Source organism: Flavobacterium sp. MMLR14_040 (genome assembly GCF_033657265.1).
GTDB lineage: Bacteria > Bacteroidota > Bacteroidia > Flavobacteriales > Flavobacteriaceae > Flavobacterium.
In genome coordinates this window covers 1-57,671 of sequence record NZ_JAWVWO010000012.1, presented here as the reverse complement: position 1 = coordinate 57,671, position 57,671 = coordinate 1, and the positions used below count along the sequence as shown (strand labels likewise).

The 57,671-nt window shown below is 34.9% G+C and carries 41 protein-coding genes and 2 pseudogenes (1 of these 43 running past the window's edge); 23 read left to right on the top strand and 20 right to left on the bottom strand.

From position 1 onward, the window contains the following. Positions 1 to 1,724: the 3' portion of an Nramp family divalent metal transporter gene (locus SD960_RS15970; RefSeq protein ID WP_318804683.1), read on the top strand. Its footprint begins 145 nt before the window's first position; 1,724 of the gene's 1,869 nt are visible here — the last part of the coding sequence; its start codon lies off the left edge, out of view; its stop codon occupies positions 1,722 to 1,724. A 94-nt stretch (positions 1,725 to 1,818) separates the two neighbouring features. After that, a complete protein-coding gene (locus SD960_RS15965) occupies positions 1,819 to 2,472 on the top strand; it encodes a metal-dependent transcriptional regulator (protein ID WP_318804682.1) in 654 nt (217 codons plus the stop codon). Here the strand turns inward: SD960_RS15965 and SD960_RS15960 are convergent. The 7 genes from SD960_RS15960 to SD960_RS15930 all read right to left on the bottom strand — a co-directional run bounded on the left by SD960_RS15960 (position 2,469) and on the right by SD960_RS15930 (position 8,740). Next, positions 2,469 to 2,948, bottom strand: coding sequence for a hypothetical protein (locus tag SD960_RS15960; protein WP_318804681.1), 480 nt, complete (start codon positions 2,946 to 2,948; stop codon positions 2,469 to 2,471). The two genes, SD960_RS15965 and SD960_RS15960, sit on opposite strands and share 4 nt — an antisense overlap. Positions 2,949 to 3,045: 97 nt before the next feature. Continuing rightward, positions 3,046 to 3,444 carry a hypothetical protein gene (locus tag SD960_RS15955; RefSeq protein WP_318804679.1) on the bottom strand — a complete coding sequence of 133 codons (399 nt, stop codon included), beginning with the start codon at positions 3,442 to 3,444 and terminating at the stop codon, positions 3,046 to 3,048. 146 nt (positions 3,445 to 3,590) lie between these two features. After that, positions 3,591 to 4,373, bottom strand: coding sequence for an enoyl-CoA hydratase/isomerase family protein (locus tag SD960_RS15950; RefSeq protein ID WP_318804677.1), 783 nt, complete (start codon positions 4,371 to 4,373; stop codon positions 3,591 to 3,593). A 10-nt stretch (positions 4,374 to 4,383) separates the two neighbouring features. After that, positions 4,384 to 5,799 (bottom strand): ATP-binding protein, encoded by a 1,416-nt coding sequence (locus SD960_RS15945; RefSeq protein WP_082036914.1) that lies wholly within the window; start codon positions 5,797 to 5,799, stop codon positions 4,384 to 4,386. A gap of 125 nt (positions 5,800 to 5,924) precedes the next feature. Beyond that, the gene (locus SD960_RS15940) at positions 5,925 to 6,473 is read right to left on the bottom strand and encodes a CopD family protein (RefSeq protein WP_318804676.1); all 549 of its coding nucleotides are present in this window, start codon (positions 6,471 to 6,473) and stop codon (positions 5,925 to 5,927) included. A 134-nt stretch (positions 6,474 to 6,607) separates the two neighbouring features. After that, complete coding sequence (hemH, locus tag SD960_RS15935) at positions 6,608 to 7,621, bottom strand: ferrochelatase (RefSeq protein ID WP_318804674.1); 1,014 nt, start codon at positions 7,619 to 7,621, stop codon at positions 6,608 to 6,610. A gap of 246 nt (positions 7,622 to 7,867) precedes the next feature. Further along, the gene (locus SD960_RS15930) at positions 7,868 to 8,740 is read right to left on the bottom strand and encodes a helix-turn-helix domain-containing protein (RefSeq protein WP_042563598.1); all 873 of its coding nucleotides are present in this window, start codon (positions 8,738 to 8,740) and stop codon (positions 7,868 to 7,870) included. A gap of 227 nt (positions 8,741 to 8,967) precedes the next feature. On the opposite strand from SD960_RS15930, the gene hemA reads away from it, so the two are divergent. From hemA to SD960_RS15880, 10 genes are all read left to right on the top strand, one after another. Further along, positions 8,968 to 10,218, top strand: coding sequence for a glutamyl-tRNA reductase (gene hemA, locus SD960_RS15925; RefSeq protein ID WP_318804672.1), 1,251 nt, complete (start codon positions 8,968 to 8,970; stop codon positions 10,216 to 10,218). Between the two features lie 108 nt (positions 10,219 to 10,326). After that, positions 10,327 to 11,250: a hydroxymethylbilane synthase gene (hemC, locus tag SD960_RS15920; RefSeq protein ID WP_318804670.1), complete on the top strand. Its 924-nt coding sequence runs from the start codon at positions 10,327 to 10,329 to the stop codon at positions 11,248 to 11,250. After that, positions 11,250 to 11,915 (top strand): uroporphyrinogen-III synthase, encoded by a 666-nt coding sequence (locus tag SD960_RS15915; RefSeq protein ID WP_318804668.1) that lies wholly within the window; start codon positions 11,250 to 11,252, stop codon positions 11,913 to 11,915. Before hemC ends, SD960_RS15915 begins: the two co-directional genes overlap by 1 nt. A 50-nt stretch (positions 11,916 to 11,965) precedes the next feature. Further along, on the top strand, positions 11,966 to 12,991 hold the full coding sequence (gene hemE / locus SD960_RS15910) for a uroporphyrinogen decarboxylase (RefSeq protein WP_192186598.1): 1,026 nt from the start codon (positions 11,966 to 11,968) through the stop codon (positions 12,989 to 12,991). Positions 12,992 to 13,082: 91 nt separating this feature from the next. Next, positions 13,083 to 13,460: a hypothetical protein gene (locus tag SD960_RS15905; RefSeq protein ID WP_318804665.1), complete on the top strand. Its 378-nt coding sequence runs from the start codon at positions 13,083 to 13,085 to the stop codon at positions 13,458 to 13,460. 2 nt (positions 13,461 to 13,462) lie between these two features. Continuing rightward, the gene (locus SD960_RS15900; RefSeq protein ID WP_318804664.1) at positions 13,463 to 14,014 is read left to right on the top strand and encodes a GNAT family protein; all 552 of its coding nucleotides are present in this window, start codon (positions 13,463 to 13,465) and stop codon (positions 14,012 to 14,014) included. Next, positions 14,004 to 14,909, top strand: coding sequence for an oxygen-dependent coproporphyrinogen oxidase (gene hemF, locus SD960_RS15895; RefSeq protein WP_318804662.1), 906 nt, complete (start codon positions 14,004 to 14,006; stop codon positions 14,907 to 14,909). Before SD960_RS15900 ends, hemF begins: the two co-directional genes overlap by 11 nt. Before the next feature lie 129 nt (positions 14,910 to 15,038). After that, positions 15,039 to 15,926, top strand: coding sequence for a fructose bisphosphate aldolase (locus SD960_RS15890; protein WP_318804831.1), 888 nt, complete (start codon positions 15,039 to 15,041; stop codon positions 15,924 to 15,926). A gap of 85 nt (positions 15,927 to 16,011) precedes the next feature. Then, a complete protein-coding gene (hemB, locus tag SD960_RS15885) occupies positions 16,012 to 17,004 on the top strand; it encodes a porphobilinogen synthase (protein WP_318804661.1) in 993 nt (330 codons plus the stop codon). A gap of 2 nt (positions 17,005 to 17,006) precedes the next feature. Then, positions 17,007 to 17,411 (top strand): c-type cytochrome, encoded by a 405-nt coding sequence (locus tag SD960_RS15880; RefSeq protein WP_318804660.1) that lies wholly within the window; start codon positions 17,007 to 17,009, stop codon positions 17,409 to 17,411. Between the two features lie 57 nt (positions 17,412 to 17,468). Here SD960_RS15880 and SD960_RS15875 read toward each other — a convergent pair whose 3' ends face one another. After that, on the bottom strand, positions 17,469 to 19,529 hold the full coding sequence (locus tag SD960_RS15875) for a M13 family metallopeptidase (protein WP_318804658.1): 2,061 nt from the start codon (positions 19,527 to 19,529) through the stop codon (positions 17,469 to 17,471). A gap of 199 nt (positions 19,530 to 19,728) precedes the next feature. Here SD960_RS15875 and SD960_RS15870 point away from each other — a divergent pair, with 199 nt between their 5' ends. From SD960_RS15870 to SD960_RS15850, 5 genes are all read left to right on the top strand, one after another. Continuing rightward, the gene (locus SD960_RS15870; RefSeq protein ID WP_318804656.1) at positions 19,729 to 20,652 is read left to right on the top strand and encodes a DMT family transporter; all 924 of its coding nucleotides are present in this window, start codon (positions 19,729 to 19,731) and stop codon (positions 20,650 to 20,652) included. Positions 20,653 to 20,837: 185 nt separating this feature from the next. Beyond that, positions 20,838 to 21,503: an SCO family protein gene (locus SD960_RS15865; protein WP_318804655.1), complete on the top strand. Its 666-nt coding sequence runs from the start codon at positions 20,838 to 20,840 to the stop codon at positions 21,501 to 21,503. A gap of 103 nt (positions 21,504 to 21,606) precedes the next feature. Further along, a complete protein-coding gene (locus SD960_RS15860; RefSeq protein ID WP_017495803.1) occupies positions 21,607 to 21,846 on the top strand; it encodes a FeoA family protein in 240 nt (79 codons plus the stop codon). After that, positions 21,846 to 23,945, top strand: coding sequence for a ferrous iron transport protein B (gene feoB, locus SD960_RS15855; protein ID WP_318804652.1), 2,100 nt, complete (start codon positions 21,846 to 21,848; stop codon positions 23,943 to 23,945). The genes SD960_RS15860 and feoB overlap by 1 nt, the downstream gene beginning before the upstream one ends. A gap of 6 nt (positions 23,946 to 23,951) precedes the next feature. Further along, positions 23,952 to 24,074 (top strand): FeoB-associated Cys-rich membrane protein, encoded by a 123-nt coding sequence (locus SD960_RS15850; RefSeq protein WP_413230382.1) that lies wholly within the window; start codon positions 23,952 to 23,954, stop codon positions 24,072 to 24,074. An 864-nt stretch (positions 24,075 to 24,938) separates the two neighbouring features. On the opposite strand, the pseudogene SD960_RS15845 reads toward SD960_RS15850, so the two are convergent. After that, positions 24,939 to 25,064, bottom strand: a pseudogene (locus SD960_RS15845) (phosphohydrolase); the annotation flags it as partial. A 77-nt stretch (positions 25,065 to 25,141) separates the two neighbouring features. Here SD960_RS15845 and SD960_RS15840 point away from each other — a divergent pair. Both SD960_RS15840 and SD960_RS15835 read left to right on the top strand, forming a co-directional pair. Further along, positions 25,142 to 25,957, top strand: coding sequence for a hypothetical protein (locus SD960_RS15840; protein WP_318804651.1), 816 nt, complete (start codon positions 25,142 to 25,144; stop codon positions 25,955 to 25,957). 33 nt (positions 25,958 to 25,990) lie between these two features. Next, entirely contained in the window at positions 25,991 to 26,245 is a 255-nt protein-coding gene (locus tag SD960_RS15835) for a hypothetical protein (protein ID WP_318804650.1), read from the top strand. A gap of 7 nt (positions 26,246 to 26,252) precedes the next feature. Here the strand turns inward: SD960_RS15835 and SD960_RS15830 are convergent, their stop codons facing one another. From SD960_RS15830 to SD960_RS15820, 3 genes are all read right to left on the bottom strand, one after another. Beyond that, entirely contained in the window at positions 26,253 to 26,906 is a 654-nt protein-coding gene (locus SD960_RS15830; protein WP_318804649.1) for an HD domain-containing protein, read from the bottom strand. A 199-nt stretch (positions 26,907 to 27,105) separates the two neighbouring features. Continuing rightward, positions 27,106 to 28,098: an acyl-ACP desaturase gene (locus tag SD960_RS15825; protein ID WP_318804647.1), complete on the bottom strand. Its 993-nt coding sequence runs from the start codon at positions 28,096 to 28,098 to the stop codon at positions 27,106 to 27,108. Between the two features lie 51 nt (positions 28,099 to 28,149). Next, positions 28,150 to 28,890 (bottom strand): lysophospholipid acyltransferase family protein, encoded by a 741-nt coding sequence (locus SD960_RS15820; RefSeq protein WP_318804645.1) that lies wholly within the window; start codon positions 28,888 to 28,890, stop codon positions 28,150 to 28,152. Between the two features lie 125 nt (positions 28,891 to 29,015). Here SD960_RS15820 and rnpA point away from each other — a divergent pair, with 125 nt between their 5' ends. The 4 genes from rnpA to SD960_RS15800 all read left to right on the top strand — a co-directional run bounded on the left by rnpA (position 29,016) and on the right by SD960_RS15800 (position 32,763). Further along, complete coding sequence (rnpA, locus tag SD960_RS15815; protein WP_318804643.1) at positions 29,016 to 29,420, top strand: ribonuclease P protein component; 405 nt, start codon at positions 29,016 to 29,018, stop codon at positions 29,418 to 29,420. An 80-nt stretch (positions 29,421 to 29,500) separates the two neighbouring features. After that, positions 29,501 to 30,313, top strand: a complete 813-nt coding sequence (locus SD960_RS15810; RefSeq protein ID WP_318804641.1) for a DUF4349 domain-containing protein — start codon at positions 29,501 to 29,503, stop codon at positions 30,311 to 30,313. Positions 30,314 to 30,316: 3 nt separating this feature from the next. Further along, complete coding sequence (locus SD960_RS15805) at positions 30,317 to 31,954, top strand: S41 family peptidase (RefSeq protein WP_318804639.1); 1,638 nt, start codon at positions 30,317 to 30,319, stop codon at positions 31,952 to 31,954. Between the two features lie 5 nt (positions 31,955 to 31,959). Further along, on the top strand, positions 31,960 to 32,763 hold the full coding sequence (locus SD960_RS15800) for an OmpA family protein (protein ID WP_318804637.1): 804 nt from the start codon (positions 31,960 to 31,962) through the stop codon (positions 32,761 to 32,763). Between the two features lie 155 nt (positions 32,764 to 32,918). Here the strand turns inward: SD960_RS15800 and SD960_RS15795 are convergent, their stop codons facing one another. The 8 genes and pseudogenes from SD960_RS15795 to SD960_RS15760 all read right to left on the bottom strand — a co-directional run. After that, the gene (locus SD960_RS15795; protein ID WP_318804635.1) at positions 32,919 to 33,368 is read right to left on the bottom strand and encodes a GNAT family N-acetyltransferase; all 450 of its coding nucleotides are present in this window, start codon (positions 33,366 to 33,368) and stop codon (positions 32,919 to 32,921) included. A gap of 122 nt (positions 33,369 to 33,490) precedes the next feature. After that, positions 33,491 to 34,138: a DUF1579 domain-containing protein gene (locus SD960_RS15790; protein WP_318804634.1), complete on the bottom strand. Its 648-nt coding sequence runs from the start codon at positions 34,136 to 34,138 to the stop codon at positions 33,491 to 33,493. A 51-nt stretch (positions 34,139 to 34,189) separates the two neighbouring features. After that, positions 34,190 to 35,158 (bottom strand): DUF4837 family protein, encoded by a 969-nt coding sequence (locus SD960_RS15785; RefSeq protein ID WP_318804632.1) that lies wholly within the window; start codon positions 35,156 to 35,158, stop codon positions 34,190 to 34,192. 49 nt (positions 35,159 to 35,207) lie between these two features. After that, positions 35,208 to 37,043: a LysM peptidoglycan-binding domain-containing protein gene (locus SD960_RS15780; RefSeq protein ID WP_318804631.1), complete on the bottom strand. Its 1,836-nt coding sequence runs from the start codon at positions 37,041 to 37,043 to the stop codon at positions 35,208 to 35,210. A 111-nt stretch (positions 37,044 to 37,154) separates the two neighbouring features. Further along, positions 37,155 to 38,342: a phosphoglycerate kinase gene (locus SD960_RS15775; RefSeq protein ID WP_042563624.1), complete on the bottom strand. Its 1,188-nt coding sequence runs from the start codon at positions 38,340 to 38,342 to the stop codon at positions 37,155 to 37,157. Between the two features lie 266 nt (positions 38,343 to 38,608). Then, entirely contained in the window at positions 38,609 to 39,583 is a 975-nt protein-coding gene (locus tag SD960_RS15770) for a type IX secretion system membrane protein PorP/SprF (RefSeq protein ID WP_318804629.1), read from the bottom strand. A gap of 43 nt (positions 39,584 to 39,626) precedes the next feature. After that, the gene (locus SD960_RS15765; RefSeq protein WP_318804627.1) at positions 39,627 to 55,916 is read right to left on the bottom strand and encodes a T9SS type B sorting domain-containing protein; all 16,290 of its coding nucleotides are present in this window, start codon (positions 55,914 to 55,916) and stop codon (positions 39,627 to 39,629) included. A gap of 133 nt (positions 55,917 to 56,049) precedes the next feature. Then, positions 56,050 to 57,671, bottom strand: a pseudogene (locus tag SD960_RS15760) (hypothetical protein); the annotation flags it as partial.

The window sequence follows — 57,671 nt, the reverse complement described above, 5'->3', positions numbered from 1 at the left end:
CTGGTGGAAGTCAGTTTGGCTATTCTTTACTTTGGGTTTTGCTAATGAGCAACCTAATGGCTTTACTTTTGCAAAGTTTAAGCGCAAGACTTGGAATCGTAACACAACGCGATTTGGCACAGGCTTCAAGAGAAACCTATTCTAAATTCATCAATTATATTTTATACTTTCTTGCCGAAATTGCCATAGCAGCCTGCGACTTAGCGGAAGTTTTGGGAATGGCCATCGGAATCAATCTATTGTTTGGTATTCCGCTTATCGAAGGTGTTTTGATTACCGTTTTAGATACTTTCATTTTATTATTCTTAATCAATAAAGGAATTCGAAAAATGGAAGCGTTTATTATCGCTTTAGTAGCGATTATTGGATTCTCTTTTATTTTTGAAATGATTTTTGCCGAACCGGAATTAGATAAGGTAATTTACGGATTGATCCCTTCGATTCCGAGTTCAGCCGCCTTATATATCGCTATTGGAATAATTGGTGCAACGGTAATGCCGCATAACTTGTATCTGCACTCTTCACTGGTCCAAACCAGAAAATTCGACCGAACTCCAGCCGGAATTAAACAGGCTTTGAAATACAATTTTATAGATTCTACAATTGCTTTAAATCTCGCGTTTTTTGTAAATGCGGCTATTTTAATTTTGGCAGCGGCGACATTTTATAAAAACGGAATGTTTCAAGTCGCCGAAATTCAGGATGCACACGAATTTCTGGAACCGCTATTGGGAACAAAGTGGGCTCCCATTTTATTTGCCGTCGCCTTAATTGCCGCCGGACAAAGTTCTACAGTGACCGGAACTTTAGCCGGACAAATTGTAATGGAAGGTTATTTGAATTTACGAATTCAGCCTTGGGTGCGCCGAATTATTACTCGTTTAATTGCGATTGTTCCTGCGGTTATCGTAATATTAATTTATGGCGAAAGCGTAACCGGAAAACTTTTGATTCTAAGCCAGGTAATTTTGAGTTTACAATTAGGGTTTGCAATCATTCCACTGATACATTTTGTGAGCGATAAAACCAAAATGAAAGGGTTTCATATTTCCAGAATAACCCAAATTGCAGCCTGGATTATAGCTTCGATTATTGTAACGTTAAATGCAAAATTAGTTTATGATGAGATTTCATCATGGCTTGAAAGTTCAAATCATCCTGCACTTCTTTGGTTTACGGTTGTTCCGCTTGCTTTTGGATTTCTGGCTTTGTTGCTTTACATTGTTGTAAAACCTTTTATTGCCAGAATAAAATCAAATATCGAAAATCATTCGCCTCATCATTTAAAACTGGAATATACGCCAAGGGCAGTTTACAACAAGAAAAACATCGCTATTTCAGTCGATTTCTCGAAAGCCGATGAAGCTGCACTAAACAATGCGTTTGAACTGGGCGGAATCGACGCACAATACACCTTAATTCACATTGTTGAAACTGTTGGTGCCTTAATGTACGGAGGTCACGTCGACGATCACGAAACGACAGTTGATGAAAAATTATTATTAGAATATAAAGATATGCTTTCGCAGAAGGGCTTCAACATCAAAACTGAACTTGGCTTTGGAAAACCTAACACCGTGATCCCGAAGATTATCAATAAGGGAAATTTTGATATTCTGGTAATGGGAACCCACGGCCACACTGGCTTAAAAGATATTTTATTTGGCACAACGGTAGATAAATTGAGACATAAAATTTCTATACCTTTGTTGATTGTTAAATAAATTAGGCACAGAGGTCCAGAGTTGCAAAGGGACAAAGGTTTCTACTTTGAACCTCTGTCCCTTTGAATCTTTGTCCCTCAAAAAGAAAAAAAAAATGACTTTTTCAGAAGAAAACTACCTTAAAGCGATATACCATCTTACTGCTTCATTAGAAACTGAAGTAAGCACAAATGCAATTGCTGAAATGATGGAGACTAAAGCTTCATCGGTTACAGATATGCTTAAAAAATTGTCTGAGAAAGATTTAGTGAATTATAAAAAATATCAGGGCGTTTCTTTAACGGACAACGGAAAGTTGGCCGCCAAGATGATTGTTAGAAAACATCGTTTATGGGAAGTATTTTTAGTCGAAAAACTCAACTTTTCCTGGGATGAGGTTCATGATATTGCTGAACAATTGGAACACATCAAATCAGAGCAATTGATTAACCGTCTGGATGATTTTTTGGGTAATCCTACGGAAGATCCGCATGGTGACCCTATTCCGGATGCAAATGGAAGAATTGTTAAGATTGAAAAACAGTTGCTTTCTGAATTAACCGAAAATCAGGTTGGTATTTGCGTAGGCGTGAAAGATACTTCATCTGAATTCCTGAAATATTTGGACAAACAAGAAATTGCGCTAGGTTCTAAAATTGAATTCTTGTCCAAAGAATCTTTCGATTTATCAGTCAAAATCAAAGTTGACGGTAGGGAATTATCAATTTCTAATAAGATTGCTTCAAATTTGTTTGTGAAGCTGGTTTAGACTTTTTCAGTTACAAGAAAATCCAAATTAACAAATTTGCTTTCTAAATTTTGCATCAAATTATCTACTTTGTTCAAACTTAACACATTGATTGCAATTCGTTTTTTAGCGTTAGAATTTGTTTCGATATAAAGCATAAAATTACTTATCCCGAAACCTTTTATCTCACTAAAAATCAATTTACGGGTTTCAAATATATCCGTTGAAATTATGGCATCACTAGTGAAAACAACTTTTTTACTAAAAGCATTTATTATTAAAAGAACCGCAAAAATGATCATGATAAAACTCAGGACAGGAGTCAAATAAAACAAATAACCTGTCGATAAACTTTTGTCATATATTTGAAATGCCAATGAATCTGCAGGCAATGTAACGAAAGGAACCATTAACAAACTCCCAAACGTGAGTATTACTAAAACGGAAAAAACTACAATAAAAACTTTCAGTCTGTATGACACTCTATAAACATTCATCTGAAAACAATTTAGCTATTAATTTTTCCGCAAAATTAGGAAGTTATTTACAAGAAAAAGATCGATAAAATCTTAATAGTTTTAAAATAAGACAAAATTAGACAATTCCTTTTTCGATCATTTCAAGCATTACCGGCGAAGCATTCTTAAAAGTCGGCTCTTGTTCAATAATACTTCCGGCGTTCTTTTTGTTTACTTTAAAAGTCACATCATTATCGGTTGTAAACAAAAGTGCTGTCAAAAACGGATTTTTGATGTAAGTTCCTAAAACCAATAAAGCTTCATCCAGGGTATGAATGCTCTCAACTTCTTCAGTTTTATAACGAGTTGTCAATGAAATTGAAAATGTATTATCTTCATTAAGAACTAATCTAAAATAGATGTTCTTAATTTCAGTATCGCCCATTGTTTTGGCTAAGGTTAATTTTGCAAAAGTGCCGCTTTGAATGCTTTCTTTTACACGCTCACAAAAAAGAGCAAATATAGGTTCGTACATTTTTTTAAAGTTTCTAAGGTTCTGAGATGCTGAGGTTCTAAGTTTTAAATTTTCTGTGTTATATTTAACCGCAAAGTTTCGCAAAGCTTTTTATAAATCTTTGTGAAACTCTGTGAAAGATCTTTGCGTATCTCTGTGGTAAAACTTTATTTTCCTGTAAATTCAGCTTTACGTTTTTCTAAAAATGCAGTTGTTCCTTCTTTAAAATCCTGAGTACCGAAACATTTTCCGAACGATTTAATTTCGGTATCAAAACCATTTTTACCATCTGTATAATTAGCATTTATTGCTTTTATTGCTCTACTGATAGCAAACGGAGCATTTTTAATGATTTTTTGGGCGATTACGTTTGTAAAAGTCAAAAGTTCAGCCTGAGGAACTACGTGATTTACCAAACCGTATTCTTTGGCTTCTTCTGCAGAAATCATTGCAGCAGTCATAATCATTTCCATTGCACGGCCTTTACCCACTAACTGAGGCAAACGCTGTGTTCCTCCGTAACCCGGAATTAATCCTAAAGTTACCTCCGGTAATCCCATTTTTGCATTATCTGAGGCAACTCTAAAATGACAAGCCATTGCCAACTCTAATCCGCCTCCAAGCGCAAAGCCATTTACGGCTGCAATTACAGGTTTCTTTAAACCTTCTATAAAATCAAATAAGGTTTCCTGTCCTTCAGCTGCAAGTTGTGCGCCTTCGACAATAGTATAATTTGCAAATTCTGAAATATCAGCTCCGGCCACAAATGCTTTTTCTCCACTTCCCGTAATTACAATAACACGAACATCATCATTTTTTGCCAGTAATTTTATCGCTTTACTCAAATCACTAATTGTTGCTTTGTTTAAAGCATTCAACTTTGTAGGTCGGTTAATGGTTACCGTTGCAATTCTTTCTTCAATAGAAATTAAAAGATTTTCGTAGTTCATGACAGTGGTTTTATGAGTTTGTGATAGGCAAGGAAACTCTAAAGGTTGTTCCTTTTCCGTAAGTTGATTCAAAGGTAATTGTTCCTTTGTAATTTTCGATGATGTTTTTGATAATTCCGAGGCCAAGTCCCATCCCGCTGGTTTTGGTGGTGAATTTTGGTTCGAAGATTCTGCTGATATCCTGTTTCTGAATCCCAATTCCGTTATCTCTTACTGCGATCTCAACATTATTGTTTCTTCTTTTTACTGTAACCAGAATTGATTTGTGAAACTGACTTTCCGGAATTGCCTGCGTTGCATTTTTTACCAAATTGGTAATAACGCGAATCAGTTGTGTACGGTCCATTTTGGAGATTATTTCTTCTTCTTCGCTTTCAAAAACAATATAATCTTCGTTGAAAATATCCAGTGAAAGCTCCACAACCTCAACCACATTCAAAGTTTCATTTTGCTGTGCCGGCATCGAAGCAAAATTCGAAAATGCCGAAGCCACCGCCGTCATGGTATCAATTTGCTGAATTAAGGTTTCAGAGTAATCGTTTAATTTCTGTTTTACATCTGGTGCCGTTGGATCAAACTTGCGTTGAAAACTCTGCACCGTTAAACGCATTGGCGTAAGCGGATTCTTGATTTCGTGTGCTACCTGTTTTGCCATTTCACGCCACGCTTCTTCACGTTCGCTTTGAGCCAGTTTTATAGCACTGGTTTCCAATTTATCAACCATTCCGTTATAAGCCTTAATCAGGAAATTAACTTCTTTACTATTGGCTTCTAAAACAATTTTCTCGTTTTTCTGATCCAGATTGGTTTCTTCCAGTCTGTCGGAAATGGTTTTTAATGATTTTGTGATATAAGTTGAAAGGAAGTAGGCCAAAGCAAAAGCCACAATCAGCATAAAAGAATATACCTGACTTAAACGAATCAGAAACGTATTTAACTCATTGTCGTAATAACCATCGTCTTCCAGATACGGAAGGTTTAAAATTCCAAGTGGTTTAAACTTTTCGTCTTTAATTAAACTATAAGAGGATCTGTTTTTGACTCCGTCGATGGTTTTAATGTCAACAAAACGTTTTTCGATAGAAGATCGAACCAGTTTTAAAATATAGTCCGGAACCGGAGGCGCTACTTTATCAACCGCAAAAGATTCTTTTGAGGATTTTAACAGCTTTCCGTCAAGGCTGTAAATATTGATTTCGATTTTGTGAATTTGAGCCAGTTCATGAATTTTATCTTTAAAAATCAAATCTAAATTGGCTGTTTTCAAAGGGTAAGTTGTCGTTGCCAGAACGTAATTAATATGTTCTTTTACCGCATTTTCTTTTCTCTCTAAACGTTCCTGATGATATTCTTTGGCTTCATTTTTAAATTGAATAATCGAAATGGAAGCCAATAAAAAAGATGCCACAACAATCAATACAATCATCGACAGGAAAATCCTGGTACGCAGTGAAAGCATTGACATTTTGAAGTTGTTAAGCATAAATTTTAGTTTTCAGTCGCAGTCGCAGTCGCAGTTTTCAGTGTCAGAGTGAAAACTGTGACTGAATACTATTTTTCCTCTCTGATTCTTTTATAAAATCGAAATCCCAGCATTATTAAAACCGAGAATAAAATAATCCCGATTACGCCAAAAATCCAGTTGATGGCACTTTTTAAAACTACTAAAAAAACTACGGCAAAAAGTATAATCGTAGCACCTTCATTCCATAAACGCATGAAGTTGTTGGAATATTTTACCTCATCGTTTTGCAATTGTTTGAAAATCTGATGGCATTTTCCGTGATATAAATATAAAAGAAAAACGAAACATAATTTTACATGCATCCATGGCATTTTCATCCAGGCATGACCTGCATCTGTAAAGAACAGCATCCAAAAAGCAAAAACACTTGCCAAAACTGCCGATGGCCACGTAATAATATACCACAAACGATAGGTCATTATTTTGTATTGTGTTTGTAAAATTTCCTTTTCAGGAGAAGGTTTTTCGTTGGCTTCAATTTGATATACAAACAAACGCACAATATAAAACAAACCTGCAAACCAGGTTATTACAAAAATAAGATGTAGCGACTTTAAATAGTTATAATATTCCATGCTTTTTGTTTCAGGTTTCAGGTTTCAGGTTTTTTCTTAAAGTTGATCGTAACTTGAAACCTGAAATAAATTTTATTTTGGACACAACTTACGTCCATTATAAAGTCTTTTTTCTTTACTCTTTCTTCTATTTTCTATTTAGCCCAATCATTAATCCAATTACCCACAGTTTGGCACCATTCATCATCATCATTCAAACATGGGATTGCAAAAAACTTTTCTCCGCCATTTGCTTCAAAATCTTCTTTGGCACGCATCGCGATTTCTTCCAGAGTTTCCAAACAATCAGAAACGAAAGCCGGCGTTACAACCGCTAAATTTTTGATTCCTTTTCCTGGCATTTTATCAATTTCAACATCTGTATACGGTTCTAACCATTTGTCTCCCGCCAAACGCGATTGAAAAGTAAGACTGTATTTATCTGCCGGAAGTCCCAATAATTTCACAACTTGTCTTGTAGTTTCATAACACTGGTGACGGTAACAAAAATCATGTGCTGGCGAAGGCGTGTTACAACAAGATCCATCGATTTTACAATGTGACTTTGTTACATCTGTTTTACGAATATGACGCTCCGGAATACCATGATACGAAAACAATAAATGATCATAATCAAAACCAACTAAATGTTTCTGAATAGAATCTGCCAGATTTTTAATGTAATCTGGTTTATTGTAAAACGCAGGAACATCGGTAAAAGTCATTTGTGGAAATTTCTTTTTACGAATTTCTTCGGCTTTGACCAAAATAGTTAAAGTTGATGCCATTGCGTATTGTGGATATAACGGAAAAAGCATTACTTCTGTCACGCCTTTGTCGTGTAATTCCTGAAGTCCTTTTTCGATCGTCATGCTTCCGTAACGCATTGCCAATGCAACTGGAACATTTACCAAAGGCTGTACTTTTTTCTGCATTCTTTCTGAAAGAACCACTAACGGAGAACCTTCCTCCCACCAGATTTTCTTATAAGCATGTGCCGATTCTTCCGGTCTTTTTCTCAAAATAATTCCACGAACTAAAAATGCACGCAATAAATACGGAACGTCAATTACGTATTTATCCATTAAAAATTCATCTAAATATGGTTTTACATCTTTTGGTTCCGGACTTTCTGGAGATCCTAAGTTTACTAATAATACGCCTTTCATTTATTCTTTTGCTTTAGGCTTTAAGCTCTAGGCTTTAAGCGTTTAATTTGTTTTTAAAATTTCGTCAAAAGTAGAAATTGCTACTTTTTAGAAATATGATATTTATTATTTATTATTTATTGTTGAATATCTAAAATTGATTTCTGGATATTAGCACACTGATTTGACGGGTTTAACAGGTTTTCGCAGATTTAAAATTCGTGCTAATTTGTGAATCCCGATAGCTATCTGGAGTGGCGAAAAAACCTAAACATTCGTATTAATCGACATCAAATACTTTTTTGGAGTTGTGGCAAATTTTTTCTTGAACGCCGCAATAAAGTGACTTCCGGTGCTGTAGCCAATTTTCAATCCTACTTCGTTTACATTATAAGATCCGCTATCGAGAAGTTTTCGGGCGAAATCCATTTTATAGTCAAATAGAAAACCATAAACCGTATCCCCATAAATTTGTTTGAAACCCATTTTAAGTTTCTTCAAATTCAAACCAATTTCATCTGCCAACTCTTGCAATCCGGGAGGTTCAGCCATATTGGCGATGATAATTTCTTTTGCTTTTCGAATCTTCAAAACGTTATCTTCATCAATCAAAAACGGACATTGTTCTGCGTTTGGATCTTCGGTTCTATTAAAATACAAACTCAACAATTCGTATCCTTTTCCTTTATAATAAAGATTTTTTATGGAAGGATGAAGGTTGTAATGAAACAGCTGACTTAGCACAATAGCCATTGAAGGACTAATATTTCCTTCGTTATAATATTTTTTGTCCTTATTATCAGGACTTAAAAAAGTAATATAATCTGCTTCTGCAGAAAACAACGCGTGAAATTTCTTGATCGATACAATTACAGAAATGACCCATGAATTTGGAGCTAACTCTAAATTCAGCGGTAATTCTTTCTGCGGATTGTACAAAAGCAGTGATTTTTCTTCCTTTAAATCTAAAGCGTAAGTGCCCTGATTAAACAAGAATTTAGCATTGCCTTTTATCCCGAAGTGAAACTGTATCAGACCACTACCAACTTCGTGCTGTCCAAAAAATGGTTCTGAACTATCGTTTTGAAAACGAATAAGCGTAAAGTCGTCTTCAATTTTTATAATTTCCTGAGAACTCATAGCGATATTTTTTTAAAACTAAAATCATAATAAATTGGAAATGTTATTTAGAATCACTCTAAACAAATCATTTCTAACAACTTGATTTTGCTACAAAAATACTTCTTTTTGCATAAAAACAGACGTTTAGAAACAAAAAAACATGCAGCGATACAAAAAGTACTTTTAGCGTTACTTTTATAAACACTATAATGATAATTTTGTTGCACTTTTATGAAAGTAGATTTATGGAAAACAATAACGCACCGAAACACCTATATTTTTATTCAGTTGGTCTGAGTTATAAAAAAGCTGATGCTGAGGTTAGAGGTAAATTTAGTTTGGATGCAGTTGCAAAAACGCGTTTGCTGGAACAAGCTAAAACAGAGGGAATAGAAAGTTTAATAGTCACTTCGACTTGCAACAGAACCGAAATCTACGGTTTTGCTGAACACCCTTTTCAATTAATAAAACTTATTTGCGATAATAGTAACGGATCTGTAGATGCTTTCCAAAAAGTGGGATTTGTTTATAAAAATCAGGAAGCTATAAATCATTTATTTCGCGTAGGAACCGGTTTAGATAGTCAGATTTTGGGCGATTTCGAAATTATATCTCAAATCAAAACCAGTTTCATACATTCAAAATCAATGGGCTTAGCCAATACTTTTATGGAAAGATTGGTGAATGCTGTGATTCAGGCGAGTAAAAAAATCAAGAACGAAACAGAAATTAGTTCTGGAGCGACTTCGGTTTCTTTTGCATCGGTTCAGTACATTATCAAAAATGTAGAAGACATCGGGAATAAAAACATTTTACTTTTCGGAACAGGAAAAATCGGAAGAAATACTTGCGAAAATCTTGTAAAACATACCAAAAACGAACACATTACTTTAATAAACAGAACGAAAGACAAAGCTGAGAAATTGGCAGGAAAACTAAATTTGATTGTTAAAGATTATTCAGAACTGCATTTAGAACTTCAAAAAGCAGATGTTGTGGTTGTTGCTACTGGCGCTCAAAACCCAACGGTTGATAAAGCGATTTTAAATCTTAAAAAACCTTTATTGATTCTGGATTTATCGATTCCGAAAAACGTTCATGAAAATGTAGAGGAATTAGAAGGTGTAACTTTAATTCACATGGATTATTTGTCTCAATTGACAGATGAAACTTTGGAAAACAGAAAATTACATATTCCTGCTGCTGAAGCTATTATTGAAGAAATTAAAGAAGAATTTGTAACCTGGACAAAAGGACGAAAATTTGCTCCTACTATCAATGCTTTAAAAGAAAAACTGAATGCTATTAAAGTTTCGGAATTAGATTTTCAAAGCAGAAAAATTGCAGATTTTAATGAAGCTCAAGCTGAAATCATCAGCAACAGAATCATTCAAAAAATCACTACACATTTCGCAAACCACTTAAAAGACGACGACACCATGGTCGATGAAAGCATCGAATGGATCGAAAAAGTCTTTAAAATAAAAGCATCTTAAAAACATAAATTTTCCACCATATAAGTTATATAAGTTCATTTAACTTTAGTTATTTACGCATTGCTTAAATTTACTTATATTACTTATATGGTGGAGAAAAAGTAAAACATGGCTGAAAAAATAATCAGAATTGGAACGCGCGATAGCGAATTGGCACTTTGGCAAGCACATACTGTCGAGAAAAAATTAAATGATTTAGGCTATAAAACCTCAATTGTTGCGGTTAAATCTCAAGGTGATATTATTCTGGATAAGCCCTTGTACGAACTTGGGATTACCGGAATTTTTACTAAAACTCTTGACATCGCTATGATTAACGGCGATTGTGACATTGCTGTTCATTCGATGAAAGATGTTCCAACGGCTTTACCAAAAGGTATTGTTCAGGCAGCAGTTTTGGAAAGAGCCAATGTTTTGGACATTTTAGTTCATAAAGGAAATCCTGATTTTGCAAATCCAAGTACAATTGCAACCGGAAGTTTACGTCGTCAGGCACAATGGTTCAATAAATATCCAAATCATACTGTGGTTGATTTACGTGGAAATGTAAACACGCGTATGCAAAAACTACAAGACAATAATTGGGATGGAGCTGTTTTTGCTGCTGCAGGTTTAGAGCGCATCAACCTGAAACCAGAAAATTATATTAATCTTGATTGGATGATTCCGGCACCGGCACAAGGAGCAATGCTCGTTGTGGCAATGGAAAATGACAATTATACCCTCGACGCCCTTTCGCAATTAAACGATATTGAAACTGAAATTTGTACGTACATCGAGCGTCAGTTTTTAAGAACGCTGGAAGGCGGTTGTACCGCGCCAATTGGAGCTTTAGTAACATATAACGAAGACGAAGACACTTTGCATTTTCAAGGTATTTTACTTTCTGTTGATGGAAAGCAAAAATTGGAAATCAACAAAACGGTTGACATTTCAGAATGGAAAAAGCTGGGATTCTTCGCTGCTCAGGAAATTTTAAATAATGGCGGAGCCGAATTGATGCAATCTATTAAAGAATCTCTAAAGAAATAATGGCAAAATCAATTCAGATATTATCCACAAAAAAGCTGTCGGGCGAACAAAAACAAGCATTGGTAAAAGCCAATTTTGAAGTTCATGAAGCAGATTTCATTCAGACACAAAACAAATCTTTCGAATTAAAAGACCTCAACGAAAATCTGATTTTTACGAGTCAGAATGCAGTTCATAGTCTTTTATCAGATCCAAAATCAGAACAGCTCAAAAGTAAAAACGTTTTTTGTGTTGGCTTAAAAACAAAAATCCTTTTATCGGAAAGTGGCTTTAATGTTGTTGCTTACACAGGTTATGCCTCAGATTTAGCTGAAATCATCACTTTGATTTACAACAATGAAAGCTATACTTTTTTCAGCGGAAATCTTCGTAGAGAAACATTGCCTCAGGCTTTAAAAGAAGCCGATGTAAAATTCAACGAAATTAAGGTTTATGAGACTTCATTAACTTCCCAGAAAATAAAAACAGCCGTTGATGCTATTTTATTTTTTAGTCCGTCTGGCGTTGAAAGCTATTTAAAAGAGAATACAATTAAGAAAGAAACTTGCTTTTGCATTGGAGAAACCACCGCAGAAGCTTTACATAAAATTACAAAAAACATCATAATCGCGGATCAGCCAACGGTTGAAGATGTAATTGAGGATGTAATTCACGAATATAAATAAAACCTTTGCAACTTTGTCCCTTTGTGGCTTTGCACCTAAAATAAAAAAACATGTTAAAAAACGACCTATTTTTAAAAGCACTTAAAGGAGAAACTGTTCAACGTCCGCCAGTATGGATGATGCGTCAAGCCGGAAGATATTTGCCGGAATTTATCGCTTTGCGTGATAAATACGATTTCTTTACCCGTTGTCAAACTCCTGAATTAGCTGCGGAAATCACAGTTCAGCCCATTCGCAGAATCGCTCCGGATGCTGCTATTTTGTTCTCAGATATTTTGGTTGTTCCACAGGCAATGGGAATTGAAGTGTTGATGAAAGAGAATTTTGGTCCGTTTTTACCAAACCCAATTCGTTCTCTTGCTGATGTCCATAGAGTTTACGTTCCGGATATTCAGGAAAGTTTAGGTTATGTAATGGACGCTATTAAATTGACTAAAGAAATGCTGAACGACGAAGTTCCGTTAATTGGTTTCGCTGGTTCGCCCTGGACAATTTTCTGCTATGCTGTTGAAGGAAAAGGTTCTAAAAGTTTTGACACTGCAAAAGGTTTCTGCTTCTCAAACCCAGCTGCAGCACATACTTTATTACAAAAAATTACAGATACAACCATTTTATATTTAAAAGAAAAAGTAAAAGCGGGAGTTGATGCCGTTCAAATTTTTGATTCCTGGGGAGGAATGCTTTCTCCGGTTGATTATCAGGAATTTTCATGGAAATATATCAACCAAATCGTTGAAGCATTAGCTGATCACGCTCCGGTTATCGTTTTCGGAAAAGGATGCTGGTTTGCCCTTGGCGAAATGGGTAAAAGTAGAGCTTCGGCATTGGGAGTAGATTGGACTTGTTCGGCTAGAAATGCGCGTTATTTGTCTGGTGGAAACATTACTTTACAAGGAAACTTTGATCCGTCAAGATTGCTTTCTCCAATTCCAACTATCAAAAAAATGGTTCACGAAATGATCGACGAATTCGGAAAAGATAAATATGTTGTAAATTTAGGTCACGGAATTTTACCAAATATTCCTGTAGATCACGCAAAAGCGTTTATTGACGCTGTTAAGGAATACGGGCAATAGTATATAGTATATAGTATACAGTATTCAGTCTCAGTTTTCAGTCACACTTCAAAACTGAAAACTGAGACTGCGACTGAAAACTCAGAAGATAATGCTCAACAAAGGCCTTAGAGATGACGAAGCAATTAGAATTGACAATGTCCTGAAGACATTGCGCTCGCTTGACTTTGTACCTCAGCCATTGACCAATGATGCGAAATCTGACATCGAAAATCAGTTAAAAGAATTCGGTTTAAACATTCAAACCTTGATTGATTATGAAGATGATGAATTAATTGCATTATTAGTTCGTCGTCATTTAGATTTTAATCAATTAGAACTATTTGCTGATTTTTTAATGGATTTTTCAAAAGTTGAAAACTATAATTTTACAGCTAAAGCTTTAGCTCTTTACCAATATATTCAACAAGAAAGCAAAGTTTTCTCTTTTGGAATAAATGCTAAAATTGCCTCGGCTAAAAACAAATAAAAATGAGTTTTACAGATTGGAAAATAGAAACGATTAACAATATTCTTCCGGAAGAGTTTTACAACCTTATCGAAAAGAATAAAAACCACATCGCTAAAATATTTCCGGTTACTTTAGAAAACGCTGCAGATTTAGAAAAAACAAAACAATTTATTGCTTTAAACCAGGATAAGGAAAACCATAAAGAAGGTTACTTTTTTTATCCAAGGGATATAAATACCAACGCTTTAATTGGGTATTTGTGCATAAAAAGCATAGATAATCAAAAAGCAAAATGCGAATTAGGTTATTTTGTTGATGAAGATTATCAGGGAAAAGGAATTATCTCCAAATTGGTTTCAGAAACATTAGCTTTTTGTTTCAATACTTTAAAAATGAACAAAGTTTTTATCTGCACTTCAAAAATTAATACTGCAAGTCAGCAAATTGCATTGAAACATCATTTTAAACAAGAAGGAATATTACGAGAAGAATTTAAAAGCAGCGAGGGAACATTAGAAGATGTCGTTTATTTTGGATTATTAAAATCAGAATACAATACTCATGAAAGATAAATTTTACGCATACATACAAAATCTACAAGACCAAATCTGTGCTGGATTAGAAGCTGTCGACGGAACAGCAAAATTCCGTGAAGATCTTTGGAAACGCCCGGAAGGCGGCGGCGGAAGAACGCGCGTTATTGAAAACGGAGCTGTTTTCGAAAAAGGCGGTGTAAACATTTCAGCGGTTCATGGAAAACTTCCTGAAGCCATGCAAAAGATGTTTGGCGTTGGCGAAGCTGATTTTTTTGCCTGTGGACTAAGTTTGGTTATTCATCCTAAAAACCCCATGGTTCCTACCGTGCACGCTAATTGGCGATATTTTGAAATGTATGATGAAACCGGAAAAGTAATCGAACAATGGTTTGGCGGTGGACAAGATTTAACGCCTTATTATTTGTTTGAAGAAGATGCAACATACTTTCATCAAACGTGTAAAACGGCTTGTGACAAACACAATCTAGAGTTTTATCCAAAATATAAAAAACAATGTGATGCTTATTTTTGGAATGCACACAGAAACGAAGCCCGCGGAATTGGCGGTTTGTTTTTTGATTATTGCAAAGCAAATGAATCAATGGCAATGGAAAACTGGTTTAATTTTGTATCCGAAGTTGGTAATAGTTTCCTAGAGGCTTATGTTCCAATTGTTGAGAAAAGAAAAACATTAGAATATACTCCAGAAAACAGAAACTGGCAGGAAATTCGTCGTGGCCGTTATGTTGAGTTCAATTTGGTTCATGACAAAGGCACTTTATTCGGTTTAAAAACCAATGGAAGAATTGAGAGTATTTTAATGAGTTTGCCTCCACACGTTCAATGGGTTTATGATCATCATGCAGAAGCGGGAAGTGAAGAAGAAAGATTAGTAAATGTATTGGAAAATCCGCGTGAATGGATTTCATAATTTAACTAATATTCATTAACACAGAAACATATATTTAAATTGTAATTTAGAGATTCTCTTTTCAAACAAATTTTGAGGCAAGGGAAAGTAACATCAAATTAATCTAAAATTTAAAATATTATGGAAAAAATAAACCAGACACAGTTAGAACGTATGCATTCCGGCAAAGGATTTATCGCTGCATTAGATCAAAGTGGCGGAAGCACGCCAAAAGCATTATCGCAATATGGCGTTGAAGAAAGCAGTTATGCAAATGACGAGGAAATGTACACCCTTGTACATGAAATGAGAACCCGTATTATTAAGAGTCCTGCTTTTGATAGCGAATATATCCTTGGTGCTATTTTATTTGAAAACACAATGGATCGTAAAATTGACGGGCAATGGACCGCCGATTATTTATGGGACAACAAAAACATAGTTCCGTTTTTAAAGGTAGACAAAGGACTTGCTGATCTTGCAAATGGCGTGCAGTTGATGAAACCTATTTCTAATTTAAATGAGCTATTAACACGAGCTGTAGAAAGAAATGTTTTTGGAACCAAGATGCGTTCTGTTATCAAAGAGGCAAATGCCGTTGGAATTCGTGAAGTAGTTGAACAGCAATTCGCGGTTGGTAAACAAATCTTCGAAAAAGGACTTGTACCAATCATTGAACCTGAAGTTGATATTTTTAGTGCTGATAAGGAAAAATCAGAAGAAATTCTAAAGGAAGAAATCAAAAAACAACTTGACTTATTAGATAAAGATGTAAAAGTAATGTTGAAATTGTCTATTCCAACTGTAGATGACTTTTATAGTGAACTAATGTCTGACCCGCATGTTGTGCGCGTTGTCGCTTTGTCTGGTGGATATGCTCAGGAAGAAGCCAATCAAAAACTGGCACAAAACCACGGATTGATTGCAAGTTTTTCCCGCGCATTGTCTGAAGGACTTTCTGCCGGTCAGTCTGATAATGACTTTAACAATTTGCTCGGTAAAACCATTAAAGAAATATACGCCGCTTCGATTACATAAAAAGTTACAATATAAAATAGGCTTGTAGATTTAGAAATCGTATTTCAATCTAAAATCTACATTCAAAAATCTAAAATAAAATATTATGTTCCCATTACAAAGAAACCGCCGTTTAAGAACCAATGAATCTATTCGTTCCTTAGTTCGCGAAACTAGTTTAAGTCCGCAGGATTTTATGCTTCCAATGTTTGTTGCAGAAGGAAAAGATGTAAAAGTTGCTATTCCTTCAATGCCAGGTATTTATCGTCATTCTCTGGATAATACGATTAAAGAAGTAAAAGAAGCTTGGGATTTAGGCATTAAAGCGGTTAATATTTACGTAAAAGTAAGCGAGAATCTTAAAGATAATAAAGGTGTTGAAGCGTGGAATAAAGATGGTTTAATGCAACAAACCATTCGCGCTATAAAAGATGCCGTACCGGAGATGATTGTTATGCCTGATGTAGCTTTAGATCCGTATTCAATTTATGGTCATGACGGAATTATAGAAAACGGTCAATTGGTAAACGATGCCACTGTTGATGCATTAACCAGAATGAGTTTAAGCCACGCTGAAGCCGGAGCCGATTTTGTGGCGCCGAGCGACATGATGGACGGACGCGTTTTGGCAATTAGAAAAGCATTGGAAGAAAACGGACATCACAATGTGGGAATCATGAGTTACAGTGCAAAATATGCTTCGGCATTTTATGGTCCTTTTCGTGATGCTTTGGATTCTGCTCCGGTAGATTCTCAAAATATTCCTAAGGATAAAAAAACATATCAAATGGATTATGCCAATCGAATTGAAGGAATTCGTGAAGCTTTATTGGATGTTGAAGAAGGTGCTGATATTGTAATGGTAAAACCGGGAATTGCGTATTTGGATATTGTTCGCGAGGTAAAAAATGCCGTTCACGTGCCGGTTGCAGTTTACCAAGTATCTGGTGAGTACGCTATGGTAAAGGCCGCAGCAGAAAGAGGCTGGTTGGATCATGACAAAATTATGTTAGAGCAACTTTATTGCATTAAGCGTGCGGGAGCAAGTATTATATCAACTTATTTTGCAAAAGAAGCTGCAGTAATTTTAAATAAATAATAATGAAGAAAGAAGTATTATTCTTATCTGCTGTATTAGCTTTAGCATCCTGTAAAAAAGAAGTAGCCGAAAATATCGATAAAAATTCAACAGAAGCTTACTCGGAAGGAGAATCGGCGAAAGCCAAAACACCTGAAGCTCTAGGAAAAGAAATTTTTGAAGGCAAAGGAAATTGTACTGCCTGTCATCAGGTTGATCAAAAAATAATTGGTCCGAGTATTCAGGAAATTGCCAAAATGTACAAGGATAAAAATGCAGATATTATTACGTTCCTGAAAGGAAACGCAGAACCAATTGTAGATCCAAGTCAGTTTGATGTAATGAAAACTAATTTTCCGGTTACAAAAGCAATGTCTGACGAAGAACTAAAAGCTATTGAAACTTATATTTACAGTAATCTTAAGTAAATCAAATTTATAAATGCAAAAAGGGCGCTAAATTAGCGCCCTTTTTGTATTATCATCTTACCAGATTTTAACTCGTTTTTCTGGTTCAACATACATTTTATCTCCTTTTTTGATTCCGAATGCCTGATAAAAAACATCCACGTTTTGAATTGGCACAACTGCTCTGTACATTCCCGGTGAATGCGGATCGGTTTTTACCTGATTCTTAATCGCTTCGTCTCTCGATTTTGTTCTCCAAACTGTAGCCCATGAAATAAAGAAACGCTGTTCCGGAGTAAATCCGTCAATTAAACCCGGATTTACATTTTCTTTCAAATATAATTGCAAACCATCGTAAGCAGCATTCACTCCACCCAAATCACCAATGTTTTCGCCTAAAGTAAATTTACCATCAACGTGAATTCCCGGTAACGGTTCCAGGGCACTGTATTGATTGGCAAGAGCTGTTCCTAGTTCTGTAAATTGTTTTAAATCGTCAGCCGTCCACCAGTCAACAAGATTTCCATCTGCATTATAACGCGCACCCGAATCATCAAAACCATGTGAGATTTCATGTCCGATCACGGCACCAATTCCACCATAATTTACCGCTTCATCCGCCTGGTAATTATAAAATGGAGGTTGTAAAATAGCCGCTGGAAAAACAATTTCGTTGTATGATGGATTGTAATATGCATTTACAGTTTGCGGAGACATTCCCCACTCCGTTTTATCAACCGGTTTTCCTAATTTAGCAACACTTTCCTGATAACTCCATTTTGATACATTTTTAATATTATCAAAATAGGTTCCACCTTCACTAACATTTTTTATTTCTAATGCTGAGTAGTCTTTCCATTTATCAGGGTAACCAATCTTAATTGTGATTTTATTTAATTTTTGAATCGCTTTTTCTTTGGTTTCCTTAGACATCCAAGGCAAAGCGTTGATACGATTTTGATAAGCCAAAATCACATTCTGAATCATTTTTTGCGCTTTCTCTTTTGCTTCAGCAGGAAATAATTTCTCAACATACAACTTTCCTAAAGCTTCACCGGTTGTCTGATTGATTACTTGTAACGCTAATTCTTCTCTTGGACGTTGCTTTAAGGCTCCTGTTAATGTTTTTCCGTAGAAATCAAAATTTGCATTTTCAATTTCTGTCGTTAAAGTTGATGCAGATTTATTTAATGCACACCATTTTAAATATTCTTTCCAGTCTGCTACTTTTTTTTCTGTAAAAGTTTTTTCCAAAGCTGCCATATAACGTGGCTGTTGCACATTTACCGTATCTAATTTTGCCATTCCAATTCCGGCAAAATATTTATCCCATTGAATAGAAGGTGTTGTTTTCTTCAAATCAGCAATAGCGGTTGGGTTGTATTGTTTTCTACGATCTCTGCGCTCCACACGATCCAGTCTCGGAGCAGACATTTCAGTTTCAAGAGCCAAAATTTGTTTTGCGCTTTCTTTTGCCTTTGCAGGAGATTCTCCAATAAACTGCATCATTCGGGCAATATGAAGTTCGTATTTTTCACGTTTTTCTTTTGAGTCTTTATCATCAGAATTGTAATAATCCTTATCTGATAATCCCAAGCGTCCCGGACTTATATTGACAGCATACACATTACTGTTTTTTGCATTTGCTCCAATGTAAATACTAAAGAAACCAATTCCGCCCTGAGGTTCCATTTCAATTAAGAAATTTTGCAAATCGGCAACGTTTTTAATAGCGTCAATTTTCTTTAAATAAGGCTGAAGTGGAGTAACGCCTCTTTTATTTCTTCCAACAGTATCAAGAATGGTATTGTATAACGCAACCGCTTTTCCCTGATCAGTATTTGATTTGTATTTAGGATTTTTGGAAGCTTCTTTTAAAATAGCCAATGAATTATCGTCTGTTCGTTGACGCAATTCATTAAAACTTCCCCAGGAAGTTCGATCACTTGGGATTTCGGTTTTATCTAACCAGGTTCCGTTTACGTAACGAAAAAAATCTTCTCCCGGACTAATTTTAGTATTCATATATGAAACATTAATTCCGGGTTCTGTGGTATTTGCCTTTTGAGCCTTAACTGCTGTTAATGATAACATTGCCGAAAAAGCACAAAATAAAGGTTTGCTAAGTTGTTTATTCATTTTTGCGTATGTTTTAAGTCTATCTACAAACATATTGCTATTATTTCAAACTTTATGTTAAAATTACACGATAATCTATCGTAAGTTTTTTAATGCAAATAATTCATCTGTTTAAACAATTAAATTCATGAATAAATCTTTTTATTTTAAGGTTTAATTGAAATTGTTTTTGGAATATTTGCCTGAAGAATTAATCAAAATGAAAGAAAAAATTCAAAATGCATTTTCGGGAAAAATTGAAGCAATCGGACTTCCTATTCTGGCGGTATGCTGGGTGAGTTTCTTTTGGGGAACAACATGGCTTGCCTCAAAAGAAGGCGTAAAACATATGCCGGGTTTGCAGCTTGCTACTATTCGTCAGTTTTTAGGCGGAATTTTATACGTTGGTTATTTTCTTCTAAAGAAAGAACCATGGCCAAAAGGCAAACAATGGCGCACCATTCTGATTTTGGCAATTTTGAATTTTGCTTTAAGTAACGGCTTAAGCACCTGGGGTGTAAAATATATCAGCAGCGGATTGGGCGCCATTATAAGCGCAATATTTCCAATCTGGATTATTATGATTAATTTTTTTCATGGTGAACGAGTTGCAAAACTGGCCATAACTGGAATATTAATTTGCTTTGGGGGAATTTGTATTATTTTCATTGACCATCTTGGAGATTTCTTTAAGCCCGATTTTCAATTCGGGATTATCTTAACTATTGCTTCTACAATAACCTGGGCTTTTGGGATTTTACATACTAAGAAAAAAGCGGCAAGTTTTAATCCGTATTTTAGTTTGGGGCTGCAAATGTTTATTTCGAGTATTATACTTATGGTCATTACAGAAGCTTCTGGAACGAATATTCCTTTGGGTGAAATTCCATCAGAATCGTGGTTTGCAATTGGCTATCTGGTTATTATTGGTTCGGTTTTAACTTTTATTGCTTTTATATATTCGCTGCAGCATCTTCCAACAGAAATTAGCAGTATTTATGTTTACATCAACCCAATTGTGGCAATGGTTTTGGGCGCAATTATTTTCGGCGAAAGCCTAACTTCTGCCATTGCTGTTGGCGTTGTTGTTACTTTAATTGGATTGTATCTGGTTAATAAATCTATCCGAAAAACTAAAAAATAGTACAGAAGTTTTGCCGCCAATTGAACTAATTATCTCGAATTGAAATTGTTATAAATTTTTGAACCAAAAAACAATTAGCCAAATTGGTGAAATTCGTGGCGATAAATCTCCACTATCTTGTTAAAAACAATACCCAACTACTATTTTAAAAAGTGCTTTTCGTATTTTTGCGGCAAATTATTTTTATGAAATCGTTTCTTTATAAATACCGCAAATTCTTTATCGTTTTAATTCTTTTTTCGGTTGTCACTATATCCTTATTTTATTCGGCTTTAAAGCCACAAAAAACTTTACCAATTTACAATCCGGCTGATGTAAATCCAGAATTGGTTGATAGCACTGTTCAGTACAAAAGCAAATACCATACAATTGCTGATTTTTCTTTTGTGAATCAAAACGGCGACACCATTACTCAGAAAAATTATGAGGGAAAAATTTATGTTGCTGATTTCTTCTTTACAACCTGCGGATCTATTTGTCCGAAAATGACAACCAATCTTGAAGAAGTTCAAAAAGCGGTTTTAAATAATCCGAAGGTAATGTTATTGTCCCACACCGTTTTTCCTGAAGTTGACAGTATTCCGGTTTTAAAAGAATATGCTATAAAACATCATGTTGTAGACAGCAAATGGAATTTGGTTACCGGCGATAAAAAAGATATTTATACAATGGCCCGAAAATCGTATTTGGCTGTAAAATTGGGCAGACCGGATCAGCTTTATGATATGGTGCATACAGAGAATTTTGTTTTGGTAGATCAAAAACGTCGCGTTCGCGGATTTTATGACGGAACAAACAAAGAAGAAATCAAACGTCTTTTAGAAGACATTGATTTCTTGTCTAAAGAGTAAAATCCCTTATTTTTAGAAAGATTTAGCATATTCAAAAGTGTTAAATGCCTTGCAATAAAGAATTATTGTCTACTTTTGTAATCTAAATTCAATCTAAATAAGCTTGCAAAATACAATACATACTCTGAAAAAAGGCGAGAAAGCCATTATCAAAGATTTTGATATCGATCTTATTCCTCTAAAATTATTAGAAATGGGTTGTTTGCCGGGCAACTTAGTCGAATTACTTCAAATTGCTCCTTTCGGAGATCCTTTATATCTTGACATTAATGGCTCGCATGTTGCGATTCGTGTTGAAACTGCTCGTGAAATTGAAGTTGAACTTATCAAAACCAATTTATAATGAGCATTCAAAATATTAATGTTGCCCTTATTGGAAATCCCAACACAGGAAAAACTTCTGTTTTCAATCAGCTTACCGGTTTAAATCAACAAGTTGGAAATTATCCCGGAATTACGGTTGAGAAAAAAATTGGTTTCTGTAAATTACCTCACAACATAAAAGCTAACATCCTCGATTTGCCCGGAACGTATAGTTTGAATGCCAGTTCAATGGACGAAAGTGTTGTGATTGAACTTTTGCTCAACAAAAACGATAAATTATATCCGGATGTAGCGGTTGTGGTAACAGATGTTGAAAATCTGAAACGAAATTTACTGATTTACACCCAAATTAAAGACTTGGAAATTCCCACGATTTTAGTCATTAATATGTCTGATCGTATGGAAAGAAAAGGGATTACACTTGATATTCCTTATTTAGAAGAAAAACTAAAAACTAAAATTGCTCTTGTAAGTTCTCGCAAAGGTTTGGGAATTGACAATTTAAAAGAATTAATTGTTTCTTATAAAACCATTCCGCACGAAGCTTGTTTAAATGCATCAGTAATTGATCCTGAGTATTTTCAAAAATTACAGCATGCTTTTCCCAATCAGCTTATTTACAAGTTATGGCTGGTTATTACGCAGGATGTGAATTTTTCGAATTTAGACAGAAATGAAATTCGAAGCACTTTTACCAAATCTAATTCTGAGTTAAAACGATTACAGCAAAAGGAAACCATCAAAAGATATCAGTTTATAAATGATGTTTTAAAAGAAGGTTTAAAAGTCGATGCTTCAATGGCAAAAGACTTTAGAGCAAAACTGGATCGTGTTCTAACCCATAAATTTTGGGGTTATTTTATTTTCCTGGCTATTTTGTTTATCATATTCCAATCCATTTTTAGCTGGTCAACAATTCCTATGGATTTTATCGACAGCACTTTTGCTTCTTTAAGCAGCTGGGTTGCCGCAGAATTACCAAGTGGTATTTTAACCGATTTACTTTCGCAGGGAATTATTCCGGGAATTGGCGGTGTTATTATTTTTATTCCGCAAATTGCGTTTTTGTTTCTGTTTATTTCAATTTTGGAAGAAAGCGGATATATGAGCCGGGTGGTTTTCCTGATGGATAAGATCATGCGCAAGTTTGGACTTTCGGGAAAAAGCGTTGTTCCGTTAATTTCCGGAACTGCATGTGCCATTCCGGCAATTATGGCTACTCGAAATATTGAAAACTGGAAAGAACGCCTTATTACGATCTTAGTAACACCATTCACGACTTGTTCTGCCAGATTACCCGTTTACGCGATTATTATTTCACTTGTAATTCCGAATGAACGTGTTTTGGGAATTTTGAATATGCAGGGATTATCGTTGATGTTATTGTATTTACTTGGATTTGGAACAGCAATTCTATCGGCTTATATTTTAAATAAAGTTTTAAAACTGGATAATAAAACGTATTTCGTTGTTGAAATGCCTAGCTATAAAATGCCTCTTTTCAAAAACGTTGGAATTAATGTTGTCGAAAAAACCAAAGCTTTTATTGTTGGTGCGGGTAAAATCATCCTGGCAATATCTGTTATTTTATGGTTTTTGGCTTCATACGGTCCCGGAAAAGATTTTAACGAGGCTGAAACTATCGTAAAAGAAAGATTTGTTAATAAGCCTCTAAATGAAGTTGAATTCGAAAACGAAGTTGCTTCTCAAAAACTAGAGAATTCTTATATCGGAATTATGGGTAAAGCGATCGAACCTGCAATTTCTCCTTTGGGTTACGATTGGAAAATCGGAATTGCAATTATCAGTTCGTTTGCAGCGCGTGAAGTATTTGTGGGAACATTGGCTACGATTTACAGTGTTGGAGACAGTGAAAACGAAACTACTATTAAAAGCAAAATGCAAAAAGAGGTTAATCCGGAAACGGGACAAAAGATATTTAATTTTGCTTCCGGAATTTCTTTATTGCTGTTTTACGCTTTTGCTATGCAATGTGCCAGTACGCTTGCGGTAACAAAAAAAGAAACCAACTCCTGGAAATGGCCGGCAATGCAGCTTGTTTTAATGAGTGGTCTGGCTTATTTTGTGGCGCTCTTAGCTTACCAACTTTTAAAATAAAAGATCATGATACAGGAAATTATCGCTTTTGCAATATTATTTATTGCCGTTGCTTTCTTAGTCAAAAAGTTCTTTTGGAAATCTAAAAAGAAAAAAGACTGTGGTGATGGGAATTGTGGATGTTCTTAGAAAAAGGTTCTGAGATACTGAGATGTCGAGGGCCTAAGGTTTATACGTTTGGATAAATTGTTTTAAATGATAAAAATAGTCAGCAAAAAATTTAAAAAATATGACAACCTTTATTTATTTTATATTTTTCATATTCTTAAATCTGTCTTTATTTCTAATTCTTTCTAAAAAAATTCTTGTCAATCGTTTTAATAACTTAATTATTGCAACAATTTTTATAGTAATTTATTTAGCACATCAATTGTCATTTTTTACGTCTCAAATAAATGCATCAGATTTCCGAAAAATATGCGCTTTTAGTATTTTTCTCATATTCTGGTTTTACTTAAACAATTATATAGTAGAAAAAATGGATGGAAAGATAAATTCCCTGAATTTTTTCAATAGATGTATATATTCTTTTGTGCAAAAAGGATTTTTAATTTATCTCCTTTTTACAATGACAACAATAACTCAACTAAATTGGGTTTTACGGATACACTGATCAAGAATTTTAAAAAAAATCCCGTAGATTCGCTAAAAACACAAAGCTTCACAAAAGAAATTTAAATCTCTGTGAAGCTTTGTGTTTTAATAACGTGTCTTTGCGAAAGAAAAACTATTTAAAATAACTTGCCTTTTCTTGATACAAAAAAGGCCTTAACTCACTTTTTATCAGCTTAATATCTTTTAATTTTGTTTTATTAATTTAATTTTAAAGGAATGACAGATTTTGATAAAACTGAGATTATTAGAGATAATAGAGTTACACGATTATTGTGGTTTACAATAGGGTTTATTTGTGCAGTTGCGGTTTCGTATTTTATTATGAAACATCAATAACAACAAAAACTGAAACTCAATACTGGGGTTGGATACTAAAAATTACTTCACTCCTTCCCATTCTGCATAAAATTGTGCCAGGAAAGATTCCATAAAACGATGTCTTTCGGCTGCAATTTGCTTTCCGGTTTCGGTATTCATTTTGTCTTTTAAAAGTAAAATTTCTTGTTTACTTATAAAAAAACTTATTAATCACGTAACGTATTAACTTTTAATTCATTAATTTAGATTGTTAATCTAACATTATGCGTGAAAAGAAAACAATAAAAATTGATCTTTATGATGATTTAAAAATCTTTGATGACTCAGAACAAAGAGAAATAGATCCAGAAAAAAAAAGTCATTTAATATCCGAATTAAATAATTTCAATGAATGGTTAATTCAAGGTGGCGTAACAAAAGAGCGATTTGATATTGAAAGTATAATTATTGAACCCTTTTCAGATGAAGATTGGACAATGAAGGTAGTAACGGATGATAAAAACAAGCAAATTGTTTCCTTCAATCCTAATATAATTAGATTATGTAATTTTGAATACTGGGAAATGGTTATATTGCATGAATATTTTCATCTTGTAGTTCAAAAGGTTCCAAATAAAGAAGATGCTTTGAAAATTAAGGATACGTTTGGATCAGATTTCATGAGTTTAATTGATATTGAGGCAGATTTTTATGTTGCTCTATATCTTAAAGAAAAGAACAAAATCACTGCTGAAGAATATTGGAGACTTTGTTACAATGGTGGGAGTGTGTTTTCAGATAAATGGATTAGAACAAAGAAATTTGAACGTTTTTTAGGATCATTATTAAGCATTAATAAAATGTTTTTAAGTACATCTCCAACATTTGATCTATATTTGCCAACCATTTCTCCCATATATACGGAAGAAAGCATAATGATTTTAGTAATCAAAAGAGAACATATCGCTTTTGAGGAAATTTTTGCTGAATTTGACGATTTTAAAAAGCTCAAAAACATATATAAAAACTCAAAAAACGTATCATTTGAAGAGTATTTTGAAACATTAAATTCATTCACAAAAAAAGCATTAAATATATAAGTCCCAGATATTTTTTAATTTAAATTAATAGTTATGAGTGATATTGAAAACAAAAAAGTCATAGTTGAAAAATGGCTAGACGAAAACGGTTTTTTTAATATTGAAATAACCGAAAACAAACATTTTTTAAAAGCTGATGGTAAAAGTTCTAGAATGTTTATAACAATAGAAGATAATTTTCACATTGATGAAAATAGAATTAAGCAATTTGCTTTTACTAATAACAGGCAAGCATGGATTGCAAAAGTTAAACCTTCAGAAAAGAGTATTGAATGGAAAATATTATAAATCAATTTTATCTATATCCTTCCCATTCTGCGTAAAATTGTGAAAGAAACAACTCCATAAATTTATGTCTTTCTAACGCAATTTCTTTACCCAATTGAGTATTCATTTTATCTTTTAATAACAACAATTTTTCATAAAAATGATTAATTGTTGTTCCTTTATTATTTTTATATTCTTCCTTATTCATCATCAAATTTGGATTAATATTCGGATTATACAGACTTAGATCTTTAAATCCTCCGTAGTTAAAAGCTCTTGCAACACCAATTGCCCCAATTGCATCCAAACGATCTGCATCCTGAACAATATCTAATTCTATCGAAGAGAATTTCTTTTCGAAATTTCCACCTTTATACGAGATATTTTCAATGATGTTTACTACATGCTGGATAATGGCTGAAGATACGTTCTCAGATTCAAGAAACAAACGTGCCGTTCTGGGCCCGATCGTTTCATCTCCATTGTGAAATTTACTATCTGCTATGTCATGAAGTAAAGCTCCCAATTGAACAACTACCAAATCACAATCTGTACTTTTTGCAATTAAGAGTGCATTTTTATATACGCGTTCGATATGAAACCAATCGTGTCCGCCTTCCGCATCATTTAATTTTTCTTTTACAAATGCAATGGTTTTGTTTATTAGATCTGGGTAATTCATAATTTTTATTGTTGAGAAATGGGAGCGGGTGACGCGAATTTAAGCGGATTACCGTGGGTTTTATTTAATCTTTTTTTATATAAAAAATGTTGATTGTCAAAGCTTTCACACTTCAACAATCAACAATATTTTTAATGTCAATGTCAAAATCAATTACAATATCAATTTTAATCTGAAATCAACAATCTAAAATCTAAAATTATAATCTTGCAGGTTCTACCCATTTAAAGATATGAGATTCCTGCGGAATTACTAATCTTTCTGAGATTCTTGCCATACGAGCGGGTAACTTCATCAAGTAATCACGTGCTTTTTCTGCTTCATCTGTCAAATTAGTAATCTTGTCAACTTCCCATTTATCGATTAATTTTTGCATGATATCTACATAATCGTTTGCAGTATAAACACCAATACGTTGTGCAGAATCAGAAAATTGCTCAAAAGCTGAACTGATCTTTTGACCCGATTCTCTTAAAAAGTGCGCCGGCATAACGATTTTTTGTTTCATCATATATTGAAACGCCAACATCATTTCGCTAGGATCAACCTGAAAAATGCGGGTTACAAATTCGCTATAGGCATGATGATGACGCATTTCGTCACCAGCAATCATTTTACACATTTTAGACAATTTATTATCACCAAATTTTTTCGCCATTTGAGCTACTCTATTGTGTGATACATAAGTTGCTAATTCCTGGAAACTAGTATATACAAAGTTTTTGTATGGGTCAGATCCAGTTCCAATATCAAAACCGTCGTTGATTAAATGCTGCGTTGTCATTTCGATTTCACGCATATTTACACGACCAGACAAATACAAGTATTTATTTAATAAATCACCGTGGCGGTTTTCTTCTCCGGTCCATTGTCTAATCCATTTAGACCAACCATTTCCACCGTTTTCCACCTGATTTATTCCCTCAACATCCATTAACCAGGATTCGTATGTTGGCAAAGCTTCTTCGGTAATGGTATCACCTACAAGCGTAACCCAGAAATCATATGGCAATTCTTTGGCAATTTCACGTAATTCTCTAACCTCCTCAAAGAAATTATCTCCTTCAGAATTAGGCAGAAAATCTGACGGCTGCCAAATTTTTTCTACTGGAATTAAATACTGTTCAACGAAGCTATCCACGTTTTTTTCCAAAAACTGCATAACTTCTAATCTAATGTTTTTTATAGACATTACTAATTTAAGATTGGGATTTAAGTTTTAGTCTTTACTAAAAACGAAAATCTATTTATACTCATTTACTCCTTCTACTACTGCTTTTTCGGTCAAAGCCATTAACTCTGCAAAATCATAATCTTTTACAGCCAATGCTTTATGAACCGTAAAGGTAAGATGATTTCCTAAACCTACCGGGAAAAGACCATATTTTACCATTTTCCATGAATTATTAATACTCACCGGAACAATATATGCTGATGGTGCGTATTTACATAATATTTTTAAACCATTTTGGGCAAATTCTTTAGGTTTTCCGGTTTTGCTTCGGGTACCTTCTGGAAATATTACGGCAGATCTTTTATGTTTCTCAATATATTCAGACAAGCCTTTGATTACAGGAATCGCTTGTTTCGGGTCTTTACGGTCAATTAGGACAGATCCTCCGTGACGTAAATTATATGATACGCTCGGAATTCCTTTACCTAACTCCTTCTTACTTACAAATTTACAATGAAAACGTCTAAAATACCAAATCATTGTAATAATATCATACATACTTTGATGATTTGAAACAAAAATTAAAGGTACTCCGGTTGGAATTGTTTCTCTGTTCTCAATTTTATAAGTTGTTCCTACCAAATTGGTGCATCTTAAAAGCCAGAAATTTAAGTAATCAACGCTTTTTTTGTGCGCCTGATACCCAAAAACATTTAGACAGAACCATTGTATTGGATGAAAAACCAATAAAACCGAACTAAACAACAAATAGTAAATTACGGATATGGGATACGAAATTATTTTTTGCATGCGTTAAAAATTAATGCCCAAAAGTAATAAATAAATTTTTAGCGGTATAAAAATTGAAAACAATAACCGTTTTTATCGTTTAATTGTACCTTTGCACAAAAAATTGCACTTTTTTTCTGAATTAAATGAACTTTACTTACCCAAAAAACGAACGTTTAAAAAGCAAAACAACTATTGGATTACTGTTTTCTGAAGGAAAATCGGTTTCTAAATATCCGTTGCGTTTGGTTTACCGTCAAGCGGAAGCTGGTTCAGAAGAAAAAATTAAAATTGGTGTTTCGGTTTCTAAGAAATATTTTAAAAAAGCCGTTGATCGCAATTACTTCAAACGTGTTTTGAGAGAAACCTATCGACTCAACAAACACTTACTTTGGGTCAATCTTGAAGAACCGTATTCTTTCATGTTTTTTTATCAGACAAAAGACCGTTTATCTTACGAAGAAATCAACACCAAAACGATTCAGTTGTTTGAGAAATTTCTCTTACAGATCAACAAAACTCCTGATTCTGAAACTAAAACTGAAATCTAGATCTCAAATAGCAACTTTATTTATCGATTTCGACTAAAAATTATAAAAAAATTGTAGTTTTAGCTCTTAATTGAAGATTTATGAAATACATTTTCTGTTTATCATTATTTGTTTTAAGTCTTACAAGTTGTAGTAAAGAACCAATTGCAGAGATGGATATGGCAGTTAGCGCTATAAAACTTCCAGCAAAAGGTAAAGGAACATACAAAACATCCGAATCTGTTGCAATACCCGAAATTTCACAAAAGATCATCAAACAAGCTTCACTTCGATTTGAAACTAACGATTTAGACGATACTTTTGCTCAAATTCAAAAAGCAATTACCGCAAATAAAGGAACTATTCAAAATGATGCCGAAGGAAAAGATTATAACAATATCTATCGAAATCTAACTATTAGAATTCCCAGTCAGAATTTTGATGCCTTTATAAAGTCCATATCTGAAGGAGTTTCTTATTTTGAAAGAAAAGAAATCTCTGCAGAAGATGTTACAGAACAATATATCGATCTTGATTCAAGATTAAAAACAAAAAAGAAACTCGAAGGCAGATATCTTGAAATTTTACAGAAAGCCACTAAAATAAGTGAGATTTTAGAAATTGAAAAACAAATTTCGATTATCAGAGAAGAAATTGAAGCAAAAGAAGGACAGCTTAAATATTTAGAAAGCCGGGTTTCTGAAAGCACTATCAATATTGAATTTTACAAAACCATAGCTGAAAAAGAAGCCATTAAAACTTCATATGGATCAAAAATAGGGACAGCAATTAAGTCCGGATTTTTTGGTTTATCGAGTTTTCTAATTTCGATCATTAGCGTTTGGCCATTTATTATCCTATTTGTTGTTCTGGTTTATTTTATCAGAAAACGATTTAAAAGAAAAAAAGCATAAATCATGTATCCTTATCTTAAAAAGAAGTTCGTTATACCAGCCGTTGCCGCCGGATTTTTATTTATTGGAACCAGTTTCAAAGACGATTTTTTTGAAATAGCCAAACAAATAGAAATTTTCACCACTTTATTTAAAGCTGTAAACACCAATTATGTAGATGAAACGAATCCGGGTGATTTGATGGACAAAGCCATTAAAAGCATGCTGGGAAGTTTAGATCCGTACACGGTTTATTTTAATGAACAGGATGTGGTAAATTTCAAAATCAACAATACGGGAGAATATACCGGAATTGGTGCCATGATTGCCCGTAAAAAAGACCGCTTAATCGTTCGCGAACCTTATAAAAATTATCCGGCCGACAAAGCGGGATTAAAAGCCGGTGATGAAATTATCCAGATTGGTGATGTTCTAATTGCTGATTTTAAAGACGATGCCTCGCAATTATTAAAGGGAACCAAAAACACAAAGATTACGATAAAATACCTTCGTCAGGGAAAAACTTTTACAACTGAGTTGGTTTTGGATGAGGTTGATATTAAGTCCGTTCCGTTTTATGGAAAAATTGATGATAAAACGGGTTATATCGTTTTGGCGCATTTTAGCAGAAAAGCTGCTGTTGAAGTAAAAGATGCTCTTGAAAAGCTAAAAGCTGATGGAGCAAAACAAATAGTATTAGATTTAAGAGGAAATCCGGGTGGTTTACTAAACGAAGCCATTGATATCTGTAATTTATTTGTACCGAAGAATGAAGTAATCGTGACAACGAAATCAAGAATTGAAAAACATAACAATACTTATAAAACTCAAAATCAACCAATAGATACCGAAATTCCTTTGGCAATTTTGGTAAACGGAAGAAGTGCGTCTGCATCAGAAATTGTTTCGGGAGCTTTGCAGGATTTAGATCGCGCCGTAGTTTTAGGAAGCCGTAGTTTTGGAAAAGGTTTGGTTCAGCGTTCTGTAGATTTAACTTATGGAACGCAGCTTAAAGTAACTATCTCACGTTATTATACACCATCGGGCAGATGTATTCAGGCTTTGGATTATGCGCATAAAGACAAAAATGGAGTTGCCTTAAAAACGGATGCGAAAAACTTCAATGCTTTTAAAACCAGAAAAGGCAGAACGGTTTATGATGGTGGCGGTGTTTTGCCTGACATCGAATTGGAGGAGGCAAAAATGAGCCCGATTACAACCGCTTTACTAAAGAATGATGGAATCTTTGATTACGCAACAAGCTACTACTATAAAAATCCAAATTTGGGCGATAAAATCCCCGTTCTTACCGATGCGGATTATGCCAGCTTTAAGCAATATCTAAAAACAAACAAGATTACTTTTGATACTGAAACAGAAGTAGCTTTGAAAAATACTTTGGCTGCAGCCAAAAACGAAAAAATAGACGAAACGATCGCACCGGAATATCAGCAGTTATTAAACGCCTTAGAGAAAAGTGAAACAACCTTACTCGATAAAAACCAGAAAGAAATTAAAAACCTGATCCAGGAAGAACTTATCAAGAGATACCAATATCAGGAAGGTTTGTATCAATTTTACATTAAAAACAATTCAGAAATTAAGAAAGCGGTGAGCGTTTTAAATAATCAAACTGAGTATAAAACCATTTTAAAAATGTAAAAAAAATGAAAATTTGTAAAGTCTTATTTATATTCTTTACGCTCAATTTATCGGCACAGCAAAAACCAATCGAAACTATATTTTTTGATTTCGATAAATTTGATCTTACTGAACAACAAACAAGCGTTGTTACGAATTTTATACAAAGAATAGATACTTCAAAAATAGAATCTATTCAAATCTACGGCTATTGCGATGATCGTGGAGATGATGACTATAACTTTAGATTGTCCAGAAATCGCGTTAAGACAATTCAAAATCTCCTCGTATCAAAAGGTTTTAACCAAAGCAAAATAATTATTCTTGAAGGCAAAGGCCGTGTAGTTTTAAGACCGGATACTGTTGACAACCTAAAGGAAACACGTTCTAAAAACCGCCGCGTTGATTTGATTGTTATAAATAAAAACAGTTTCGGAAAAGGAGTCCATAATTCTTTCAAAAACAAACTAAAAGTTGGCGATAAGGTTTATCTCGACAACATTCTTTTTGACATTGGAAGTTCAAAACTTACACACAATTCTAAAAAAGAATTAGATAAAATAGCAACGATTTTACAACACCAAAAAAATATTCAGTTTGAAATACGAGGTCATGTTTGCTGCACTCCGGAAATTTATGGTGACGGAATTGACAAGGAAACCAAAGAAAGAAGACTTTCCTGGAACCGGGCCAAAACCGTTTTTAAATATCTTTTGTCAAAAAAAGTATCTTCAGGCAGAATGACTTTTGTGGGTTGCGGCAATAAATATCCGTTGGGAAAAGGTGATAATTATGATCGCAGAGTCGAATTTTGCATTACGGAAATCTAGTTTTGTTTTGCAATAAAAACCCAAAAAGCTGCATTTCGGCCTAAAGTTAAACTTTAAACGAAATTAGTAATCTTTTGTTTATTAATATTTTATTCTTTAAAAAATAATAATTTTACACTTTGAAACAATGTTGCGTTAGCAAAAAACAAAGACTTTTATAAATCCCGAATCATTTCAATATGCGGAATATCATCTTCCAAATACATTTCACTTGTTTGCACAAATCCGTGGCTTTCATAAAATTTCTTCAAGTACAATTGCGCACCAATTGTAATTGCATCTTTACCAAAATGAGATTTAATTCCTGCTACTGCTTCACGCATTAAATCATGCCCCCATTTTTTATCTCTGTAATTGGCATCCACTACTACTCTTCCAATTGATGCATTATCAAAACTAATTCCGGCATCAAACAAACGTGCATAAGCCACAATTTTGCCGTCGTATTCTCCCATAAGGTGCAAAGCTTTCTTGTCTTTACCGTCTAAGTCCAAATAAACACAATTTTGCTCCACAACAAAGATCTCACTTCGCACTTTAAGTAAATCATATAACTCATGAACACTTAATGCCTCAAAAGGCTTTATTTTCCATTTTAATTCCATTGCTATTTTTTCATTTATTCAAACAACTAAATTACTTGAAAAATCTTTATTACTATTATCAAAAAAAAGAAATCCCAATTACAAATCGTAATCGGGATTCTCAGATTATTTTTGAAATCTACTTATTTTTTCTTCATTATAATTTCCATGCTTTTATACTCTTCGCCGTTCTTTACGTCAAACATTTCCATTTTACGGGTTGTTGCATCAACAATTGTATATATTTCCCGATAAGGTGTTTTTTTTCCGTTTACCGGATTTACCATATCTCCTTTAAGTTCCATACTTTTTGTTTTCTCATCAAATTTACCCACAGCGACCATCATTCCTGTTCCCATATTATCGATAAAAGTCGTCGTGTATTCTTTGCTGGCGTTATTATAAGCCAATGTACTTTTACCCTGAAACGGTTGCCCCATCATTGTTCCGCTATAATTTGCTTCCTGATATCTGCCGCCAAGAATCATTTTAATATTGGCTGTTGAATTTGCTTTTTCTGCTTTACCATTTGGTTCCGACCAAAAAGTCATATCACAATTCCATGTTCCGGTTTCAGCAGCCATTAATTTATGTGCATTTCCCGGCGTTGCATATTCTACCCAGGCTTTCATTTGTGCAGCAGAATCTAAAGGCTGTTCAATAGCTTGTTCCTTGGTTTTGATAGTATCAGTACCTTTTTGGTTTTCATTTTCGTATTCTGTTTTTATTTCCTTTTTACAAGAAGCAAAACATGCTGCCAATATCACTAATGTTAGATAGAATTTTTTCATAAATAATTGATTTATTGGTTATTAAATCAAATGTACGAAAAATATAGCCAATTATCTTTTATCAATTTTAACTGATTTTATGATGGCCTCGAGTTCCAACATTAGGTCTCTTTCCTGATTAGAAGGCGAATAACAAAATCCTTCAATAACCAGGATTCTTCTTGAAGCTTCGTCAATAATAGCGTAGTTTATAAAAGGTCCGGTCATGAAATCGTTCTTTAACTCCCACGTTCCTTTGGTTTCATATGTTTTTTTTCCGTCTAATAGTGTTGTCGAAAAATATGGTGCATAAGCTTCACCGGTAATCATGGGTGTGTCTGGCTCTCGTCCTTTTATATATCGTCCTACTGAATCTCTCATGCGAACAATATTGCCCACAATATCTGAGCCTTTTGTAAGTCTCCGAATTGGAATCTGATAAATCAGCAAACTCGTATTCCCGCTGATGATTTCCTTTTTCAGCCACATAAAATTCTTTTTATGCAACATATATTCGTAACCGGAGGGAATTTGAAGATCGATGTGAAACTTGTTTTTTATTACCGTCGGATTCAACAGGGATTTTCTGTTGTCCTGTTGGATTTTTTGAATTTCGGCATCGCGAATCATCTTGATAATTTGTGCCGAATTTAATTCGATGCTGCAAATAATATCTTCAACTGATTTGCCGTAAATACGGAATGTGTTGTGCGGTAATGTTTCGTTGTGTTTAATTTCGAATTTATCTGCTGCGGCTTTTTTTACTACGATAATACTTCGGCTATCGGTAACAAACCCTTCTAGTAATTTAGCAGGATATTGATTAATGGTAAACAACGGTTCTTCCTGGGTAAGGCCCCAAACCGGAGAAGCAAATTTATTTCGAATGGTATCGCCTACTTCACCGTACCACAACTGATCGTCGATGATAACTGATATTGTATTTGTTTTGCCGGAAACAGGCTGAGGCTGTTTCTCATTTTTAAAACAGGAAACAAACAAACATGAAAGTACAAGGCATAAAAAATGGGTTTTATTCATTTTCTTAGTTTAATGAAATAAAACCCAAATTTAGTTAAGATTTTTTTTATTATCCGTTAATTTTAAGTTTCATTCCGGGTTTAATATCTCCATCTTTAATATTATTCCATTTTTTGATATCTGAAATTGTCACTCCAGGATATTTTTTTGAAATACTATATAATGAATCTCCTTTTTTAACGTAATAATCTTCTGTTATATTTTTAGCCGAAGCTGTTTTTTTTCTGAACGAATCTATAGAACTTGAAGCTACAGCAGTATTTATTGCAGGTGTTTCATCTTCAATAACTATTTCTTTGCCAACGATTAAGGATTTTCCTAATCCAATATTATTAGAAGTCAGGTTATTCAATTCTTTTAAATCTGCAACTGATGTATTGAATTTTTTAGCAATGCTTCCCAAATTATCTCCGGCAGCAACTATATATTCAAGATTTTTACCTCCTTTATCGTTATTGTCTGTTGATGCAACTGCTTCTTCAGATTTTTTAACAACTTCAGGAATTACTTTCAACTCTTTTGGATTTTTTACAATCGAATCGTTATTTGATTTGATTTTTAAAGTTTTACCAAGAGCAAGTGCATTGCCTTTAAGGTTGTTCCATTTTTTTAACTCCAAAATCGAAACATCATACTTATCTGCGATCGAACCGAGGTTGTCCCCTTTTCTAACTTTATAATATTGTGTTTCTGTTGTGGCAACTGCATTATCCAGTTTAGCTTTTCCTTTTGGAGAAACTTTTAAAGCCAATTGTTTTGGAAGTCCTTTATGTTGGGACTGATAAGCTACATAATCATAAATCTTATCTTCGTTGTTGACAAAAGTTGCAATTTTATCTTTTGGCAAACGTAAAAAGTGTTGTTCGTTTTGATAAAATGGGACAACATTTAATTTATATGAAGGATTTAAAAGTTGTATTTGTGATTGTGGCATGTCTAACAAATCAGCAATTTGTTTGAATGACATTTGATTTTTAATTTGAACTGTATCTGTTTCAAAGTTTTTAACTACAGCTCTCTCCGGGTTGATTCCGTGTTCTTTATGAAATTCAAAAAGATACATTGTTGCTAAGAAAGCAGGAACATAACCTTGAGTTTCTTTTGGAAGATGATTACGAATGTCCCAGTATTTTGTTTTTCCGCCAGAACGACGAATGGCTTTTGTTACATTTCCAGGTCCTGAATTATAAGAGGCAAGAACCAATTCCCAATCACCAAAAATTTTAAACATTTTAGTCATATATTCTGAACAGGCAGCAGTTGATTTTAAAGGATCGCTGCGTTCATCTATATACGAATCGATTTTAAGATCGTATTGTTTTCCGGTTCCGTACATAAACTGCCAGATTCCGGTGGCGCCCATTTTAGAAACTGCTTTAGGATTTAAAGCAGATTCTACAACGGCTAAATATTTAATTTCTAAAGGAACGTTTTGTTTTGCAAAGGCGTCTTCAAAAATTGGAAAATAATATTCTGATAAAGCCATTAATCGTGAAAATGATTTTTTACGATTTTTAAGAAATGACTTTATGATGTTTTCTAATCCCTGATTATATTCGATCTCAAAAGGCGATTTCTCATTCATCACCTGAAGTCGCTGTTTAAGCAATTCAGTTGGTAACTCTTCATCTACAGAAATATCTGTATTGATGGTTTGAATGTCTTTTGTTAAATCATCATAAATATCTAAACTCACTAATTCGTTCATCCAAAGACTGTCTACACGAGTACACAGCAGATCTTTTTTGAAAGAGTTTTTAACTGAATCTAAATAAGAGACTTTAACATCCGGCTTAATTTCTAAATCTGCTTTTGCAACATCTTGTGCAAAAGAAGCTACAGAAAAAAAGACAGAAACCGCTAATGAAATTTTCCTTATAATCATATAACATTTATTTAAAATTCTATAATTCAAACAATTACAGAGTGATTACTTTTTGCAAAACTAAATAGTTTATCAATAAAAACTATCTAAAAAAATGTTAATTGTGAAATTTTAGTCTAAAATCGCTGCGATTCCAGGTAAGATTTTTCCTTCTAACATTTCAAGCATTGCCCCGCCACCAGTGGAAACGTAGCTCATTTTATCTTCAAAACCAAACTGTTTTACTGCAGCAACAGAATCTCCTCCTCCAACTAGTGAAAAAGCTCCTTTTTCTGTAGATTCTGCAATAAATTCACCTAAAGCGATCGTTCCTTTTGCAAAAGATTCCATTTCAAAAACGCCTAATGGACCATTCCATAAAATTGTTTTTGACTCTAAAATTACTTTCTTGAAATTCTCTAATGATTTAGGACCAGCGTCAAGACCCTGCCATCCGTCAGGAATCGCAGTTACATCTACAACTTGTGTATTTGCTGTGTTTGAGAAATCATCTGCAGCGATAACATCAACCGGAATATGAATCTGAACTCCTTTTTCTTTGGCTAATCTTAAAATTTCAAGTGCTAAATCTTGTTTGTCATCTTCACAAATAGAATCACCAATTTTTCCGCCTTGTGCTTTAACGAATGTAAAAGTCATTCCTCCGCCAATAATCATGTGATCTACTTTATCAAGGATATTTTCGATTACGGTGATTTTTGAAGAAACTTTCGATCCGCCAAGAACTGCTGTAACTGGTTTTTCGCTATTTTTAAGTACTTTGTTTAAGCTTTCGATTTCTTTTGCCAATAATGTTCCGAAGCATTTTTCTGTTGGAAAAAATTGAGCAATAATAGTGGTCGATGCGTGCGCTCTGTGAGCAGTTCCAAATGCATCGTTTACGTAGATGTCTCCAAGTGAAGCTAATTCTTTTGCAAAAGCAACATCTCCTGCTTCTTCTTCAGCATGAAAACGTAAATTTTCAAGTAATAAAACTTCTCCTGGTTTTAAGTTTTTAGCAGCAGTTTGAGCTGGTTCTCCAATCGAATCAGTTGCAAACTTAACTTCAACTCCTAAAATTTCTGAAGCTGTTTTTAAAATATGTTTTAATGAGTATTTTTCTTCTGCACCTTTTGGTCTTCCTAAATGTGACATTAAAATTACACTTCCACCTTGCTTTAAGATTGCATCAATGGTTGGTTTTGCAGCTTCGATACGTGTTGCATCTGTTACATTAAAGTTTTCATCCAAAGGAACATTGAAGTCTACACGGATTATTGCTTTTTTATTTTTAAAGTCGAAATCGTTTAAAGTTTTCATTTGATAATTTTTAAATTTTTGAAAGAATAACAAATATAGAACTTTTAGTGTAGTATTAAATTCGAAAAATATAAAAATAACCTACCTATAACAACGAAAACGTTGTAAATTAAGAAAACAAACAAATTTATTTTAAAAAATATAAAATTGTTTAGCAGAATATTTAACAATTAAAAGTTACTGTAAACCAAATAATGGTCTTTCATTTTATGGTAAAACGAAAAAGTATAGGATTTAGTCTACAGTAAATCTTAAATGTAAATTTATTAGTCGTGAACCGGACTTTGTGTACAAGGACAGTTACTGATCGATCCGAAGAAATCGAATCCGATAGTGATCGAGTGCGTTCCTGTGTTATAATTACCAAGATCGTTGAACATTACCTGATATGAATATCCGAAGTAAAATTTAGATTTCATAAAACCCAACATTGGCCCAACTGATAATGGTTTAGGAAACTGGTCGTTTAAGAAACGGTATGAAACTCCAATCCAATAGTAATCTTCGTAACGATTGTAACGTCTGTACTTGAAGTTAAAATCGGTAGTAGAACGTTTATCACTGGCAAAATATTGGTAGTAAACAGATGGTTCGTATTCGATACGGCTGTTTTCTCCGTCTTTGAAAATCATACCTGTATATACCTGATAGTTCGAAAGTAAACTTGGTTCTAAACCACGGTATCTGTCGGTATTTTTTTGCAAAACGTTGTTTGCATTAAAACTTAGGTAAAAATTCTTATTACGGTATAAAGCACTAATATCAAAGTTATTATTTGATGTATAACGATTATCTGTAACCGAAGGGTCTAAAATTGGATGTTCAATTGTATTATTGAATTCGTCTATATCAATTTTAAACGTATTGAAGTTATACGAGATACCAAAAGACAAGTACTGTTTTGAATAATAATCTAAAATCAAGTGGTGCGCAAATGAAACTTTTGCACCGGTTTGACGTGTATAACCATTTTTATCATTATACAATGAGATACCAACTCCTGAACGGTCCAAAACTCGAAAGTCAGCATACAAAGACTGGTTTTCTGGCGCATCTTTAATTCCTACCCATTGTGTAAGTCCATTAAGACGAATTCTAAGGTTATCACCAATACCTGCGTAAGCGGGAGAAAGCACAAAAGGGTTATCAGCTAAATACTGCGTAAATACCGGTAGGTTTAACTCTTGGCTGTAACTTGTTGTTACAGCCATGAGTACTAAGGATAAAAATAATTTTTTCATTGTAATAATTTTTTTAGATAACATAATTTGGGGCTCTAATTTGTTATCTGTATAAAGTGAAATGTCCAACAAACTCTCTATTATCATTTACATCATTCAGTTTAAGAACATACCAGTAATCACCTGAAGGCAATTCCTCTCCGTTATATCTACCGTCCCATTTTTGACCGTAGTGGTATTTCGCTATTACACGACCGTATCTGTCGAAGATTGAGAATTCTAGGTTGTTGTAAATATTAGTACAACCAGGTCCCCAATTGTCATAAACACCATCTCCGTTTGGAGTAAAGTAATTGTCAAGACAAACATCTACATAGATTGCTGGAACGATAAGCTCAAACGTACAACCGTTTTGATCTCTAACTATTACTTTATAATCTCCAGATTTGTAGATTTTGTATTTGTTAGATGATGTAAATGGCTCTCCGTTGAAACTGTATTCGTAAGCCGGAGCTCCACCCGAAGCGGTAACAGAAATAATATTCATCTCTTGCTGACCTGTAGCTTTAACAGCACCTAAGGCAGTGTAAGGATTAATTTTAAATGTAACGTCTGCCGAACATCCATTTGTATGTCTCACTGTAATAGTGTGATCACCTGCCGGCACATTTGTAAACGTGTTACCTGGTTGGATTACTCCTCCGTCAAGAGAATAATCTAATTGACTTTCATCTTCATAACCCGGATCCACTTTAACAAAATTAGCCTGAGCATTGTTTACGCAATCATAGTTTATTTCTACTGTTGGCTTAAGAGCTACAGATTCTGGCATGTCTATCTCCAATTCGAATGTACAACCATTTGTATCTCTCACATATACTGTATGCATACCTCCTACAAGACCTGTGTAATATTGTTCAGTTCCGGTAACAGGAGCATAAGTTCCGTCTCTATTGTCAAGGCTTGCAAAATATGGTGCAGTTCCTCCAGCGATTACTACTCCAAAAGCTCCATCTTTATCACCTTCACAAACTTCTGGTATCATAGAGTTAGGGATTTCACTAACACGTAATACTTCTGGCTGTAAAATTGTAATGTTATGAATAACGTGACAACCTAATATATCCTGAGCGATTACAGTATAACCACCAGCAGCTAAATCATTGAATGTACCGCTATCAACAAACTGATCTAAGTGAGGGCTAATTGCATATTTAATAGCGCCTTTACCTCCAGATGCTGTTACAACAATTCTACCATTATTTTCTAAATAACACTTAGCATCAAATTTCTCAAATGGTGCTATTAAAGCGTCTTCTGTTTCTGTTATTTCTACTATTTTACTTGTTTCACAGTCAAGACCACTCTTAACATGAACTGTATAGAATCCTTTTGCAAGGTTGGCAAAAATACCATCAGCTTGTGCAGCTCTTATTTCCAGACTTGTGCTATTATCTACAAGTGAGTATTGGTAATCACCTAAGCCTCCGGTTGCAACTGCATTTATCAATCCGCTAAAGTCACCTTTACAATTAACATGCGCATGACTTTGATCCACATCTAATGTTAATGGTGCCAATGGCTCTACAGTTATACCGTTTGATTGTACCACACAACCAAAACTGTCTTTTACATAATAGATATGGTAACCTACGGCAGCAGAAATAATTGTTTCTGAAGCGAAAGCAGGAGTACTGTATCCGTTTCCGTCTACACTATATGTATATGGTCCTGTACCTCCAACAACTGTTAATTTAAGATCTGCATCTGTACCACAAGTTGGGCCTTTATCTTGCGCAAGTGTTGCCTCAATTTTAGCCGGATTTGTCAAAGTGATAGTTGTAGCTACTGGCGCACTACAGCTAAATGCATCTTCAACAATAACTGCATACATTCCTGCTTTTAATCCTGTAAATACTGGATCAGTCTGAGGACCTAATGTTGTAACATCACCTTCAGGACTTGTATAAGTTAAACTATAAACATAGTCAGAACCTTTACCTCCAGCAACGTTACTTATTGTAATGATACCGCTATTATCTCCGTAACATGTTACTACAGTACTAGTTGGTATAGCATCAAATGTAATTACAGGTGGAATAACCAGGTCAACAGGTTCAGAAACCTTACAATCTTTACTATCTCTTGCACTTACAATGTAATGTCCTACACCTAAGTTTACAAAAATTCCATCTTCAGATGTTACAGTCGTTGTACCATCATACAATTCGTATATGTAAGTACCTTCTCCCCATCCGCCAGTTGCAGTTATAGTAATAGTACCATCACTGTTTCCTGATGCACAAGTAACTCTTGTATGATTAACATCAATTTTAAATTCTGTAGTTGGTTGAGTTATCTCAAAACTAGTTTTTACATCACATTTAGGATCATTAGTTAGTCTTGCAACAACATCATATCTACCGGCAATTAAACCCGTTAGTGGTAAAGTAATTCCCGTAGTCGTTCCAGCAAAATTCATTGGACCTGTTATAGTATAACTAAATCCGCCTGCTTCATCATCTGGAGTAGGTCTGTTGTCAACCATAGTTAACTCAACACTTCCATCAGCTTGACCAAAACAGATATCTGTTCTCGTTTTAGTAACTTTAAATTCGAACGAATTCGGATCAATTACTTTATAATCTCTTGCAATTGAACAATTTGTATCTGTATTAAGAACCGTAATTAAATAATCACCAATTCCTAAACCTGGAAATAAACCAGAATTATTTGTTACTGGTGGAATTACTGTATTAAGTGTTCCAGTTAAAGTATATTGTAATGGAGGTGTTGCTCCTGTCCATTTAACATTAACCTGAACTGTTTCATCTACATCACATGTTTTTGGTACTTTAGTATCAAATTCAATTCCGGTAAGTGTTGTAAACGGTATAATATCTATTGGCGTTGTACTTGTTCCTTCACAGAATTTGTCGTCATAAACTGTTACAGTATACGACCCACCTTTATGGTCTAACTCTGCGTATACATTCGAAGGTCCGTCGTACATAACTTCTGTACCATCTCTTAAGAATACATATCTTACATAATTTCCTGATCCACCCAATACTGTACCAACAGTAATTGTTGCATTGCTATTGATGTTGTCTCCTGCAGCACAAGTATATTGTGTATTGCTTACAGGCACAGTGATAGGAGCTGGCGTATCAACTTTAACTGTTGTAGATGCAGGACATCCTCTACCAGATTTTACAGATACTGTATAATCACCGGCTGGTAAATTATTGAATTCTGGTGATAACTGATCTACTATATTAACAGTCGCTCCTAGTATACTATATTTATAAATAGGGTCGGTGTTTAAAGGCGATAACGTAACTTTTATACTACCATTTGAGTAACCATCACATGTTACTGGTGAAGGCGTTGCAACAAACCCGTCAATAACAGCAGGGAATTCAATTTTTCCTTCAACATCTATTTCACATTGAGTAACATTATCTCTTACTACAAATGTATAGTCACCAGGTGCTAAATTAGGGAAGTTAGGAGTTACCTGCCATACCCCACTATTTTTTATCTGATACACATAGCTGTTTGGAGGTGAAACTGTACCACCGGAAGCATATATTGTAATTTCACCATCAGCATTATTACATTCTGGCACAATAGTCACATCTGCATGCGCTGCTAATGGCTCTAAAATAGTAAGAGGCGCAAGAGCTGTAACTTTACAACCGTTTTTATCCATTACAGTAACTGTGTAGTCACCTGGAGTTGTTACATTAAACTCAGGGTCATTTTGCCATGTCTGACCATCAATGCTATATTGTAATTGAGCAAGTCCTGTTGCTGCAACCTGAATTGTATATCCTGCTGCATTGTAACATTGACTTACAACATCAACATTCGTAATCGTTGGCATTGGATCAAGCGAAATGTTTACTGTTTTAACAGTGTAACAATTTTGACTATCTTTTACATACACATCAATAGAATCATACAATGGGGAAATTTGCGTTGTTGCAATTGTCGCCGTGTTTGTTGGTTTGTAATCTGCAAATGCCGGAACTGGCGATCCTACTGGTAAGAATAAATATGAATATCCTGGTGTACCTCCTTGAATGCTGCTCTCGTCTATTGTAAGTACTGCACCCGCAGTGTTACAATTTTGATTTACGTTTGTGATAACAATTCCTGAAATATCTAATACCGTAGGCGCTGTAATTGTCACTTTATTTGATAATACAACACATCTAGGATATCCTATTTGAGTGATTTCAACCTCATAATCTACTCCTTCTCCTAATCCAGTAATTGGATACGGATTATTAGTTGCAGCATTAATACCAGTTCCTGTAGCTACTGGAACTCCTGCAAGAAGAACTCTGTAGTCGTAAGTACCTGTGTATTTTTCTATATTAATTGTGATACTTCCGTCAGTAAATCCTTTACAGCTTACCATTGCAGATGGAGTTGCATTTACAACCATGATGTTGTATAATGGTACTTCATGAACATCTGTAAAGACAGTACATAAAGTAACTGTATCTGTAATTTTAAATTGATATGAATGACCTGCCGGAGCCGGGTAATTGAATGTTGCTCCTGTAGTAACTGTTGTTGCCGGTGTGCTATAAGCGCCACCATCTACAGATACCTGATAAGCAAAACTTCCTGTTCCGCCAACGATATCAACTTTTACAGTTTCTACTCCACTATTTGGGCAATCTGCTGCTACTAATAAATTAGCTTCAGCTGAAATTAATTTAGGGAATGGAGTGATTATAACCGGAACATCATCTTTACAATCATTTAAATCTTTAACGTAATAAGTAAGATTTTGAGTAAGTCCTGTATCAAATACTTTAAATGTATTTGTTTCATACCAGTCTGTACCGTTATTACTATATCTGTAATCTGCTAATAAACCTGTTCCTTTTCCACCTGTAGCTGTTACTGTAACAATTGTTTCTTTAATTGAATTAGTATCAGGCGTACAAGCGAAACCACCAGCAGTAGCAGCAGCTACAACCGGAGTTGCAGGATCTAAAACAACAGTTTGCAATATTGAACAACCTCTGTCTGAAATTACAGTAATATTATAAGTTCCTGCAATTAAGTCTTTAAATAGAGGTATAGTCTGAGTTACCAAAGTTCCCGCTGTTGGAGCTGTTCTGATAAGCGTATAAGTATACGGAGTATTATTATTAATAACCGGATCTAAATTCACTAAAATAGTTCCGTTACCAACATTACCCTGAACAACCGGTGTGCTTGAACAGAATGGAGAAGTTGGTGTTGTAGTAAATACCGGAATAGTTGGACTAACCATATCTACTGCAATTGTAACATCAGAACAAGTTCTTGTATCTGTTACCGTAAACACATAACTACCTGGATCAGTTACTGTATAATCTGAGTAACCAGCATTAGCAAACGGTATAACAGTTGCATCTAAAACTCCATCTTTTGTTACTGTATAGCTATATGTAGGATAACCCCCTATTGCACTAATTCTAATTGTACCATCAACAACACCTGTACAGAAAATATCTTTCTTTTTCTCTGCCGAAGCAAAAAGTTCTCCTGTAATTGTTGTGTTTACTGCTGTTGCGGTACATCCAAATTTATCTTTTACAGTAATATTGTACTGACCCGGATTTAAATTATTAAATGTATTTGATAACTGCCATGTTTGACCATTGTTGATACTGTATTCGTATACATCACCCGGTAAAATAAACGGAGATGTTGAAGAAGCAGTTACTACTAATGTAGATTTTGCTCCCGAAGTATAACAATATACTGATGATGCTGCTATTGTTGCTACCGGATTAATTGGTGTTACCAAATTAAATGAATCTGTAGCCACACAACCTTTAGCATCTTTAACAGATATAGCATAAGCTCCGACTGAAACAAGACCATCAAAAGCTCCTGTTGTATTAGTAAGAACTGAACCACCCGGAAGAGTTAATGAATATAAATAATCACCCCATCCGTCTTGAGCAGTAACTTTTACAGCTCCAGTAGTTTTACAACCTAGTGGTGTAACCACTTTATCAATAGCCAAAGCTAAAGTTGGAGTTTCTATTCTGAAATCTACAAACGCTGAACATTGTGTTTCATCGTCCTGAACAGTAATTCTATGATTACCCGGAGTTAACAATGTCAAATTGATTGCAGCAGCTGTTTGACCTGTAACCGCTGGGTTAGTATCAAGTACATAGTTATAAGTACCAACACCTGTTCCAAAACCAGTTACGACGAAACTTGCTTTTCCATCATTTGCATTAAGACAAGTAATGTCATCTGTAGATTGTTTAACGATATTGATTTTAGTAACGTCTTTTATTTCATAAGACAATTGTTTAATACAGTTAGTTGCTGCATCAGTTACCTGGAATACATAAGTACCAGGTCCAAGATTTGTAAATGATGGATTTGTACCATTATCAACAATTGATGCTACCGGAGAAACAATTTGATAAGTAAGTACTGCCGGCGGAACCGCAATTACGCCTGCCGAGTTTCTTACATTCGAAATGTTAACCGTTGTAGTCGTTACAGCACAAGTAATTGTTGCTGTTTGAGCCATATCAAAATTAATTGGCGGATCAAGTTTATAAATATTAACTGTACCTGAGTTTGCACAACCATTTTTATCTCTTACACTGTAAGGTATATTTAAGTGATCTACTTGTGTATCAATAACTGTATAAGTAGTTGTTGTACTGAAAGCACTATTATTAAAACTATATTCATAATCTCCAGAACCTCCTGTTGCTCCTAAAACAACCGTAGCACTTTGCCCAACATTACCTGTACCACACGTAAATGGAGTAATTACCGGCGTTGTAGCAAATACTTCTGTTGGCTGACCTAAAATTGCAGAACCTGTAACTTCACAACCAAGAGCATCTTTAATAATATAAGGATATGTTCCTGCAGCAACAGTATAAATTGTTGTGTTTGTGAAACCTAAGTTATTAAAGTTGTAAGTATATGGCGCTTTCCCTCCAGTTGCTGATAATTCGATAGTTCCGTTTCCTGAGAAACATAATGGCTGCGTTGGTTTGTAATCTGGTACAATTGGCACAATTGGCGCTATAATTACCGAATTAGTTTCAACTGGACAGTTATTGGCATCTGTAATTCTAAAAGTATAAGTATCAGCATTTGCAGAAGTAACCGGGTAATCAAAGAATGTTATCCCTGCTCCTAAAGCTGTAGCTGCACCGTAAGCTGCAGTACCTTTTTTCACACTGTATGAATATGGTGCTGTACCTTTTGTAATTGTTACTCTAATAATGGCATCTGCAACAGCATTTCCTGTTACAGAACAATCCAGGATTTTAGTTACCGCTGCTGTGGCAAGCGGAGTTGGGTTTATCGTTATTTTATGTTCTGTTTTACAACCATTTTTATTTTGAATAATAATAGTTTGTTCACCAGAATTAAGACCTGTAGCAGAATAAGTTAATCCTGTAAAGTTCACAAAATTACCTCCGTTAACACTCACAGAATATGGTGCCATTGTAGGCGTTGCATCTGTAACTGTAACATCTACTACAAATGATCCTTCTACAGCACATCTGTTTGGAACAGTTAGTGCGAATACCGGATCCGGATCCATACGTAAAATAACGTTATCTGTTCTGATACAGTTATTTGCATCTTTTACATAAACATAATATGTAATTCCAGCTAAACTTCCTGCTCTGTCAAAATTAGGCGAAGTTTCCCAAGTATCTGTTATAGCCGGAGCAGTAGCAGATGTAGTTACCTGATAAACGTATGGTGCTGTACCATCTTTACCTTCAACATTAATTACTCCTAAATTATCGCAGTTTGCATTTTTAATAACATATCCTTTAGCTGATAATGGAACAGAAGATTCTTTAATGTCAAAAGCTGCTGAAGCAGATTTACATCCATTATAAGAACCTGTACCATTTTCAATAAATTGTACATAATAACGTCCCGGAAGTAATGTACCTGGTGATGGGTATGTAACTACTAACGGTGTTCCAAAAGTAACCGGAGCTGTTATAGCTGGCCCAACTGGTGAATTAGCAGTAAGTGCTTTAAATATCTGGTATGTTACCGAAGTAGTTGTAGCGTCAAAATTAGTAAGAGTAAAAGTTACCTTTCCATCATTTGCACCTGTACAAGTTACATTCACAGGAGCAATAGATGATGTCATAGGCGACGCCGGTGCAATTGGAGCATCAGCTGCTTTTACATAATAACAATCTGTAGTTAAATCGTGTACCACAAAAGTATAAGTAACACCCGGAACAAGATTAGTAAACGTTTTTTGATCAGGGAAACCTGCATCAGCAGCAAACCAAGTTGTTGTATATGGTGAAACATTAGTTTCTAATAAACCAAACTGATAATTGTGACTTCCAACAGGAGCAACAACTGATACTCTTGCAGTACCACCGTTAATACAATCAGAAGGCGATACCGCCACATTAATTATTAAATCTGAAGGAGGTGATGCTATAGTAATGTTTTTAGATAAAGCACAACCATTGGCATCAACAACATTTATAGTATAAATACCATAGTTAATAACAGTAAATGTATGATTTTCTCTTGCAGTCGCCACATACGGGTTACCTGCAATAACATCTCCAAAATTGTTTGTAATAAAATATTTGAAAGGTGCTGTTCCTCCAACAATACCCTGAACTGTAACTTCTCCAAGACTCGAACCTCCCGGGTTGTTACAAGTAATATCAACTTTAGCTAAGCTAAAATCAATTGGAAGAGGAGCACTAATTGTAATGTTATCAGTATCAACACAACCTTTACCGTCTGTAACTGTAACAGTATAAGTACCGGCAGCTAATCCTGATGTTTGTGTGCCATAATTAAATGCAGTTGGTGCTGTTCTTTGTACATTAAATACAAATGGCGCAACTCCTTTAGTATTATCAATTGCAATACTAATTGCAGCTGTTTCTTCTCCACTACATTTTATAAACTGTGTTTGTGTAATACCAGTAATTACCGGTAATACAGGAGTAGTTACGTCAACAGCAACTGTAGATACCGCAGAACATCCGTCTGATGTAACTCTAAAGAAATATTGACCTGCAACTGTAGGATTAAATACAGCACCTGCAATTGCAACATAAGTTGGCGATGGAGCAATTCTATAAGCATAAGCATAAGTTCCGTCTCCACCACTTGCTGACAAGTTAATTTGAGCAGCTGTTGCCGTTGGAGGCGTAGTAGGACAAGTAAGATCTTTAGTCAATTTAGCTTCAAGAGTCAATTGATCATTAACTTCAATAGTTGTTGTTTTTTCACAACCATTGTCATCTTTTATACCTAAAGTATAAGTTCCAGGACCTGTAATTGTTTTAACCGGATTTGTGTTATAATTACCGTCAAGACCAAATTGAGCATTTGCTAAACCGTTATAAACACTTCCGGTAATTGTAACCGTAAATGAAGCACCAGAATAACATTGTGCAGCCACAACAGGATCTATTGTTGGCTCAGCATTTTTGGTAATCGTTACAGTACTTGTAGCAGGACAGCTATTGCCATCTGAAACATAAACATCATAACTTAAACCATCTACACTAGTGTCTTTTGTGAAAACTCCAGTCGTGTTATAATTTGCAGCAACTGGAGTTACTCCAGTTTTTACAACCGCGTAACTTAATGGAACTGTTCCTCCTGTTGCAGTAACTGTAATTGTTGTCTCTGCTTTATTACAGAATACTTTTGTTCCGGATGCGCTTGTAATATTAATCGCTGCCGGAGCAGTAAGTGTTACTGAAGCTGGTGCAGAACATCCTGTAGTTGGGTTAGTAACAGTAAGTGTATAAACTCCCACTGGTAATCCAGTAAAGTTAACTTCTGTTGCCGTTGCTGTTCCACCAGGAATAACTGTATTAGCAGCATTTCTTAGTACGTATGTAAATCCTGTTGAATTACCTCCAACAGCAAATTTAATAGCACCATTAGAAAGTCCGTTACAAGTAATAGCCGAAACTATTGAACCTGAAACAGTAATTGGTGTAACCGCTTTTATTTCATAATCTCCAGTAATTGTACAATTATTAGCATCGGTAACTTTAAATGAGTAATTACCTACTGCTAAATTTGTAAATGTATAGGAACGTCCTGCAATATTAGTAACAGCAGGAGTTGATGGGGATGTAATTTCATATTTAAATGGCGAAACACCATTTGTGAATGTCAAAGTTAAATCTGCATCTAATTCTGCTGCTTTACAAGTAATAGCATTAGATGGGGTTATAACAAGGTTTGTTGGCGGGTTTAAAGCGTCAATCACAACTCCTGCAGGAACTGTAAATGGACAGTTGCTTACATCAGTTACCACTATAGTCACTGTACCCGCTGTTGTAGTAGTATAAGTGTTTGAAGTAACAGGAGTCTGACCGTTATAACTATATCGGTATGGGTTTACGCCTGTAAACGGCGTTCCACCAGTTGCAGTTACAGTAATTGTAGCAGACTGAGCAGTATTTGATGCGTCACATGTTAATTTAGTTGTAACAGCTGCAGTAGCACTTAAACCATTTGTTGGTTCATTAATACTAACTGTTTTTGGTGTCGATACACATTTTTTAGCATCAACAATTGTGATTTCATATGATCCTGCAGGCAGATTCTCAAATTTATTAGTAGTTTGAGTTACTGTAGCTCCTGCCGGAGAAATTGGCATCAAAATATATTCATAAGTACCTGTAGAAGGAATACCGTTTACAGTAATACTTCCAGTAGACGCACCTTTACAAAGTACGTGTTCCGGTACTGTTGTAAAATCAGGTAATACTTTTGCATCTACAGTTCTTGAAACTACTGTTGTACAACCTTTGCTGTCAGTAATTTCAAAATAATAAGTAGCAGCGGTTGCAGCTGAATAGTTAAAAGTAACTAAACCTGCTCCAACAGCTGTATAAGCTCCGCTAAATGGAGCGCCTGTAGTATTTACTCTATATCTATAATCAGGATAACCGCTAGAGATATCAACTTTTATAATAGCATTCGCAGATGTTGGAGTTGTTGTAGTACAATCTAAATCTTTAGTTATCTGAGCATTTGCTGTAACTTGCGCAGCAATTGTCTGTGCAGTTAATGTTGTAGTACAACCCGTTACTTTATCTCTAACTATAATAGTATAACTTCCAGGGGTTAGTCCTGCAAAAGTTCCCGACGGAAAGTAATTAGTACCACCGTTTATGCTGTATTCATAATTTGGCTGTGGCGCTGTAACAGGCTCAGCTATTAAAGTAGCTCCACCATCAGCACAAAAATCAGATGTCGTACTAATTTGTGCCAAAGGCAATACTTTATCGTTAATAGTAAAGTTTTGTGCCGTAGTAGTACATCCACCTAAATCAGTTACAGTTACACTATATGTTCCTGCTCCTAAATTAGTAAACAAGTTGTTATTAGCCTGAACTATTGCTGTACCTGCCGGAGCAGTTGGCGTAACTGTATAGGTATAAGTTCCGGTACCATTTACAGCATTTATTTGTGCTGTCCCTTTTACCAAACAAGTAACATGTGTAAGAGTTGGTGCGTTTAAAGCTAAAGCAGCCGTTGGACCACCAACAGTTGCATTTGCAGTAACAGGACAGTTTGTTGTTGTACTTGTTACAGTAATACTATGAGATCCTGCAGCTAAAGCCGGACTTACAATAGTAAATGGATTTCCTGTTGAAGTTCCTGTTTGTACCGCTCCTGAATCTACTGTATAACTGTAATTTCCTCCAGTTGCAATACCGGTTACAGTCCATGTGATTGAACCATCTGTCGATCCAAAACAAGTAATGTTTTTTGGAGTACCTCCAACACTAAAAGTAGCTGGCAGTGCTATTGTATGAGTTTTTGAAGCAATACATTTATTAGCATCTCTTACTTCAAAAGTATATAAAACATTTGCATCAAGACCGTTAAATACATTGCTTGACTGGAATGCAGTTGTAGCAGATGCCGGTAATGAAATTCTGTACTCTAAACCTGCTGTTGGTACTGCAACACCTGCAGCATTTACAACATTTGTTATTGTAACATTTCCTTTATTAGTAGGACAAGTTGCTGCTGTAGTAGTAGTAATTGTCATTCCCGTAGGAGGGTTCAATGCATTGATTGTTCCTGCAGCTATAGTTTGACTACAAGAGTTTGCATCAGAAATAGTTACAGTATAAACACCTGCAACAGTTATGTTGCTAAATACTGCACTATCTTGTAGTCCTGCCACTGCAACACCGCCTCTTAATAATGTATATTTATACGCTGGTGTTCCTCCTTTAACTCCAGAAACTGTAATTGTTGCCGGTTGCTCGCAATTATATGTTGGTGCTATAGTTGCTACACCTTCTATAATAGCTGGCTCGAAAATTTTAAATGTATAAGTTCTAACACAATCATTTGCATCTTTAACAGTGAAGCTATAATCTGTACCGGCAGCAGAACCTGCTAAACCATCATAATGAGTTGTACTTGTAAAAGCACCTGTACCATTAAATTGAAATGTAAAAGGTGCCGTACCAGTTAAGCCTTTAAGGTCAACAGAACCATTTGCAACACCAATACATTTAGCATCATGTGTTTCTGATTCAGCTGTTACCGCCACTAATGCGTTAACTTTTTGGCTAATTGAAATTGGACATTTATTAGCATCCTGAATTTCAAAAGTATATGTATCTGAAATACCTGTAGAATAAGTAAAGACAGGATTTGTAGTAGTTCCTCCACCAGGTAAAACTGTACCTAAACTGTTTTTAATAACATAAGTATATGGTGCAGTACCTCCGGTTATTGTTACCTGAATAATTGCATCTGTACCAGTTGCTTTACAGCTTATTGAAGTTGTAACAGCACTTTTCGCTGTTAATTTTGGATCAATTTGTTGGCTTATTACCTGAGCCGAACAACTGTTAGCATCCATGATTTCAAAATCATAGGTACCTGATGTAGTAACATGATGAGTAAAAGTAGGTCCTGCAAAAGTTGTACTCCAGGCTCCATAAGTACCTGGGTTAAGTTTTACTCTATAACTAAATGGACCTTTTCCACCTGCAATCCTAACCACAATGTCAGCACCTACAGTTTCGCTAAAACATAAATTTGAAGTTGATTCAATAGTAACAGTAGGCGGTAATGAACCGGTGATTATTAAATCGGTTCCTCTCGAAGCGGAGCAAAGATTTTTATCTATACCCGAAACTTTATAAGATCCAGGAGTAAGATCATTATCTTTTACACGATACTTACCGTCAGCATCCAGAACGAAAGTAAAAACTTTTCCATCTGAAACTCTTGTAAGTGTAATATTATAAGGTCCTGTTCCACCACCAATAACAGCTGTAACTACAGAAGGAGTATCACAAGTTGCTACCGTTGCAGTTGCGTCTAAAGTAAATCTTTGAGGAGATGTAACCGTAGTCGGGATATCGAAATCACAACCTTGTGAAGTAGGATCACGGCGAACTCTAACACTATAAGTAGCAGCTGCTAGCGGACCTATTTTAACTGGATTAACAGTTGACTTTATCCAAGGCTCCTGATTATTTATAGAATAATAAAATTCACCTGTAAAATTCTCTCCAAAAATTTCAAAAGATCCGTCTCCGGCACCAAAACATGTTTCTCCTTTTAAATTTTGAATACGAGGAACAAATGGCGGTGGTGGAGTAACCGTTACCCTATATTGAAATTGTGCTCCACATACTCTTGGCACCTGGAATACTTTAATATCATCAATAGCAACGTCGTTACCTGAGGTTTCTCGAACATTAGAACGAACAATTAGTCGCAATGAAGTATTATTTCCCGGGTCAAGTGTGATTGCTGTTTGTGGGAATTTCTTCCAGTCACTATTTGTATTTGATCTTGGAATACTTCCGGTAGCAAACCATGAAATTTCTGTACCTGATGCATCTACCAACGCAATTCTTAAATTAGGGTCAGCTTTACCAGCTCCGGGCATCATCAAGTTCATTGCATAAAACTCAAACATGATAGGCTGATTTGGAATCACATCATTAATTTGTTTTTCATACAAAATTGTAGTTACCGGTATTTGGTCACCAATATTAACAGCAAGGAATCTACCTTTTAAAGCTGCCGTTCCTGATGTATGGTCTATTGGGTATCTCCAGCTCCATCCATTGGTTGCATTTTGATCAATATAACTCGTAACAGAGTAATCTCCATCATTTATCGCTTCACTTCCATTACAATGTGTAGCAGGTTGATTTGGAAGTTGTCTTTCAAAACAATAATAGAAAGTATTAATACCAGGTGAAGTTGTGTTTGCACCGCTTCCAAAACTTTCATCTAATAAATTACTATAAGTACTTGCAGATTTTATATTATAATCAACAGAAATATAATGCGTTCCTGTAGGAATATTTAAGAACACATTTGGGTTTGCAGTATTAGGATTAGGATTGCCATCAAGATAATAAGTAAAATTATATCTTGGATCACCCGCACCTTGGTTTATAATAACCGTTTGTGAACCTGTACCATCACAATTATAAATCAAATCGCCATAATCAACATCTGGAGGACTTGGTTTAGAATCGATTGTAATACCAGTCATGTCATAAGTACATCCCTTTGAATCTCTAATACGAACGGTATATGGTCCTCCGGCAGATAGATACCCTACATTGACAGCCGACCATCCATTATTATTAATAGCTTCATTGCTAAAAAAATACTCATAAGGAGGTGTACCACCTTGTGGATTTGTAATTCTTACCATACCTCTATCTGGATAAGGCGCACAACCTGGTAATGCTGCAACACCTGCAGAAGCAGTTAGGGCAGTAGTTGTACCAATAGTTTTTGTAGTAAAAGCATCTGTACACCAGTTATCTCTACTACGTACTTTATACCTAACTGTGATATTATAATCTCCAGCAGGCAAATTTGAAAAAACATTACTACTCTGCCAATTTGTACCATTGTCTTTACTATATTCTATATATGCATAACCATTTGTATTGGTTACATTTACAGTAATAGTTCCGGTTGGATTACAATTTCCACTAAGGACAGGATCAACAGTATATACTGGCTTTACTACATTGTTTCCACTTACGTTAATTGTTAAATCGGCAGTACAACCATTTAAATCCTGAACACGCATTATGTAAGTTCCTGCTTTGTCTACAATAACTCTTGTAGTTGGAACGTCAACGAAACCAGTATTGTTGTAATTTACAAAATAACGGTAAGTTCCTCCGGCTCCGCCATTGGCTCTACCCTGAATAATTCCTGTATTACATGAACTTAATGCAGTAGAAATATAAGATGTATTATTTAGCTGGTTTGCTGCTGTAATTGTAATTGACTGCGTATCGGTTACATTGCAATTAGTTCCTTTTATCGTTGTTACTATTGTATAAGTTCCAGCATCCAAACCTGTAAATTCATGTTCAGGAACAGATTTAGTTGGTGTAGTAGTAAGTGCAGTATTACTTGGGTTTTTAAATATTGCATAAGTATAATCATTGTTAACACCATTGGCAGTAACTTTAATACTCCCCTTTTGATTAAAACAACCTGGTTGTATAGCCGTTAGTGAAGTAGAAAGCCTGAATCTGCTAACTACTATATTTTTAACACTATAAATACAACCTCCCGTAATACCTTTCAATCTCATAAATACATTATAAGTATCTGGAGTAGTAGTTTCAAAAGTATTACTGTCCTGCCATGTATTAGGTGTAGGGTTTGTTGTAAAACTATACTCATACCCGGAACCTGTAGGAAAACTTACAGCCATAATTTTACCGGGAATAACACAAGCAGTGCTACCGGTGATTATATCACTTTTTATAATTCCTGTTGGATCTACTTCTGTTTTATAAACATTAAAGTAAAATGTGCTTTCAGTATTATCTGAAAATCTAATGATTACTCTAAATTCACCTGCACTATTTGCATTATAATCTGCTCCTTCTGCAACACCTGCCCAAGAACAGTTCTCTGCTACATTCGGACAGTTTCCGTTACTAATAGGGGTACATCCTCCTGTACGTCGTTGCCATACAATTTTGGTAGCATTGGCAATAGTCGTCTGGATTAATCTTGAGTCGTTATCTCCACACAAAAATAATTTTGGGAGAAAACTTCCGTCAATAGGACATTCCGCAACTGTACCAGCATAAGTACCCGTAGCATACTTAATAACAGGATGCGTAATAGCAGCTGCTAATCCCTTAGCAACAGTATCATTTTTAGCAGTAAAACCAATTTTATTAATAAATTGATTATTCGCCTGAAGGAATAAGTTTTTATTTCCTTCATGATTAATTTTTGCATTAAATGCTATCAAATTTTGCGAGTAGGATACAAAATTTAATAACAAAGCCAAAGCAAAAATCAGCGTTCTTAAAATAGTAGGTTTTTTCATAATCATTCTATTTGTTTTTACTTACACTTCAGTTCCTGAGGGGCATCAGAAAGCAAAATAATTAGCACTTATAAACATTTAATCTTTAGTATTTACTCTTTAATAAAGAGCTGCCTATACTTTTTATTTATCTTTAATTCTCCACTTTTACGATCGCCATTTTCCCGTTATATGGCGCATTTCCTTTAGATTCCATTGCCTTTTGAGCTTCTTGTAATCCATCGACTTTTTCGTAATAGATGTAGTATTTACTTGTTGTTACGTTGTAGAAGAAATTAACATCTGTACGTCCCGCGGCAACCGCTTTAGTTAAGAATTCATCTCTTTTTTCAACACTGCTGTGAACTGCAATAATTAAATAAAAACCGCTGTCAGCATTTTTAATATTTTTTATAATCTGCATGTTCGACTGGTCTTCACCAAAATCAAAATCACTTGCAGTTAACGGTGTACTACTTGGTTTCGTAGTTTCTTTTATACGTTTAAGAGCTGCTAGATCCTGTGCGTATCTTCCCTGATCATTCTCGTATGCTGCCTGCTTAATTCTTCGTTTCTTCTCAATTTCAGTTTCAGCTTTAATGCGTTCTAAATTCGCAAGTAATGCTACACTATCTGCTTCCATTTTTAATTGTGCCGCTTTCAATTGGTTTATTTTTTCTAAATAAGCCCTGTTTGTAGCATCATTTTTATTAGGGAACTTTTTAAGTCTTTCGTTATATAAATTAGTTAGCCTTGCAATTTCATCTTTCTGAATTCTGTTTGCTTCAGCTATTTGTAATTTTAAAGCTTCTATCTGACTATTTTCAGCTGCTACACTTTTAAAAGGTTTTGGCTCTTTGTAAATTCCTTTATCACTTAAATCATTTTCTTCTTTTAAGTCATTAAGATCTTTTTGTTTATTTGCTACACTAGCGTTAAACTGTGTTAATAAATCATCTTGAGTTTTAGCAGATGCATCTAATGAAAGTGCTAAATTATCAATTGCTTTTCCTGCCTCGTCTGTAGCAGCCGCTCTTGCTAGTGCATCTGCATCAGCTTTCGCTTTAGCGTCTGCAAGCAGCTTCGCTTGTTGTGCTTCTTCAGCAAGTCTTAATTGTCTTGTTTCTTCTTCGGCTTTCAATTTTTCATTTGCTTCTGCATCAGCTTGCGCTCTTTGATCAGCTAATAATCTTGCTTGTTCTGCTGCCATATCAGCTTTTGCTTTTGCATCTGCAGCTAATTTTGCCTGCTGAGCTTCTGCATCTGCTTTTGCTTTATTTTCAGCAGCTAATCTTTTTTGTTCTGCTTCTACATCGGCTTTAGCTTTTGCTTCTGCAACTAATTTTGCTTGTTGCGCTTCTGCATCTGCTTTGGCTTTTGCCTCTGCTGCAAGTCTAGCTTGTTCTGCTTCTACATCGGCTTTAGCTTTTGCTTCTGCAACTAATTTTGCTTGTTGCGCTTCTGCATCTGCTTTGGCTTTTGCCTCTGCTGCAAGTCTAGCTTGTTGTGCTTCTGCGTCGGCTTTGGCTTTTGCTTCTGCAGCTAATTTTGCTTGTTGTGCTTCTGCATCTGCTTTCGCTTTTGCCTCTGCAGCTAGTTTTGCTTGTTGTGCTTCTGCATCGGCTTTGGCTTTTGCATCTGCAGCTAATTTTGCTTGTTGCGCTTCTGCATCTGATTTAGCTTTTGCTTCTGCTGCAAGTCTAGCTTGTTGTGCTTCTGCGTCGGCTTTGGCTTTTGCTTCTGCAGCTAATTTTGCTTGTTGTGCTTCTGCATCTG

Coding starts and splice junctions, on each gene's coding strand:
- SD960_RS15965 (WP_318804682.1), top strand. CDS start 1,819: ATGACTTTTTCAGAAGAAAACTACCTTAAAGCGATATACCATCTTACT.
- SD960_RS15960 (WP_318804681.1), bottom strand. CDS start 2,948: ATGAATGTTTATAGAGTGTCATACAGACTGAAAGTTTTTATTGTAGTT.
- SD960_RS15955 (WP_318804679.1), bottom strand. CDS start 3,444: ATGTACGAACCTATATTTGCTCTTTTTTGTGAGCGTGTAAAAGAAAGC.
- SD960_RS15950 (WP_318804677.1), bottom strand. CDS start 4,373: ATGAACTACGAAAATCTTTTAATTTCTATTGAAGAAAGAATTGCAACG.
- SD960_RS15945 (WP_082036914.1), bottom strand. CDS start 5,799: ATGATTGTATTGATTGTTGTGGCATCTTTTTTATTGGCTTCCATTTCG.
- SD960_RS15940 (WP_318804676.1), bottom strand. CDS start 6,473: ATGGAATATTATAACTATTTAAAGTCGCTACATCTTATTTTTGTAATA.
- hemH (WP_318804674.1), bottom strand. CDS start 7,621: ATGAAAGGCGTATTATTAGTAAACTTAGGATCTCCAGAAAGTCCGGAA.
- SD960_RS15930 (WP_042563598.1), bottom strand. CDS start 8,740: ATGAGTTCTCAGGAAATTATAAAAATTGAAGACGACTTTACGCTTATT.
- hemA (WP_318804672.1), top strand. CDS start 8,968: ATGGAAAACAATAACGCACCGAAACACCTATATTTTTATTCAGTTGGT.
- hemC (WP_318804670.1), top strand. CDS start 10,327: ATGGCTGAAAAAATAATCAGAATTGGAACGCGCGATAGCGAATTGGCA.
- SD960_RS15915 (WP_318804668.1), top strand. CDS start 11,250: ATGGCAAAATCAATTCAGATATTATCCACAAAAAAGCTGTCGGGCGAA.
- hemE (WP_192186598.1), top strand. CDS start 11,966: ATGTTAAAAAACGACCTATTTTTAAAAGCACTTAAAGGAGAAACTGTT.
- SD960_RS15905 (WP_318804665.1), top strand. CDS start 13,083: ATGCTCAACAAAGGCCTTAGAGATGACGAAGCAATTAGAATTGACAAT.
- SD960_RS15900 (WP_318804664.1), top strand. CDS start 13,463: ATGAGTTTTACAGATTGGAAAATAGAAACGATTAACAATATTCTTCCG.
- hemF (WP_318804662.1), top strand. CDS start 14,004: ATGAAAGATAAATTTTACGCATACATACAAAATCTACAAGACCAAATC.
- hemB (WP_318804661.1), top strand. CDS start 16,012: ATGTTCCCATTACAAAGAAACCGCCGTTTAAGAACCAATGAATCTATT.
- SD960_RS15880 (WP_318804660.1), top strand. CDS start 17,007: ATGAAGAAAGAAGTATTATTCTTATCTGCTGTATTAGCTTTAGCATCC.
- SD960_RS15875 (WP_318804658.1), bottom strand. CDS start 19,529: ATGAATAAACAACTTAGCAAACCTTTATTTTGTGCTTTTTCGGCAATG.
- SD960_RS15870 (WP_318804656.1), top strand. CDS start 19,729: ATGAAAGAAAAAATTCAAAATGCATTTTCGGGAAAAATTGAAGCAATC.
- SD960_RS15865 (WP_318804655.1), top strand. CDS start 20,838: ATGAAATCGTTTCTTTATAAATACCGCAAATTCTTTATCGTTTTAATT.
- feoB (WP_318804652.1), top strand. CDS start 21,846: ATGAGCATTCAAAATATTAATGTTGCCCTTATTGGAAATCCCAACACA.
- SD960_RS15850 (WP_413230382.1), top strand. CDS start 23,952: ATGATACAGGAAATTATCGCTTTTGCAATATTATTTATTGCCGTTGCT.
- SD960_RS15840 (WP_318804651.1), top strand. CDS start 25,142: ATGCGTGAAAAGAAAACAATAAAAATTGATCTTTATGATGATTTAAAA.
- SD960_RS15835 (WP_318804650.1), top strand. CDS start 25,991: ATGAGTGATATTGAAAACAAAAAAGTCATAGTTGAAAAATGGCTAGAC.
- SD960_RS15830 (WP_318804649.1), bottom strand. CDS start 26,906: ATGAATTACCCAGATCTAATAAACAAAACCATTGCATTTGTAAAAGAA.
- SD960_RS15825 (WP_318804647.1), bottom strand. CDS start 28,098: ATGTCTATAAAAAACATTAGATTAGAAGTTATGCAGTTTTTGGAAAAA.
- SD960_RS15820 (WP_318804645.1), bottom strand. CDS start 28,890: ATGCAAAAAATAATTTCGTATCCCATATCCGTAATTTACTATTTGTTG.
- rnpA (WP_318804643.1), top strand. CDS start 29,016: ATGAACTTTACTTACCCAAAAAACGAACGTTTAAAAAGCAAAACAACT.
- SD960_RS15810 (WP_318804641.1), top strand. CDS start 29,501: ATGAAATACATTTTCTGTTTATCATTATTTGTTTTAAGTCTTACAAGT.
- SD960_RS15805 (WP_318804639.1), top strand. CDS start 30,317: ATGTATCCTTATCTTAAAAAGAAGTTCGTTATACCAGCCGTTGCCGCC.
- SD960_RS15800 (WP_318804637.1), top strand. CDS start 31,960: ATGAAAATTTGTAAAGTCTTATTTATATTCTTTACGCTCAATTTATCG.
- SD960_RS15795 (WP_318804635.1), bottom strand. CDS start 33,368: ATGGAATTAAAATGGAAAATAAAGCCTTTTGAGGCATTAAGTGTTCAT.
- SD960_RS15790 (WP_318804634.1), bottom strand. CDS start 34,138: ATGAAAAAATTCTATCTAACATTAGTGATATTGGCAGCATGTTTTGCT.
- SD960_RS15785 (WP_318804632.1), bottom strand. CDS start 35,158: ATGAATAAAACCCATTTTTTATGCCTTGTACTTTCATGTTTGTTTGTT.
- SD960_RS15780 (WP_318804631.1), bottom strand. CDS start 37,043: ATGATTATAAGGAAAATTTCATTAGCGGTTTCTGTCTTTTTTTCTGTA.
- SD960_RS15775 (WP_042563624.1), bottom strand. CDS start 38,342: ATGAAAACTTTAAACGATTTCGACTTTAAAAATAAAAAAGCAATAATC.
- SD960_RS15770 (WP_318804629.1), bottom strand. CDS start 39,583: ATGAAAAAATTATTTTTATCCTTAGTACTCATGGCTGTAACAACAAGT.
- SD960_RS15765 (WP_318804627.1), bottom strand. CDS start 55,916: ATGAAAAAACCTACTATTTTAAGAACGCTGATTTTTGCTTTGGCTTTG.